Origin of the sequence: Ruoffia halotolerans (genome assembly GCF_014049385.1) — a bacterium.
Taxonomy (GTDB): domain Bacteria; phylum Bacillota; class Bacilli; order Lactobacillales; family Aerococcaceae; genus Ruoffia; species Ruoffia halotolerans.
This window is the reverse complement of record NZ_JACAOA010000001.1, coordinates 115,344-173,014: the sequence shown is the minus strand read 5'-3', so window position 1 is coordinate 173,014 and position 57,671 is coordinate 115,344. Positions and strand designations below refer to the sequence as shown.

General features: G+C 36.3%; 49 protein-coding genes (2 of these 49 cut by a window edge). 37 read left to right on the top strand and 12 right to left on the bottom strand.

What is annotated here, in order from left to right; genetic code table 11:
* The 6 genes from HW423_RS00760 to HW423_RS00735 all read left to right on the top strand — a co-directional run.
* Positions 1-59: the final stretch of a CsbD family protein gene (locus HW423_RS00760; protein ID WP_218930050.1), read on the top strand. The gene continues 151 nt to the left of window position 1, outside the view; 59 of the gene's 210 nt are visible here — the last part of the coding sequence; the start codon falls outside the window, past its left edge; its stop codon occupies positions 57-59.
* Between the two features lie 171 nt (positions 60-230).
* Positions 231-1,403 (top strand): hypothetical protein, encoded by a 1,173-nt coding sequence (locus tag HW423_RS00755; protein WP_218930049.1) that lies wholly within the window; start codon positions 231-233, stop codon positions 1,401-1,403.
* A 25-nt stretch (positions 1,404-1,428) separates the two neighbouring features.
* Positions 1,429-2,619: a class I SAM-dependent rRNA methyltransferase gene (locus tag HW423_RS00750; RefSeq protein WP_218930048.1), complete on the top strand. Its 1,191-nt coding sequence runs from the start codon at positions 1,429-1,431 to the stop codon at positions 2,617-2,619.
* Positions 2,620-2,637: 18 nt separating this feature from the next.
* Positions 2,638-3,339 carry an ABC transporter ATP-binding protein gene (locus HW423_RS00745; RefSeq protein WP_218930047.1) on the top strand — a complete coding sequence of 234 codons (702 nt, stop codon included), beginning with the start codon at positions 2,638-2,640 and terminating at the stop codon, positions 3,337-3,339.
* A 25-nt stretch (positions 3,340-3,364) separates the two neighbouring features.
* Positions 3,365-7,729 carry an ABC transporter permease gene (locus tag HW423_RS00740; RefSeq protein WP_218930046.1) on the top strand — a complete coding sequence of 1,455 codons (4,365 nt, stop codon included), beginning with the start codon at positions 3,365-3,367 and terminating at the stop codon, positions 7,727-7,729.
* A gap of 244 nt (positions 7,730-7,973) precedes the next feature.
* Positions 7,974-9,851, top strand: a complete 1,878-nt coding sequence (locus HW423_RS00735; protein WP_218930055.1) for a serine hydrolase — start codon at positions 7,974-7,976, stop codon at positions 9,849-9,851.
* A 68-nt stretch (positions 9,852-9,919) separates the two neighbouring features.
* Here the strand turns inward: HW423_RS00735 and HW423_RS00730 are convergent, their stop codons facing one another.
* On the bottom strand, positions 9,920-10,429 hold the full coding sequence (locus HW423_RS00730) for an FUSC family protein (protein WP_218930045.1): 510 nt from the start codon (positions 10,427-10,429) through the stop codon (positions 9,920-9,922).
* 127 nt (positions 10,430-10,556) lie between these two features.
* Here HW423_RS00730 and HW423_RS00725 point away from each other — a divergent pair, with 127 nt between their 5' ends.
* From HW423_RS00725 to HW423_RS00680, 10 genes are all read left to right on the top strand, one after another.
* Positions 10,557-11,084 carry a hypothetical protein gene (locus tag HW423_RS00725; RefSeq protein WP_218930044.1) on the top strand — a complete coding sequence of 176 codons (528 nt, stop codon included), beginning with the start codon at positions 10,557-10,559 and terminating at the stop codon, positions 11,082-11,084.
* Positions 11,085-11,096: 12 nt separating this feature from the next.
* Positions 11,097-11,810, top strand: a complete 714-nt coding sequence (locus HW423_RS00720) for a glycoside hydrolase family 73 protein (protein ID WP_218930043.1) — start codon at positions 11,097-11,099, stop codon at positions 11,808-11,810.
* A gap of 94 nt (positions 11,811-11,904) precedes the next feature.
* Positions 11,905-13,035: an ATP-grasp domain-containing protein gene (locus tag HW423_RS00715; protein ID WP_218930042.1), complete on the top strand. Its 1,131-nt coding sequence runs from the start codon at positions 11,905-11,907 to the stop codon at positions 13,033-13,035.
* A gap of 214 nt (positions 13,036-13,249) precedes the next feature.
* Positions 13,250-15,574, top strand: coding sequence for a DNA helicase PcrA (pcrA, locus tag HW423_RS00710; protein ID WP_218930041.1), 2,325 nt, complete (start codon positions 13,250-13,252; stop codon positions 15,572-15,574).
* Between the two features lie 103 nt (positions 15,575-15,677).
* Positions 15,678-17,702, top strand: a complete 2,025-nt coding sequence (ligA, locus tag HW423_RS00705) for an NAD-dependent DNA ligase LigA (protein ID WP_218930040.1) — start codon at positions 15,678-15,680, stop codon at positions 17,700-17,702.
* Positions 17,703-17,706: 4 nt separating this feature from the next.
* On the top strand, positions 17,707-18,954 hold the full coding sequence (locus tag HW423_RS00700; protein ID WP_218930039.1) for a CamS family sex pheromone protein: 1,248 nt from the start codon (positions 17,707-17,709) through the stop codon (positions 18,952-18,954).
* 23 nt (positions 18,955-18,977) lie between these two features.
* Complete coding sequence (gene gatC / locus HW423_RS00695; RefSeq protein WP_218930038.1) at positions 18,978-19,274, top strand: Asp-tRNA(Asn)/Glu-tRNA(Gln) amidotransferase subunit GatC; 297 nt, start codon at positions 18,978-18,980, stop codon at positions 19,272-19,274.
* A gap of 1 nt (position 19,275) precedes the next feature.
* Positions 19,276-20,733, top strand: coding sequence for an Asp-tRNA(Asn)/Glu-tRNA(Gln) amidotransferase subunit GatA (gene gatA, locus HW423_RS00690; RefSeq protein WP_218930037.1), 1,458 nt, complete (start codon positions 19,276-19,278; stop codon positions 20,731-20,733).
* A 12-nt stretch (positions 20,734-20,745) separates the two neighbouring features.
* On the top strand, positions 20,746-22,176 hold the full coding sequence (gene gatB / locus HW423_RS00685) for an Asp-tRNA(Asn)/Glu-tRNA(Gln) amidotransferase subunit GatB (RefSeq protein ID WP_218930036.1): 1,431 nt from the start codon (positions 20,746-20,748) through the stop codon (positions 22,174-22,176).
* Positions 22,177-22,463: 287 nt separating this feature from the next.
* A complete protein-coding gene (locus HW423_RS00680; protein WP_218930035.1) occupies positions 22,464-23,846 on the top strand; it encodes a L,D-transpeptidase family protein in 1,383 nt (460 codons plus the stop codon).
* Positions 23,847-24,047: 201 nt separating this feature from the next.
* Here the strand turns inward: HW423_RS00680 and uvrC are convergent, their stop codons facing one another.
* Positions 24,048-25,907 carry an excinuclease ABC subunit UvrC gene (gene uvrC / locus HW423_RS00675; protein ID WP_218930034.1) on the bottom strand — a complete coding sequence of 620 codons (1,860 nt, stop codon included), beginning with the start codon at positions 25,905-25,907 and terminating at the stop codon, positions 24,048-24,050.
* Between the two features lie 235 nt (positions 25,908-26,142).
* Here uvrC and HW423_RS00670 point away from each other — a divergent pair, with 235 nt between their 5' ends.
* The 6 genes from HW423_RS00670 to gorA all read left to right on the top strand — a co-directional run bounded on the left by HW423_RS00670 (position 26,143) and on the right by gorA (position 33,390).
* The gene (locus HW423_RS00670) at positions 26,143-27,843 is read left to right on the top strand and encodes a M3 family oligoendopeptidase (protein WP_218930033.1); all 1,701 of its coding nucleotides are present in this window, start codon (positions 26,143-26,145) and stop codon (positions 27,841-27,843) included.
* Positions 27,844-27,856: 13 nt separating this feature from the next.
* Positions 27,857-28,882, top strand: a complete 1,026-nt coding sequence (locus tag HW423_RS00665) for a Gfo/Idh/MocA family protein (protein ID WP_218930032.1) — start codon at positions 27,857-27,859, stop codon at positions 28,880-28,882.
* Between the two features lie 27 nt (positions 28,883-28,909).
* Complete coding sequence (locus HW423_RS00660; protein ID WP_218930031.1) at positions 28,910-30,082, top strand: DEAD/DEAH box helicase; 1,173 nt, start codon at positions 28,910-28,912, stop codon at positions 30,080-30,082.
* A gap of 106 nt (positions 30,083-30,188) precedes the next feature.
* On the top strand, positions 30,189-31,334 hold the full coding sequence (locus tag HW423_RS00655) for a glycosyltransferase family 4 protein (RefSeq protein ID WP_218930030.1): 1,146 nt from the start codon (positions 30,189-30,191) through the stop codon (positions 31,332-31,334).
* 149 nt (positions 31,335-31,483) lie between these two features.
* Positions 31,484-32,035: a dihydrolipoamide dehydrogenase gene (locus HW423_RS00650; RefSeq protein ID WP_218930029.1), complete on the top strand. Its 552-nt coding sequence runs from the start codon at positions 31,484-31,486 to the stop codon at positions 32,033-32,035.
* An 8-nt stretch (positions 32,036-32,043) separates the two neighbouring features.
* Positions 32,044-33,390, top strand: coding sequence for a glutathione-disulfide reductase (gene gorA / locus HW423_RS00645; protein ID WP_218930028.1), 1,347 nt, complete (start codon positions 32,044-32,046; stop codon positions 33,388-33,390).
* A gap of 55 nt (positions 33,391-33,445) precedes the next feature.
* On the opposite strand, the gene HW423_RS00640 is transcribed toward gorA, so the two are convergent.
* Positions 33,446-34,417 (bottom strand): S66 family peptidase, encoded by a 972-nt coding sequence (locus tag HW423_RS00640; protein ID WP_218930027.1) that lies wholly within the window; start codon positions 34,415-34,417, stop codon positions 33,446-33,448.
* 289 nt (positions 34,418-34,706) lie between these two features.
* Here HW423_RS00640 and HW423_RS00635 point away from each other — a divergent pair, with 289 nt between their 5' ends.
* The 3 genes from HW423_RS00635 to map all read left to right on the top strand — a co-directional run bounded on the left by HW423_RS00635 (position 34,707) and on the right by map (position 36,649).
* A complete protein-coding gene (locus HW423_RS00635; protein ID WP_218930026.1) occupies positions 34,707-34,952 on the top strand; it encodes a GlsB/YeaQ/YmgE family stress response membrane protein in 246 nt (81 codons plus the stop codon).
* A gap of 166 nt (positions 34,953-35,118) precedes the next feature.
* Positions 35,119-35,880 (top strand): acyl-[acyl-carrier-protein] thioesterase, encoded by a 762-nt coding sequence (locus HW423_RS00630; protein WP_218930025.1) that lies wholly within the window; start codon positions 35,119-35,121, stop codon positions 35,878-35,880.
* 13 nt (positions 35,881-35,893) lie between these two features.
* Positions 35,894-36,649: a type I methionyl aminopeptidase gene (map, locus tag HW423_RS00625; RefSeq protein WP_218930024.1), complete on the top strand. Its 756-nt coding sequence runs from the start codon at positions 35,894-35,896 to the stop codon at positions 36,647-36,649.
* A gap of 36 nt (positions 36,650-36,685) precedes the next feature.
* On the opposite strand, the gene galU is transcribed toward map, so the two are convergent.
* From galU to HW423_RS00600, 5 genes are read right to left on the bottom strand one after another with little or no spacing between them, the layout of a single operon-like run.
* Positions 36,686-37,564, bottom strand: coding sequence for a UTP--glucose-1-phosphate uridylyltransferase GalU (gene galU, locus HW423_RS00620; protein WP_218930023.1), 879 nt, complete (start codon positions 37,562-37,564; stop codon positions 36,686-36,688).
* Positions 37,557-38,684 carry a glycosyltransferase family 4 protein gene (locus HW423_RS00615; protein WP_218930022.1) on the bottom strand — a complete coding sequence of 376 codons (1,128 nt, stop codon included), beginning with the start codon at positions 38,682-38,684 and terminating at the stop codon, positions 37,557-37,559. The genes galU and HW423_RS00615 overlap by 8 nt, the downstream gene beginning before the upstream one ends.
* Positions 38,685-38,702: 18 nt before the next feature.
* Positions 38,703-38,975, bottom strand: coding sequence for a hypothetical protein (locus tag HW423_RS00610; RefSeq protein WP_138404970.1), 273 nt, complete (start codon positions 38,973-38,975; stop codon positions 38,703-38,705).
* Positions 38,976-39,001: 26 nt separating this feature from the next.
* Positions 39,002-40,243, bottom strand: a complete 1,242-nt coding sequence (locus tag HW423_RS00605; RefSeq protein ID WP_218930054.1) for an aminopeptidase — start codon at positions 40,241-40,243, stop codon at positions 39,002-39,004.
* Between the two features lie 19 nt (positions 40,244-40,262).
* On the bottom strand, positions 40,263-40,712 hold the full coding sequence (locus HW423_RS00600) for a flavodoxin (protein WP_138404971.1): 450 nt from the start codon (positions 40,710-40,712) through the stop codon (positions 40,263-40,265).
* Between the two features lie 201 nt (positions 40,713-40,913).
* Between HW423_RS00600 and galE the strand changes: the two genes are divergently transcribed.
* The 8 genes from galE (at position 40,914) to HW423_RS00560 (ending at position 50,253) form a co-directional block, all read left to right on the top strand.
* Positions 40,914-41,930 (top strand): UDP-glucose 4-epimerase GalE, encoded by a 1,017-nt coding sequence (gene galE / locus HW423_RS00595; RefSeq protein ID WP_218930021.1) that lies wholly within the window; start codon positions 40,914-40,916, stop codon positions 41,928-41,930.
* Between the two features lie 15 nt (positions 41,931-41,945).
* The gene (locus tag HW423_RS10995; protein WP_218930020.1) at positions 41,946-42,920 is read left to right on the top strand and encodes an LCP family glycopolymer transferase; all 975 of its coding nucleotides are present in this window, start codon (positions 41,946-41,948) and stop codon (positions 42,918-42,920) included.
* Between the two features lie 7 nt (positions 42,921-42,927).
* Complete coding sequence (locus tag HW423_RS00585) at positions 42,928-44,352, top strand: LCP family glycopolymer transferase (protein ID WP_218930019.1); 1,425 nt, start codon at positions 42,928-42,930, stop codon at positions 44,350-44,352.
* 162 nt (positions 44,353-44,514) lie between these two features.
* The gene (locus HW423_RS00580; RefSeq protein ID WP_218930018.1) at positions 44,515-45,666 is read left to right on the top strand and encodes a glycosyltransferase; all 1,152 of its coding nucleotides are present in this window, start codon (positions 44,515-44,517) and stop codon (positions 45,664-45,666) included.
* A gap of 14 nt (positions 45,667-45,680) precedes the next feature.
* Positions 45,681-47,099 (top strand): lipopolysaccharide biosynthesis protein, encoded by a 1,419-nt coding sequence (locus tag HW423_RS00575; protein ID WP_218930017.1) that lies wholly within the window; start codon positions 45,681-45,683, stop codon positions 47,097-47,099.
* Positions 47,100-47,119: 20 nt separating this feature from the next.
* Positions 47,120-48,436, top strand: coding sequence for an O-antigen ligase family protein (locus HW423_RS00570; protein WP_218930016.1), 1,317 nt, complete (start codon positions 47,120-47,122; stop codon positions 48,434-48,436).
* On the top strand, positions 48,411-49,472 hold the full coding sequence (locus HW423_RS00565) for a hypothetical protein (protein WP_218930015.1): 1,062 nt from the start codon (positions 48,411-48,413) through the stop codon (positions 49,470-49,472). The genes HW423_RS00570 and HW423_RS00565 overlap by 26 nt, the downstream gene beginning before the upstream one ends.
* 16 nt (positions 49,473-49,488) lie before the next feature.
* Entirely contained in the window at positions 49,489-50,253 is a 765-nt protein-coding gene (locus HW423_RS00560) for a glycosyltransferase family 2 protein (protein ID WP_218930014.1), read from the top strand.
* A gap of 40 nt (positions 50,254-50,293) precedes the next feature.
* Here HW423_RS00560 and HW423_RS10990 read toward each other — a convergent pair whose 3' ends face one another.
* On the bottom strand, positions 50,294-50,623 hold the full coding sequence (locus HW423_RS10990; RefSeq protein WP_235956170.1) for a GyrI-like domain-containing protein: 330 nt from the start codon (positions 50,621-50,623) through the stop codon (positions 50,294-50,296).
* Positions 50,620-50,847 (bottom strand): hypothetical protein, encoded by a 228-nt coding sequence (locus HW423_RS10985; protein ID WP_235956167.1) that lies wholly within the window; start codon positions 50,845-50,847, stop codon positions 50,620-50,622. The genes HW423_RS10990 and HW423_RS10985 overlap by 4 nt, the downstream gene beginning before the upstream one ends.
* A 241-nt stretch (positions 50,848-51,088) precedes the next feature.
* Between HW423_RS10985 and HW423_RS00550 the strand changes: the two genes are divergently transcribed.
* The gene (locus HW423_RS00550; RefSeq protein ID WP_218930013.1) at positions 51,089-52,048 is read left to right on the top strand and encodes an NAD(P)-dependent oxidoreductase; all 960 of its coding nucleotides are present in this window, start codon (positions 51,089-51,091) and stop codon (positions 52,046-52,048) included.
* Positions 52,049-52,152: 104 nt separating this feature from the next.
* Positions 52,153-54,261 (top strand): pullulanase, encoded by a 2,109-nt coding sequence (locus tag HW423_RS00545; RefSeq protein WP_218930012.1) that lies wholly within the window; start codon positions 52,153-52,155, stop codon positions 54,259-54,261.
* A gap of 55 nt (positions 54,262-54,316) precedes the next feature.
* Here HW423_RS00545 and HW423_RS00540 read toward each other — a convergent pair whose 3' ends face one another.
* Both HW423_RS00540 and HW423_RS00535 read right to left on the bottom strand, forming a co-directional pair.
* Positions 54,317-54,769, bottom strand: a complete 453-nt coding sequence (locus tag HW423_RS00540) for a threonine/serine exporter family protein (protein WP_218930011.1) — start codon at positions 54,767-54,769, stop codon at positions 54,317-54,319.
* Positions 54,757-55,539: a threonine/serine exporter family protein gene (locus HW423_RS00535; protein ID WP_218930010.1), complete on the bottom strand. Its 783-nt coding sequence runs from the start codon at positions 55,537-55,539 to the stop codon at positions 54,757-54,759. Before HW423_RS00535 ends, HW423_RS00540 begins: the two co-directional genes overlap by 13 nt.
* A gap of 409 nt (positions 55,540-55,948) precedes the next feature.
* Between HW423_RS00535 and recX the strand changes: the two genes are divergently transcribed.
* Both recX and mutY read left to right on the top strand, forming a co-directional pair.
* A complete protein-coding gene (gene recX / locus HW423_RS00530) occupies positions 55,949-56,797 on the top strand; it encodes a recombination regulator RecX (RefSeq protein ID WP_218930009.1) in 849 nt (282 codons plus the stop codon).
* A 12-nt stretch (positions 56,798-56,809) separates the two neighbouring features.
* Positions 56,810-57,671 carry the 5' portion of an A/G-specific adenine glycosylase gene (gene mutY, locus HW423_RS00525; protein WP_218930008.1) on the top strand. It continues 323 nt past the right edge of the window, so the window shows 862 of its 1,185 coding nt (coding positions 1-862); the start codon lies at positions 56,810-56,812; its stop codon lies off the right edge, out of view.

Sequence of the window (57,671 nt, the reverse complement as noted above, 5' to 3'; positions counted from 1 at the left end):
AAGGTGCGGTAGACGGTGTGAAAGAAGCCTTCGATAACAACGATAAAGATAAAAGATAGTTAATAGTTTCTTTGGATTTAAATGCGTACATTTTTAGTGTCTAAAACTAAAAGTGTATGCTTTTTTAATGTAAGCGCAATAGCTGTTAATAAAGAAAATAAAATTCATACTCAGTTCGAAATAATATGCTAATATATGAAGCGGAGTAAAAAGGTCAGGAGCGAATAATTATGCGTCAATTAAAGAAATTATTGTTATCTCTGAGTCTCATTTCATTAATTTTTCCAATACAGTTGGTCCAAGCATCTGAAGATGAAGAAATACAAGAAGAGCTTGTCTTACGAGAAGAAGTTGATCAAGATTTTAAGCAAGTATTAGATAAATTAGAAGCATCAGATAATTATAAAATCGCTTTACGTTATATGAATGTTGATTCGAACAAATTACTTGCTGAAGGTGAGATTATTGCTGATTCTATAAGTGGGGATGCAAGATTAACGTTTGATATTTATGAATATGGACAAGACGATACACAATCTGTCTCAACTTATGACATCGTTTCTTATCGTGAATTTTCTTTAGCTTATATTAATACGATCAATTTATTAACGGACACAGGATTTTTTGAGCAAAGGTATTTTCCTAAAAATATTCAAAACAAATTAAATGAATACAATGATTACTACATTGCGATTAATCAAGATGAATTAGGTTCGATTAATATGAATGATGAATTAATCGATAATTTATTATACTTTCCAGATTTATCGCAAGTAGAGGATATCTCTACTAATAATATCTATCAGTTAAATGATAGCACGATTATAGATATGGAAAGACTTGAGATTCCGCGTGGATTCTATCAAAACTCAGGCAGTTTCAGTTTGAATTACAGTCTAAATGTGGATATTAACGAAAGTGATAATCGACACATTTCCTATGATGTCATTCCGAATCAACAATTCAATATCACTGAAAACTCACGAGGACTGACATTTCAGTCGACATTGTCTTCGCAAATTACCGATGACTTAATATTCTCGAGAAGAATGGATAATCAAGAACTTCCAGAGGATTATCAGTGGAAAAGTAATATTAGTACAAATCACGTGACAGATAAATTAACCAAAGCGACTATTAGCATAAATCCTGAGGTAGGTAGTTATAACGCAACATTAACAGGTCTTTATGAACAATTTGTGCTGAATATATTCAGTAATAAAACAGCAGATATCGAATCTTTTAATTACCGTTTAGAATTATCCATGACACCGACAGAAGAAAAGATACCAGAAATTAACGAATTGAATAAAATGACAATGAGTGAATTTTCATACTTGATGGAATCAGTGTTGACCGCTGAGAATCAACGTTATGACAACGATACACAGTTATTAAATTAAAAGAGAAAGAAAAAGGGTGTTCAAAATGGCAGAATATAAATTAAGAGAATTTGCGACAAAGCGAATTAAACAAGGTGGAAAGTTAATTAAAGCTAAGGATTTCCAAAACGAAGATAAAGCAAAGCACTTTATTGAAGGAGATGTCGTCATCTTAAATGATTTTGACAATCAATTCTTAGGGAAAATGTTAGTCGGACGCCAAAATAAAGGTGTTGGCTGGTTAATTACCACTTATCAAGATGAATACTGGAACGATAGTTTAGTCTATGATGCCTTAGAAGAAGCCTTTGAAGAACGCGAAGCATTCTTTAATAGTACCGAAACGACTGCTTTTCGTTTATTTAACGGTGAAGGGGACGGCATTGGTGGGGTGACCATTGATTGGTACGACCACTACATTCAAATTAATTGGTATTCTAAAGGAATTTATGAATACCGTCATTGGTTCTTTGAGGCATTAAACCAATTATTACCTGAAGTTAAGGGAGTTTATGAGACGCTCCGCTTCCAACAAGATGATTTAGAACCCATTCAACTAGTTAGTGGCGCCGAAGCACCGGATCCATTAGTCGTTAAAGAGAATAATCTTAACTATGCTGTGCATTTAGGTGAAAGTTGGATGACAGGAATCTTTTTAGACCAAAGAGACGTACGTGATTTTATTAAGACGCAAGCGAAAGGGATGTCTGTATTGAATATCTTTAGTTATACCGGCGCTTTCTCAGTTGCGGCAGCAGTTGGTGGAAGTGACCATACGGTAAGTGTTGATGTAGCCAACCGCAGTATTGAATTAACAACAGAACAATTTGCGTTAAATGATATCGAAGTAGAAGATTCTAAACATGAGATTCGTGTGATGGATGTCTTTAATTATTTAGATTACGCAGCCAAAAATAACATTACATTTGATTTAATTGTTAGTGATCCTCCGAGCTTCGCGCGAACTAAAAAGAAGATGTTCAGAGTAGAAGAAGACTATTCAAACTTAGCAAAACAATTATTTAAATTAACAAATCCAAATGGGATGACGATATTAAGTACCAACCATAGTGGTTATGCTTTAGATGATTTCCGAGATGATATGGTTGCGGCAACGCAAGAGTTGAACGGAACTTATTATTTAATCCAACAATTCAGTCTTCCAGAAGATTTCCCAACAAGTCCAGATGAAGAAAGTAGTTACCTCAAGGTGTTGGTATTTTATCGCGAAAATTAGTAATAGAGGTGAAATTAGATGAGCTATATTGAGCTAAATGATGTAGTAAAAGAGTATAAAAGCGGTGAAATTGTTACTCGCGCAAATGACGGTGTAACATTCACAATCGAATCCGGCGAATTTGCCGTAATATTAGGACCTTCAGGAGCTGGTAAATCCACAACGTTAAATATATTAGGTGGAATGGATAAAGCGACATCCGGTGAGGTTATTATTGCTGAAAAAGATATTAGTGATTATTCAGACAAAGAATTAACTACATTTCGTAGAAATAATATTGGCTTTGTCTTCCAAAACTATAATCTTGTGCCTAATTTAACCGCAAAAGAAAACGTTGAGTTATCGATTCAAATATCTAATAGTGATGCAGATGTAATGGATGTCCTTAAGCAATGTGGTTTAGACCAACGAGCGGATAATTTTCCAGCTCAACTTTCAGGTGGAGAACAACAACGTGTATCCATTGCTCGCGCTATTGCCAGCAAACCAAAATTATTATTAGCCGATGAACCTACGGGTGCATTAGATTACGAGACAGGTAAGCAAATTCTTAAATTATTGCAAGATACAAGTCGTAATACCGATACCACCATTGTTGTTATTACTCATAATACAACAATTTCAGAGATGGCAGATCGGGTAATAAAGATTAGAAACGGGAAAGTAGACGATATTGTTATAAATGATACGCCTCTAAAAGTAGATGAAATAAAATGGTAATTAGTATTAAGAAGGGGGGAATATTATGAATTCTGCTTTATGGAAGGATAATTTAAGAGAAATAAAAGAATCGATTCCTCGCTTTATCTCAATATTCGCCATCATTGCCTTAGGTGTCTCTTTCTTCGTCGGAATTCGGGCCGCAGGGCCATCCATGGTAAGAACTGCTCGAGAAGTATATCAAGAGAATAATATGCCAGATGGACATATATTATCGACAGTTGGTCTCAACGAGACAGATATTGATTTGTTAGATAACCAGAATGGTGTCACTATCTTACCCATGCAGTCTATTAATGCTATTGTCAGTCCTGGTGAAGAGAATGCGAAGATATTCACCTACAATGGAGATGAGAGTACAATTTTCTTTAAGGTTTTTGAAGGACGAATGGTTGAAGATACGGATGAGATTGTCCTCGACACCAAATATTTAGAAACACTTAATGCACAAATGGATTCACCTATCCAAATTGGTGATCGAATTACACTAGATAATTCCGACAGTGCTGGTTTCACATTGGAGACGGAAGAGTTCGAAGTGGTCGGCTTTGCTCGTAATCCACTTTATATAGAAAGAATGACCCGAAGCGGATCGGCTAATGTTTTTGGAATTATAAGCGACCAGGCAGTGAGTGGAGATTTATACTCTGAAGCATATTATTGGGTAGATGATGCGAGAGAATACGAAGCATATACACCAGAATATAATCAAGTTGTCGATCAGACCGTGGCTTCGATTGAAGAAGACTTAGAAGGTAGGCCTGAAGTGCGAATTGTGGAGCTGCAAGATGAAATTGCGTCTTCCATCGATGAAGGGGAAATTGAAGTGGCTGATGGTTACCAAACCTTAGAAGATGCTCGAGAAGCTTTAGAAGATGCTCAAGCAACTTTATCAGAGGGCCATCAAGAAGTTTTTGATGGCCAAAGAACTCTTAATCAAGGGATTGCTGACATCGTAAGCGGAGAAGAAGAATTGAATGATGGAATCAAAGAGTATCAACAAGGTCGGTTAGATCTTGCGGATGCACGGGCACAACTGAATTATAATGAAAAAACTTATGAAGAAGGCTTAGCCCAATATGAAGAAGGACTGGCGACCTTTAATGAAGAAATCGCATCTGCTCAGTCACAATTAACGGATGCACAAGCACAGTTAGATCAAGCAGTATCACAAGCACAAGCAGGTTATTCACAATTAGTTGAAGGCCAAGCGGCACTTGATGCCGGTTATAGTCAATTGGCTGCAGGAAGACAAGAATTGCTAGACCAATTAAGACTTGCTACAAACGATCAGATACCACCAGAGCAATTGTTAGTTGCAATTGAAGATCAGATTGACGTTATTAACGGCTTCCTTCAAGTTCTTGAGCAATCAGATACCGGAACAAATCCGGATATTGTATCTTGGATTAATTCATTAAATATTGAACGAGATATCTTAAGAGAAAATCTTCAAGAACTCGCAGCTATCGTCAATGAATTAGGTGAGGTTGAAGAGCTAGAGCAAACGTTAGCTGATTTGAAACTTTCGACAGAACAACTCACTTTACTAGAACAACTTGTTGGGACTGAATTGAGCCCAGCAACTTCTATAGATGACGTTCTACAATTATTAAATAATCGAATAGCTGAGTTAGAGACTCAAACAGAAACACTCCCAGAAAACCCTTCTGGAAGTGACAATGAGCTAATTAATAAAATAGCTGGAATACGTGAATTAGAACAGCAATTAACAAACATCGAAACAGAATTGAACCAACTCCAAACAGAATACAATAATATTGGAGATATTTCGGAACTTATTGCACGAAGAGATGAATTATTAACTCAGAATGAGTCTTATAACCAACAAATAGCTGAATTATCACAAGCAGTCAGTGAATTAGAATCACAATTACAAAATCCAGAATTAACTGAAGCGGAATCCATTCAAATTGAAAGTGATTTACAAACACAAAGAAATGAATTGAATGAATTTAGAACTTTACTTCAACAAAATAACTCAGAACTGGCCGAGTTGAATCAACAAATTGAACGATTCAATTCTTTAGAAACTCAAATTGAAGAGCTTAATAGTCAGCTTAGTCAAACAGAAGCAGCGCTGACGACTTTACAAGCTGAATTGGATAAACTTCTCGAAGATGGTGGTTTAAATGAACTACCTCCGGAATTGGACTTAGGTCAAATTCAATCTGAATTGACTCAATTAGCTGAAGCAGTGAATATGTTGCAAACGGGACAAGCGACACTCGATGAACAAAGTTCTGTATTAGCAGCTGGTTGGAATGAATATTATGCTGGATTGAGTCAATTAGAAGCAGCGCAAAGTACGATTAACCAAGGTTGGACTGAGCTGAATGCTCAAAGTGCGACAGGTCAAAGTGAATTAGATACAGCATATGCTGCTATCACTGAAGGTCGACAAGCTTTAGATGAAGGTATTTCACAATTTAATGAAGGACAAGCGAGTCTTGTCGATGGTAAACGGGTGATCGACGAGTCATACAATATGCTTATTGCAGGGCAAAGAGAGCTTGAAACAGGTCGTGAAGATGCTCTGGCTGGTCGAATGGAACTGATGCAAGGTGACGCTGAGTATAACTTAAATCGTTATGAGTTTATCTCAGAAGAAGAAGATGCCTTAGAAGATTTAGAACAGGCTAAAGCAGATATTGCTGAAGCCAAAGAATCTCTAAATGATTTAAAAGAGCCAACCTATGTAGTGGAAAAACGTGGGAGTTCAAGTGCCTATCAAAGTTTAAATGATAATGCAGAACAACTAAATGTCATCTCTAATATATTCCCAGTGTTTTTCTTTGCGATTGCTATTTTAGTGACTTTCACAACAATCAAGCGTATGGCAAGTGAACAAAGAAATTACATGGGAACCTTGAAACAACTAGGGTATAACAATGGAACGATTATCCAGAAATTTGTTGTCTATGCTGGTATTGCCGGAATATTAGGTATCGTTGTTGGGTTAATCATCGGTTATGCAGTCTTTCCAGGTGTCATCTTAAATGCTTATAATATGTTGTATTATTTCGATGCGCCTGAAATTGAAATATTATGGGGATGGAATTTTCTTGCAGCACTGATAGCCTTGGCAACAGCTTTATTCCCTGCAATCTATACGCCACTTAAAATGTTGCGTACCCAACCGGCTAATCTACTACAACCGGAACCACCGAAATCAGGTAAGAAATTATTACTAGAACGTGTACCAAGTATTTGGAATCGATTATCATTTAATACAAAAATGACAGTGCGAAATCTACTAAGATACAAAGGACGTAACTCGATGACACTTATCGGAGTTGCAGGGTGTACAATGTTGATCGTGACAGGTTTCGGAATTAGTAATACAATATCTGGTATTGTGGATGATCAATTTAATCAACTCCAAACATTTGATGGCATGGTATACCTTAACGACGATTTAGAAGGTTCTGAGGTTGAGGACATGAATCAAACACTCATAGAGATGGATGGCGTAGAGGGCTATATGCCAGTGCTACTTGAAACGTATGATGCAGAATTAAAAGATGGTCAGACACAATCCGTTACTGTGACAGTTCCTCTAGGGGATTTAGAATCATTCTCGGACTACGTTACATTACGCGAAAGAGGCCAGGAACCAATTCCAAATGCCATCGTAGATAAAGGTCCATTTATCACAGAAAGAATGGGTGAGTTACTGAATTTATCAAAAAACGACTCATTTACCTTAGAAAACGAAGACTTAGAAGAGTTTACTGTAGAAGATTTTACAGTTGTAGAAAACTACGCTTCTCACTACCTCTATGTAAATCCTGAACAATATGAAAGTATCTTTGGGGAAGAACCAAGCCAAAATGCTTACTTAGTTCACTACACAGAAGGTGTCAGTCAAAAAGAAACTGAAGAAGCGATCATGGACAATGATAATGTCTTAACGACTGTCGATTTGAATACACTTGCTGAAAGTATCGCAGATCAAATGGGAAGTTTAGATTTAATTACATTAGTTCTAATTATCTCAGCAGCTTCATTAGCCTTTGTCGTCCTGTATAACTTAACAAATATTAACGTTGCTGAACGAATCCGAGAATTATCTACGATTAAAGTACTTGGATTCTATGACCGGGAAGTAAGTATGTATATCTTTAACGAGGTATTAGTACTATCAGTCTTAGGTAGCTTAGTTGGTTTAGTGCTCGGAACGATCTTAAATACTTACTTATTAAAAACAATGCAAATGATGGACGTCTTGTTCCATCCAAGTGTTTCAATAGGCAGTTACATCGCTTCATTCTTTATATCCTTAGCATTCTCTACAATAGTCATGGTGGCTATGCACTTTAAACTGAAAAAAATCGATATGGTTGAAGCACTTAAAGGTGTAGATTAATAACAAGATATTTTCAAAAAAACTTTCAATGAATTCTAAGTTAATTGACTTTAGAATCGTTGGGAGTTTTTATTTTGAAATAAAAATAATTTGCTTGTTAGAAGAATGTTACAAAACTAACATATATATGGTAAGACAACAAGTTACAGAATTTATCCTCAAGTTTGTAACTGACAAACTGACACATTCTATGCTACAATAGAAAGTACAAGAGGAATGACAACATTTCTAGGAGGTAGAGTTAATGCAGTGTCCAAATTGTGGTAGAAACGTAAGAAGTAAAAATCAATGTGCCTATTGTGGGCATGTCTTCAATAAACAAGAAGTTGCAGAGTTAAAAGAAGAATCACGTAATGAAGACGTAGTACAAGAAACACCGCGTCGTTCAAGTGGGGGATTCAGTCGTGTATTATGGGGAATTATTAAATTAGTTCTTGCCGTAGCTATTGTTTTTTTAGCCTTTTTATATGGCCCACGAATTATTAATCAAGTTGTAGATTATTTCCAGACGTCTGATACAGAAGTTGTTCAAAATACACCTGAAGAACCTGTAACGGAAGCGCCTGTTACTGAGGAATTTGAAGGGGAAGAACCGTCTGAAGATACACAAGATTCTGAATCAGAAACAGAAGATTCAGCTGCAACAAGTGAAACAGAAGAATCAACGGAGTTATCTGAATCAGAAGAAAGTAACGCTGACGGTCAATTATCTATTGTGAATCAAGAAGTAAATTTAGATGAATACCCATTAACAAATGTCGCACTTGAATTCAATGAGTCATTAGATAATGTGGATAGTACAACATTTAACTTTACTATTGATGCTAATGGAGAAACAGTAGAACTAGAAGATGATTACTCATTAGTAAAAGATGGCCAAACGCTCACAATCAGCTTTAATGATCCTTCTGTAGCTGTACTTTCTACAGAGGCTCAAGAACAAGTCCTTAACGTTGAATCTGAATCATTAGGTGTAAGTGAAAGTATTTCCTATGAAGTACCAACAACTTCATTAGATACAGAACAAGCTGAATTCTTTAACTCAACGATTACAGATAACTTAGCTTCTATTGGTGATGTATCAACAGTTGTTTATCCGCAAGATGCTGAAGTGCCATATGTTTATGATGACCATAGCGTTGAAGCAGACGCATTAATTTCATGGTTTGTCTTAGGCTTTACATTCAATGCGATTGAAGACGGTGAATTAACACTTGAAGATTCAGTCGTAGTGTCATCTGATTTAGTAGCTGAAAATGACGAAGGAATCGTAGCCACTGCTGAAGAAGGTACAGAATTTACTATTCAAGAATTATTATCAGCAGTCGTTGAAGCAAATGACGTGTCAGCGATGAATCATTTAATTCAAGAAACAGGTGGACCAAACGCCTTTAATTTATGGTTAAATGAATCAAATTACTTCTCAACACGAGTAACACAAATGTTAACTATGCAAGAATCAGGGCAAGTGACTGGTGCAGTAACAAGCGCACAAGATATTGCTCAATTACTTAATAAATTAGCAAACAATGAATTAGTATCAGAAGAAGCAGATGCAACAATTAAAGAATTGTTATTAAACACGCCTGTAACAGCAAAATATCCTGAAGGTCAAATTGCTGGATATCAAACGCGTTATGAAATTGCATCAGCAGATACAAACACTGCACAACAAAACTATGCAGGAATTGTTGAATTAGAAGACACTTACTATATTACTGTCATTCTAACTTCTAACTTCACGAGTGCTGAAGAAGTTGTCCCAGCCATTTCAACTTCTATTTCTAACATTGTGACTTACTTTGAAACTGGACAAACTCCAGAAGAAGTAGCCGAAGAAGAAGCGGCTACTCAAGCAGAGGCAGAAGCACAAGCCCAAGCAGAAGCAGAGTCATTAGCTGCTGAAGAAGCGGCTCAATCTCAAGTGAATGTTGTTGAAGAATCGACACCAGAAACAGGTACAGTAGGAGAAGATGGAAGAACTTACTCAAATCAATATGTTGATAACATCGGATCTTACGTGAACTTACCTGAAGAAACAGTTTATGACGAAACAACTGGAGAAACTAGACCAGCTGAATGGTTCTTCGATGAATCAGATGGAAGATACTATTACCGTTAATTAAATACTAAAAACCGCCTAGGTATTATCTGATATAGATAACGCCTAGGCGGTTTTGTTATCAGGTCTTAAGAATCTTGTTTACGGTTAGGAAGGACTCTGTTTACAGCAATGGCAACACCCGTTCCAAACACTGTATCTAGAATCCGGCTAATACTATAAACAAGCCAAGTGTCTTCAGGTGTACCTAAGTATACAACTAAAAAAGTCGCCGTCGAATTAATAATACTTTGCTTAATACCAAATAAAGTGCAAAAATTAAGCACTAATAGGACTCCTAAACCACCAGAAACTGAAGTATAAATATCATTATTCAGTATAGGAAAGTTCCGTCTTAAAAAAATTAAAGTTGTAGCAATTAACACGCCAATGGTGTTACCAAAGATACGGTATTTTGCATATTTATAAGTGTCTGTCATATTCTCGCGTATGGCAAACACTGCTGATAGAGCGGCCAAAGTTGCATGTCCTAAATTGAAGACTGAGTATACAATAATAATTAAAGAAACCGAGACAGCACTTTTTCTTGCTCGCCAACCGAGCGACAATTTATCTTTAAATGATTTGTTCTCTTCCATCAATGAATCCTTTCGATTTTTTCTAAACCTAATAGTATCAAATATTATAAATTTGTCTATAAATCATTTGGATATATCACGTATAGAGTGTATAATATAATTAAAAATACACGTAAAGGGTGATATTATGAATCCAGCATTAATTCAAATCGTAGTTCAGGTTATTCGTGAAAAGTATATGAGTGAGAAAGCATTTTACACTGAAAAATTAGGTATCTCTCCCCAAAGTTGGGATCGGTGGAAGAAAGGTGAACAAGGTCTTAAATACGAAAATGTTCAAATCTTATCGACATTATTCACAGATTATGAGTGGATGCTTGTGCAAAAAGTTGTAAGAACCGCAGAAATCATGCCAGAAGTTGTGAACAATCCAGTCAAAGAATATAATTTCTTAAAATACCAAATCGCCAAAAAATGGGTTAATAATGGGATTGCACGCTTAGAATGGCATCAGAGCGATGAGAACACGGAAGAAAGTGTAAGAAAATCAAACATGGTTATTCTACAATTGATTGTTGATTATAATTTATGGGGTTATAATGATATTATTGAATTGAGATTACCGGGAATTATTCGCCAACAAATTGGACATGACGAGGTAAAACTTTTACAATGGTTTGTGGATGAAAGTGAGAAGTTACAAGAAAGCGAATAAAAGTGAGGCAAAATGGCCAAAAAGAAGAAGAGAAAATTATTTATATTTAAAAAACGTCCCGCTCGACGAAAAAAACGCAAAACAAATTACAAACAAGCATGGAATCGTTTTAAAATCGATTTTCTACAAAAGATTGGGATATTATCCATCTTCTTTGTAATCTTTACTTTATTAAGTGGGATAGTTATTTATCGATGGGTTGATACGGCAAACCAAAGGCACGGTGAATTGATGCAACGTGAAGCTGATTACGAACAACGAATCGGTTTTATCGAATCGATTGTGCCAATCTCACAAAGACTTCAAAGACAATATGGTGTCTTAGCCAGCGTTTCAATGGCTCAAGCAGCTTTAGAAAGTGATTTTGGCCGGAGTCAGCTTGGGGCAGAGTATAATAATCTTTATGGTGTCAAAACGGACGCCACTGATCCAGATGGCGTAGATTTTCAAACTTTAGAATATTTTGATGATGAATGGGTTGAAATTACCGACCGGTTTAAAGTTTATCCGAGTTGGGATGCTTCAATGGAAGGCCATGCCATTCTAATCAATGAGGGTACTTCTTGGGACCCAACGTTCTATCAAGCGGTTCTTAACGGTGACAATTATGTAGAACAAGCCATCGGATTACAAGAATCAGGGTATGCAACAGACCCTACTTATGCCGACAAGATTATCGAAATGATTGAAACTTATGAATTAAATCAATATGATCAGCCAATCTAATTAGAAAAATACTAATTTATCAGTGCTAGAAATTGTATGATGTGTTATTATTATAGGTGCATTTAAATATACAATATTGAAGGGAGTAGACAGGATGGCGCAAAGACATTATCCAGGTGAGACATTAGGAATTATTGGCTCATCTATTTCTGCAGCTGTCTTGGCTCAAGCAGCAGGTAAATTAGGTTACCGAGTTGCTAGTTTGGTAACATCTGAGAATAATCCAGTGAGACAATTTGCAACTTGGCAAACAGTTACCGAATCATATAATGAGCAAGTCTTAAATTATTTTAGTGAACGGGTAGATGTCGTAACGGTTGAAATGGGTATTCTATCGAATAGAGAATTTCAATTATTAGCAGCACAAACTGATTTAACTTTATCAGAGGATTTAATTGCCATTACGACAGACCGACTGATTGAGAAGGCCTATTTAGATTCTAACAAGTGTTTGGTTGCGCCATTCTCTATGGTAACTAATTTAACAGATTTAAAAGAAGCAGTTGAATATATTGGATTCCCATGTATTTTAAAATCAACTCAACGCCATGTTGATAATGCGAATGATCATATTATCTTGTATGGTGAAGAGGATTATGATGAAGCAAGTGCAAAGCTAGAAGCAACCACATGTATTTTAGAGGCATGGATTCCAACAGAGAAAAAAGCCAGTGTAACAGTTATTCGTAACGAACGTGGTGAAATTTTAATTTATCCTATATTTGAAGTGCGTGAACAAGGAGATTTGCTTGGAAGACAAGTGCGTTTCCCAGCACAAATATCAAAACCGGTAGAACTCGAGATGAACCGTTTAGCGCAATTATTAGCGGAATTATTAAATTTGGTTGGTTCATTGACGTTGAAGATGTTAATCACTTCAGCGGGAGTTGTTTATATAAATGAAGCAAGTATCGGTTTATCGGATGAAGCTATGTTCACGATTGGATCTATGAGTATTTCTCATTATGAGGCGGCAGCGAGAGCGATTTTAGGTTTGCCTTTACCAACATTGCATCTTAAGAGTAGAGCAGCAATTGCTTTACCGGCAACCGTCTTGAATGAAGAAAATCTCTTAACACAACTCATGTTAAGAACAGATTGGGGCTTTGCTCTGTTTAATCCAATAAATAATGATTCTAACCGTTTGATTGGTCAAGTCATTGTAACAGGAGATTCCTTATCAGAGTGTGAACGCCAAATTCAAATTACAGAATTAACTGAATAGAAGATTAAATATCCTTCTTGAGCCATAAACTCAAGGAGGTATTTTTTTAATGAAAGCAATAAAAAATACTAGATTATTTGTGACAAAGTGGAGACTTATCAGTCACAGAAAAATCATCAAATGTTTGTTAGGACTATACACTGATTTTTGATATAATCTACTATGTATGATTTTTTAGAGTCAACAACCTACTAGATAAATTGGAGGTCATAATATGTCATCGTTAATCGAAAGTATTAACCGATTGAATAGTAAACAACAAGAAGCTGTATATACAACCGATGGGCCAGTACTAATTGCTGCTGGAGCTGGGAGTGGAAAGACAAGCGTATTAACCCATCGGATTGCTTATTTATTAGAAGAGAAAAAAATAAAACCTTGGAATGTGTTGGCGATTACCTTTACAAATAAAGCGGCCAATGAAATGAAAGAACGTGTTGAGAAACTAGTTGGGCCGGAAGCATCATCAATTTGGGTATCCACTTTTCACTCGATGTGTGCACGTATTTTACGTCGAGAAGCCACTCAAATTGGCTATACACAAAACTTTACGATTATTGACCAAGGTGAGCAACAAACGTTAATGAAACGCGTGCTAAAAGAATTAAATCTTGATAGCAAACGATTCAACTACAAAGAAATGCTTTGGATGATTGATGCAGCCAAAAATGAAGGGCAGATGCCTGATGCTTTTGCAGCTGAGAACACTGATTACTTAGGCAACATTCAATCGAATGTCTACAAGTTATATCAACAAAAACTAAAAACAAGTAACGCGATGGACTTTAATGATTTAATATTATTAACTGTGAAATTACTTCAAGAAAACGAAGACGTCCGTCTGTTCTATCAAAATAAATTTCAATATATTCACGTCGATGAGTACCAAGATACGAATGAGACTCAGTACTTATTGGTGAAGACATTAGCAGATTTATTAAAAAACATTTGTGTCGTTGGGGATGCTGACCAAAGTATTTATGGTTGGCGTGGGGCAAATATGGAAAATATTATGAACTTTGAAAAAGATTATCCAGATGCCAAAGTGATTTTATTAGAGCAAAATTACCGTTCAACTCAATCAATACTAAATGCAGCCAACAGCGTAATTGAAAAGAATATCAACCGTAAAGACAAAAAACTTTGGAGTGATAAAGCACAAGGGAATAAGGTTAAATTCTACTTAGCGGAATCTGACTCTGAAGAAGCAAGATATGTTATTCAACAAATCTTTGAAACGAAAGAGGATCAAAAACGTTCGAATAGTGATTACGCCATTCTCTACCGTACGCAAGCTCAATCACGTAACTTAGAGGACCAATTGTTAAAAGCTAACTTACCATATAAGATTGTAGGTGGCTTGAAATTCTATTCACGTAAAGAAATTCAAGATACGTTAGCGTACTTAAGACTGATTGATAATTTAGCGGATAACTTAAGCTTTAACCGTATTGTCAATGTGCCAAAACGAGGAATCGGACCTACAAGTATTGCTAAATTAGCTGAATTTGCCGAGAGTTTAAACTTAGGTTGGTTTGAAGCCATTGACCAACTAGGAAACTCAAATCTATCTGCAAGTTTACAAACTAAATTTGTTCGCTTCAGCGATATGATTAAACGCTTAAGACAACAAGCAGAGTACTTAACTTTAAGTGAATTAGTTGCAGAAGTTTGGGAACAAACGGATTACAAACAAAGTCTTCAAGAAGAAGGTACTTTAGAAGCAACAAATCGATTAGAAAACTTGGACGAGTTTGCATCTGTGACGAAAGAGTTTGACCAAATGGACTTAGAGGATATTATCGAAACCGACCCTGACTTTGCTGATGAAGCAGATGAATCTACTGAAGAACCACTGGATACACAGTCACCAAGAATTCGTCTAACTTTATTCTTAACAGAATTATCCCTTGTTTCAGATACGACGGAAGAAGAATCTGTAGACCAAATTACTTTAATGACAATGCATGCAGCTAAAGGATTAGAGTTCCCTTACGTATTCATTGTCGGAATGGAAGAGGGCTTATTCCCATTAAGTCGGGCGTCTGAGAGTAATGATGAATTAGAAGAAGAGAGACGGCTCGCTTATGTTGGAATGACACGGGCCGAAGAGCAGTTATACCTAACAGCAGCTAGAAGTCGATTACTATATGGTAGATATCAACATAATGCCCCAAGTCGATTTGTATCTGAGATAGACCAAAGTTTCATTGAGCATGTCGGTCAATCTTTTCAAACGGTTATTCGTTCTCAAAATACTAGACAGCAAGGGCGAAAACGTTCAAGCCAAGCGGCAAGAAATGTTTTATTAAGTCAACGTCCAAAAGGCGGCTCAACTGGAGCATTAAAGAAAAAAGTGACTAAGAATACAGATACAGATTATACAGTCGGAGATAAAGTCGACCACCGAACTTGGGGAGTTGGAACCGTCGTTAATGTTAAAGGTTCAGGAAGTGATGCTTTACTTAGCATTGCCTTTGAATCACAAGGTATTAAAGAATTGCTGGCATCCTTTGCCCCAATAAGCAAAGTAGAGTAGAGAGTGAATGTTTTTACTGATAGAAACAGTAAAGAATGATATACTTGACGAAGAAATGAAGACTGCTATTAACGTAAATAGCTTTTTAGGAGTGATGGTATAAATGGTTCAATCGAAAGATTTAGAACAAGCAAAAGAAAGACTCGAGCAGCTAAAAAGTGAGCTGAATCTTCATGCATATAATTATTATGTGCTAGACAAACCAAATATCACGGATGCAGAATACGACCAAATGTATAATGAACTGGAAAATCTTGAAAAAGCACATCCAGAATGGATTACATCTGACTCTCCGACTCAAAGAATTGGGGACCAATTATTAGAAGGTTTTACGAAAGTAGAACACGCCGAAGCGATGTATAGTTTGGGGAATGCCTTCAACGAGGAAGAAGTTGGAGCATTTATTCAACGTGTACAAAACCAAACCGAGCAAGAAGTTGAATTTATGGTCGAGTGTAAAATCGACGGCTTAGCGATTGCTTTAACTTATGAAAATGGCACCTTTGTTAGAGGAGCAACACGTGGAGATGGCACGGTCGGAGAAGATATTACTACGAATCTTCGGACTATACGTTCATTGCCACTGAAGTTGAAAGAACCTGTATCTGTTGAGGTGCGTGGTGAGGCTTACATGCCAAAAGATGTGTTTAAGCAACTGAATGACGAACGCGAAGAATCGGGTGAAGTACCTTTCGCCAATCCACGTAATGCTGCGGCTGGTGGGTTGAGACAAATTGATCCAAAAGCCGTCTCAAAACGTCGATTGAATATGTTCTTATATAGTGCTTTATATAATGATGATTTTGATGTTGAGTCACAAGCAGAATTATTCGAGCAATTACAATATCTAGGCTTTAGAACAAATCCATTACGTAAATTATGCAAAAATCAAACTGAAGTGATGGACTTTATTCATCAAATTGAAGAAGAACGCCATGATTTACCATATGAAATTGATGGCATCGTTATTAAAGTCAATGACGTTGCCTTACAGCAACAACTGGGTTATACAGTTAAGGCTCCAAGATGGGCAATCGCTTATAAATTTAAAGCGGATATTGCTGAAACAAAATTGAACGAAGTTGAGTGGACTGTGGGGAGAACAGGAGTTGTAACACCAACAGCTGTGATGGATCCAGTTCAATTAGCGGGTTCGACAGTTCAAAGAGCTTCCTTGCATAATGTGGATTTAATCGAAACTTTAGACGTTCGCATTGGAGACACCGTAGAGATTCATAAGGCGGGAGATATCATCCCAGAAATCGTGAGTGTTGTTATCAGCCAACGTCCAGAAGACTCACAACCATTACCGATACCAACAACGTGTCCACGCTGTGATGCTGAATTAGTACGTTTAAATGAAGAAGTTGCCCTAAGATGTATAAATCCCTTATGTCCAGCGCAGAAGTTAGCGAAGATGATACATTTCAGCTCAAGAAACGCGATGAACATTACTGGTTTAGGTGATAAGATTATGGAACATTTAATCAATCAAGAATTGGTTTCGGATCCAAGTGACTTATACACATTAACGCAAGAAGATTTCTTAACACTTCCCAATACAAAAGAAAAATCCGCAACAAAATATCAAAATGCGATTGAAGAATCAAAGAGTAATTCTTTAGAAAGATTACTCTTTGGTTTAGGTATCCGACATGTCGGGTCAAAAGCAGCACGTTTAATTTCTGAAAAATTCAGAAAGATTGAAGCAATTCAGAAAGCATCGATTGAAGATATCGAGACCATTGATGGCATTGGTCCAATGATTAGTCAAGCGATTGTTGAATATTTTGACATGGATGAATCGAATGAATTAATACTAAGATTACAAGAAGCGGGAGTTAACACAGACTACTTAGGTGTTGTGCCTGAAGAGATTGATTTGAAGGATAACTTCTTTGCCAATCAAACAGTTGTCCTCACAGGTTCGATGGAAACTTTAACTCGTGGGGAAGCCAAAGAACGATTGGAAAACCTCGGAGCAAAAGTTACTGGAAGTGTATCAAAAAATACAAATTACTTAGTTGCTGGTGAAGCAGCCGGAAGTAAATTGACAAAAGCACAAGAGCTTGGAATTGCAATCATGAACGAAGAAACTTTTCTAGAAAAATTAAAAGAGAGCGAGTAATTATATGAATAAAAAGATAAGAATGAATGTATCTATACTACTTGCTTGCTTAATGCTAGTAGGAGGCGTGACGCAAGTAAGGTCTCAAGCACAAGAAGATGAGCCGACAAATCCAGATGAAGTAACGGTTCAAACGACGACCAATCAATTAGCAAGCGAGTTTTATCGTGCAGTAATCATCGACGGTCAATATCAAATTGGTGCATCAGCAAGCTCAAACAAAAATTTAAGTTCAGCAGCGAATATTCGTGCGTTTGAGGAAGGCTTACTTCGAATAAGTAAACAAGTCTTTCCAACTGAGCAGTATTTTATGCAAGAAGGCCAAATTATTGATGAAGTCACAATGACAAGCTGGTTAGCGAGAGAGTCCGCAACGAATCCAGAAGGCCTGAATCCAGCTCTACCGGAAGAAGTTGCAGAAACTCAATCAAGTTTAGAAGAATCACTGGCTTCAGAAGAATCCGTCGATCCAGCTGATGACCCAGAGGATGTTACAGAAGAAGGCGCAGAAGAGAATGAGCAAATCGTGACAAATGTGCAATCAACTCCGATATATTTATCACAAGTCTCGGAGAAAAACTTAATGGTAGAGACGGAAGATGGCTTTGCTTTAGGTGGAATTGTTCTTGGACTCGCGATGAATAGTACTTATGAATATACTGATGCTGACGGCGTGATTCACAAACAAGAAATCTCAGTAGGTGAAATGCGTGAACGTGGGAGACAATTTGCAAATATCATTGTGGGTCGTCTAAGAAACACAGAAGAATTACGTTCAGTTCCAATCGTCGTTGGTATTTATCGAACAGCTCCGAATGATGAAGTTGTTGGCGGAACTTATGTATTAGATGGTATTTCGCGTGAAGGAAACTCAGTGACTGATTGGACAGAAAACAATGAATATCGTATTGCTTTACCAATCATCGAAGCGAGCAACCAAAGCGATCAATACGTATACTTTGATAATTTTAATAATGAAATTATTAATTTCTTCCCTAATTTGAATGGTATCTCTGGAGAGGCCTTATACATAGATGGAGGCTTGGCTTCCTTAAATGTAGAAATTGTCTCACAGTTCTATAAACAAACTGAAATTACGGCGTTGACTCAACATATTACCGATGTCTCGCAAAGAACTTTACCTGAAGGGGTAGCCATTGAAATTAAAGTCATATCTGACGCTGGTGTTGAAGCCTACGTAGGTCGACCAGCAGGGGCTACACAATATCAAAGTCATATTTTCAATAAATAAATTGATAAGGAAGGATGAATTGAATGTTAAATCAAGAACAAATTAAGCACGTCGCTAAGTTATCAAAACTTAGTTATACTGACGATGAATTAAATAACTTTGTCCCAGATTTTGGACGTATTATCGATATGGTTGAACAGTTACAAGGAGTTGATACTGAGGGAGTTAAACCCACATATCACGGTAATCAATTAATCAACGTATTACGTGAAGACAAAGCCATCAAACGTAATAAAACAGAAGAACTACTTAAAAACGCACCATTATCTGAAGGTGGTTTTATTCTAGTACCAGCCATCTTAGAAAGTGGGGAAGTTTAATATGAATAAATATCCAACAACAATTATTGAAATTCAAGAAGGATTAAGAAATGGCAACTTTACAGCTGTTGAATTGACTGAAGCAATTTTTGAATATATTGAAGAGACAGATGAGAAAGTAAATTCTTTCTTAGCTTTAAATAAAGAAGCCGCTTTAGAAGCAGCAAAAGCTGCTGATGAATTAGGATATGGAGAAGATGCACCTTTATTAAACGGTGTGCCAATAGGAATTAAAGATAATATTGTCACTGAAGGTTTAACTACAACGGCTTCATCTAAGATGTTAGAAAACTTTACCCCGACTTATGATGCGACAGTAATTAGAAAATTAAAAGAAGCTGGAGCGATTATTATTGGGAAATTAAACTTAGACGAATTTGCGATGGGTGGATCAACTGAGACATCTTACTTCAAAACGTCAAGAAACCCATGGGATTTAGAACGGGTACCAGGGGGTTCATCAGGTGGATCTGCCTCTGCAGTTGCTGCTCGCCAAGTACCAGCAAGTCTTGGTACAGATACTGGGGGAAGTGTACGTAACCCTGCAGCCTTTACTGGGATTGTAGGAATGAAACCTTCATACGGTTCAGTGTCTCGTTATGGAGCCATTGCCTTCGGTTCGAGTTTAGACCAAATTGGTCCAATGACAACGACTGTAGAAGACAATGCATTAGTATTAGAAGCGATTGCTGGTTTTGATAAACTAGACGGAACAAGTCGTCCTGATACAGAATTAGATTACAGATCAAAACTTGGTCAATCAATTGAAGGTATGCGTATTGCGATTCCTAAAGAATACCAATCTGAAGCGGTCAATGAAGAAATTCGTGATGCCATTGTCAAAGCAAAAGAATACTTTATTTCTCAAGGTGCGATTGTAGATGAGGTATCATTACCGCACACACCTTACGGAATTAATGTTTACTATATACTTTCATCTGCAGAAGCATCATCAAACTTACAACGTTTCGATGGAATTCGTTACGGTTACCGTTCTGAATCTGCAAAAACTTTAGAAGAAATCTATGTTCAATCACGTAGTGAAGGGTTCGGAGATGAAGTTAAACGTCGTATTATGTTAGGAACTTACAGTTTAAGTTCGGGCGCATTTGATAAATACTTTAAGAAAGCCGCTCAAGTAAGAACATTAATTATTGAGGACTTTATTAAAGTCTTTAGCGAGTATGATTTAATTATGGGACCAGTTACAACAAGTACTGCATTCAAGATTGGTGGCCGTATTGAGGATCCAGTTGAAATGTATGTATCGGACTTATTAACAGTTCCTGTCAACTTAGCAGGTTTACCAGCAATGTCAATTCCAGCAGGCTTCGATAGTAACGGTATGCCTATTGGCTTACAATTAATTGGTAAACATATGAATGAATCAACGCTTTACCAAGTTGCTTATGATTTTGAGAAAAATCATGATTACGTTAACCAAGTACCGAAATTTTAGGAGGGTGATATAATGAATTTTGAAACTGTCATTGGATTAGAAATCCACGTAGAGTTAAAGACTGACTCGAAAATATTTAGTACTTCACCAGCTCATTTTGGTGCAGAACCGAATAGTAACACGAATGAAAAAGACTGGGGATATCCAGGTGTCTTACCAGTATTAAATAAAGGTGCTGTAGATTACGGTATGAAAGCAGCGCTTGCTTTAAACTGTGAAATTGCACGTGAAATGAGTTTTGACCGTAAAAACTATTTCTACCCAGATAATCCAGCTGCATACCAAATTACACAAGATGCACAACCAATTGGAACAAACGGATATATTGATATCGAAGTTGAAGGTGAACGCCGTCGTATTCGTATTAACCGTGTCCATTTAGAAGAAGATGCAGGTAAAAATACTCACGGAACAGATGGTTTCTCTTACGTTGACTTAAACCGTCAAGGTACACCATTAATCGAGATTGTTTCTGAGGCAGATATGCACTCACCAGCAGAAGCGTATGCTTACTTAGAAGCTGTTCGCGAGAAAATCTTATTTACTGAAGTTTCTGACGTTCGTATGGAAGAAGGGTCACTACGTTGTGACGCAAACATCTCACTTCGTCCATTTGGCCAAGAAGAATTTGGTACAAAAACAGAACTTAAGAACTTAAACAGTTTTACATATGTACGTAAAGGACTTGAACACGAAGAAGTACGTCAAGCAAATGTCTTAAGAAGTGGTGGCGTGATTGAGCAAGAAACACGTCGTTATGATGAGACTACAGGTGATACAATCTTAATGCGTACAAAAGAAGGAGCGGCTGATTACCGTTACTTCCCAGAACCAGACGTTCCACCAATTTACATTACAGAAGAATGGATTGCGGAAGTCAAAGAATCGTTACCAGAAATGCCAGACCAAAGACGTTTACGTTATGTTAATGAATATGAATTACCAAAGTATGACGCGATGGTTCTTACTCAGACAAAAGTAATGTCAGATTTCTTTGATAATACGATTGCAGAAGGTGCAGATCCTAAACAAGCATCTAACTGGTTAATGGGTGAGGTTTCGGCTCACTTAAACAAAGAACAAATCGCTTTAGAAGATACTGAATTAACACCCTTAAACTTAGCACAAATGATTAACTTAATTGCTGATGGAACAATTTCTAGTAAGATCGCTAAGAAATTATTCAAACACCTTATTGAAAAAGGTGGAGATGCAAATAAAGTTGTTGAAGAACAAGGAATGGTTCAACTTAGCGACCCAGCTAAATTACAACCACTCATTGACGAAGCCATTGCTGCTAATCCTGGATCAGTTGAAGACTATAAGAATGGTAAAGACCGTGCTTTAGGATTCTTTGTTGGACAAATTATGAAACAAACGCGTGGTAAAGCAAATCCACAAGTTGTAAATAAACTGATCTTAGAAACATTAGCTAACATGTAAGTTTAATTTTAAGCATCTGAGTGCCTTGCGCATTTGGATGCTTTTTTGGTATGCAATATATTCATCTGGTATAAAGTATTTTGATTTTACATAAATATTTTTTAGGAATAAACTTAATATTCAAGTGATAAATCCCGAACGTTAACCTTTTTAATAATAAGAAAAGGTTAAGTTTTTATTAAGTGCAAGTATTCAAATGAATTTTTGAATAATGTGTGAATAATTCACACAAACCTATTTAAATATGTTACTCTATAATTGCGAAACTTTAGAGAGGTAGGTAAGTAATGAAAAAGACATTATTAATTATCGTTTCAACTGTGCTAGTTATGGGAGCTGTTTATTTTGCAGGTGTTGGGTTTTACTCTGAGAAATTTTCAGCGAATTCCACTTTTGGAACTGTTGATGTGAGTAATTTAACATTAAGCGAAGCACAGGCGAAGGTTATTGAAGATTTGAATGACAAAGAATTTGTTCTTGAAGAGGATGGGCAAGAAGTTGCTCGGTTAAAACTAGGTGAACTAGATCCTGAATATAAAACTGAATCAGAATTAGAAGCATCATACTTATCACAAGATCCAACGACTTGGGTAAATGGCTTCTTTGAAGATAAAGAGTACAATCAAGGTTTAGAGGAACAGATTGACTTCAGTGAGGAAGAAATAATTAATAGTTTATCAGCCCAAGGTCTTTCTAATGAAGAACGTGAAGCGGCAGTAGATGCAGGTGTGGATTATGACGAAACTGAAGGTTATTATGTCGTTGAAGGGTCAGCAGGAAATCAAATCGATCCTAGTCGTCTTGAATCAGCCATCGTTGAAGGTATTCAAAACGAGAATTATACCATTGATTTGCAAGATGCATACGCTCAACCAGAAGTAACCGAAGTAAGTGAAGAAATTACAGCTGTTATGGATGAAATTGAATCCGTATCATCAGTGAATATCACTTATGAAATTGCAGGTGAAGAAGTAACAATTCCACAAGCTGAAATTGAAAACTGGATTTATTTTGATTCTTCAAACGAATTAATTATTGACGCTGAATCTGTGAAAGAATATTTAAGTACTCTAAACGAGGAATATTCAACATTCTACAAAGATCGTACTTTCAACAGTACTTTACAAGGTGAAGTCACTGTACCACCTGGAATACTAGGTTGGTCAATTGATACGGATGCAGAGGCAGAAGCATTAATTAATGATATTCATGTAGGAAAAGATGTAAGTCGTGAACCAATTTATTTCAGTTCTGGTGGTATTGCCGGTGCTTCAGATGATATTGGATCAACTTACGTTGAAATTGATTTAAGTAATCAATATATGTTCTTATACGTTGATGGTGAACTTATTCTTGAAACACCAATGGTTTCAGGTAAGATTGGTGCTGAGACAGTACCTGGAGCAAATGCTGTTAATGAGATGTTAACTGATACAAACTTAGTTGGTTACAATCCATTTTCGAAAGTAGACTATTCTGTGCCGGTTAATTACTGGATTCGCTTTGACGATAAAGCACAAGGAATCCATGATGCATCTTGGCAAGAATCTTTCGGGGGTAATGTATACCAATCAAACGGTTCGCTTGGATGTATTAACACACCAATAGCCGCAGTGGAAGTAATTTACAATAACGTTGATTACGGTACACCAGTAATGGTTTTCTATTAATATAAAAATAAAATCCTCACACAGCAGAGTTATTTAAGACTTTGCCGGGTGAGGATTTTTTAGTTTGCAATGAAAATATTTACTTTAGAAACTCTCAAGGCACCTTACCATCCCTGAGAAATATTCAGGGATCCATTTCATGAAAACGATGCTTGAGAAAATCTCAGAGACACAACAAGGCAACATTAAACCGAATCTGAATTAATTACTCTGAAGTTTCTCTTCATCATTCAGTGTTTCTATAATACGTTCTGCAGTAGGTTGTGGCACGCCAATATGACGATACTCCTCTATGTCTGCATCTTTCATTCTTTGCAAGTTCTTAAAGTGTTTTAATAATTTAGTCCGAGTCTTCGGCCCCACACCTTCAATACTATCCAATATTGATCCGAACTGAGATTTTGAACGAACATTTCGATGATAACTAATCGCATAACGGTGGACTTCATCTTGCACTCTTTGTAAGAAGTGGAAGACTTGGCTCGTTGGTTCTAAAGGAATAATTTCCTCACTATAACCGTCCATTAATGCAGCAGTTTTATGCTTGTCATCTTTTACCATACCTGCAACTGGGATTGTAATACCTAATTCATTTTCCAAGACATCTCTCGCAGCTCTTATTTGAATTTTTCCACCATCCATAAGGATTAGGTCAGGTAATTCTTTTTCTTCACGTAGTAGTCTGGTGTAACGTCTACGAATGACTTCTTGAGTTGATGCAAACTCATTGGCACCTTCGACCGTTTTAATTCTGAATTTACGGTAGTTCTTTTTCTCTGGTTTACCATCGCGGTAAACAACCATACCTGATACTGCGTTGGATCCTTGGATATTAGAATGGTCAAAAGACTCAATATAGTTTGCTTGTGGTATATTTAAAGCGTCGGATAATTCATCGATGGCACCTAAAGTTTTTCTTTCGCTCATCTCAATTAATCTGAATTTTTCATCCAAGGCAATGCGACTGTTTTTTTCGCAAAGTTCTAATAAGCTACGCTTTTTCCCGCGAAGTGGTGTCGATACTGGAACTTCAAGATACTCATTTAATAATTGATTGTCAACATCACTTGGGACGAGTACCGCTTTAGGCATAAGTTGCGATTCTTCTTTATAGAATCGAGCAATATATGTCGTAACTTCTTCTTCAGGATTATTATAGCTAGGAAAGATAGCAGCTTTACGTTTAAGAATCGATCCTTGTCTCAACATAAAGGTTTGAATTGATAACCAGCCACGATTAAGGGTGTAACCAAAAACATCCATATTATCATAGTCTTGGCTCATAATAACTTGACGTTCAATCGTTTTCTCGATGTAACTAATTTGATCACGGTAATCCGCTGCTTGTTCAAAGTCTAATTTTTCTGCAGCTGTGTTCATTTTTGAACGTAAATCATTTTTGATACTATCGACATTACCAGCAAAGAATTTTTTGATGTTCTCAATTTGAGCATCATATTCAGCTTGTTCTACTTTATGATCGCACGGACCAATACACTGGCCGAGGTGGTAGTAAAAGCAGGCACGCTTTTCGTTTTTAGCACATCTTCTTAAAGGATATGCTCGGTGTAACAGTTGTTGTGTACTGGTTGCTGCGTAAACATTTGGAAAGGGTCCAAAGTAAGTTCCCCCATCTTTTTTTACTTCATTCGTAATAATTAATTGAGGGTCTTCTTCTTTAGTGATTTTTAGATAAGGATACATGGTTGAGTCTTTGAGTCGAATGTTATAAATAGGCTTATATTCTTGAATAAGATTAATCTCAAGAATGAGCGCTTCTTTATCACTGTTTGTAATAATTGTTTCAAAATGATCGATTTCAGATACTAATTTTGTTGTCTTAGCATCATGAGCACCCCTAAAGTAAGAACGAACACGATTTCGTAAATTCTTGGCCTTACCCACATATATAATGGTATCATTCGCGTTTCGCATTAAATAGCACCCTGGTAAATCAGGTAAGAGCTTTAGTTTTTGCTCAATGTTATATAAAACTTCACTGCGATTTTTAGTAGTCTTTTTTTCATTAGGGGTTCCTTCGTTAGTTGGATCTTGCCGCATAAAGACACCTCCTATAAATTGGTTTTGTTATTCTATTATTGTCAACATACTATTATACACGATAATGTCAAGTTTTTGCTAATAAATTGACTACTAAAATGTAGTTAACTTTTTATCTCTTGTTGTCCTTTTTAATCCGCTATATAAAATAATTCACTAGAACTATCCCAAAATAACAAGCTTATAACTGAACCTGTGGTATAATGGCATTACAGTAAATGAAGGACGTGTGTGTATGAAATTTAACGAATTTAATTATAATCGACCAGACCTAGAAATTTTCAAAAATGACTATCAAGAAAATATTGACAAAATAAAAAATGCAAACTCTGTCAAGGAAGCTTTAGAAAGCATTCGTGAGATTCAAGCATTACAAAATGAAATAAATACTCAATCAGAGTTAGCAGAAATTCGTTTCTCTATTAATACGAAAAATGATTTTTATAAAAGAGAAAGTGATTTTTGGAATGAACAGTTACCAATTATATCGGAATGGGAAACGGATTATTATCGTGCAATTTTAAACTCGCCATTTCTTTCTGAATTAAACCAAGAAATTGCAGCACCATTTTTTGATATTATTGAGAACTCTCTAAAAGTATTTGACCCAACTATAATACCTTTACTACAACAAGAGAATAAATTAGTTTCTGAATATGATTCACTTATCGCATCCGCGGAAATCGAATATAATGGAGAGACTTATAACTTATCTAGTTTGGACCCATTCATGCAGTCAACTGACCGTCAAGAACGAAAAGCGACTTCTGAACTATATGCAAACTTTTTCCAAGAGAACTTATCAGAATTTGATCGTATTTACGATGAATTAGTTAGAGTTCGTCATGAGATGGCAACCAGACTTGGTTTTAAAGATTTTGTAGAGATGGGCTATGCGAGAATGAACCGCTTGGATTATACGCGTTCGGATGTTGAAGTATTCCGTCGTGAAGTTTTGAAACAAATTGTCCCATTATCAACTTATATATTTGACCGTCAAGCGAAACGTTTGGAATTAGATGAATTAAAATACTATGATCTAAACTTAAGCTTTCCAACAGGAAATGCGAAACCTATTGGAACAGCCTATGAGTTAATTCAAAAAGCTGAAAAGATGTATTCAGATATGTCACCTGAAACGGCGGACTTTTTCGACTTTATGGTTAAACATGATTTAATGGACTTATTAACTAAGCCAGGTAAGCAAAGTGGAGGTTACTGTACTCACATCCCGAATTTTAATGCTCCATTTATTTTTGCTAATTTTAATGGGACTTCAGGAGATGTGGATGTATTAACGCACGAGGCTGGACATGCTTTCCAACTTTATCGTTCACGTTGGATTAATGAGCCGGAATTAATTTGGCCAACACATGAAAGCTGTGAAATTCATTCGATGAGTATGGAATTTATCGCATGGCCATACATGGATGAGTTTTTCGGTGAGAAAGTAGATAAATACAAATACGCTCATCTTTCAGAAGCGGTGACTTTTTTACCTTATGGCGTCTTAGTAGATCACTTCCAACACGAAATCTACGAAAATCCAACAATGACACCAGAAGAACGCCGTTCAAAATGGCGTGAATTAGAGAAACAATACACTCCTTGGAAAGAATATGATGATAATGAGTTTTATGAGCAAGGTGGTTTATGGTTTAAACAAGGCCATATCTTCAATTCACCATTCTACTATATTGATTACACATTGGCCCAAGTTTGTGCCTTTCAGTTTTGGGAGCGAAGTCATGTTAAAGAAGATGATAGCTTCTGGTCAGATTACTTAAATATTTGTCGTGTAGGTGGTACGAAAACATTCCAAGAAATTGTCAAACTTGCGAACTTAAAATCACCTTTTGAAGAAAACAGTCTTTCAGAAGTTACTCAAGCCATTAAGACCTATTTAGAAGCTATTGATGAAGAGCAGTTAATATAAGAGGAGGAGTTCAATGATAAACGTAGGAACCATTGGTACTTCATGGATTACAGAGCAATTTATTAAAGCGAGTCAACTGACAAATCTATATAAGATTAAAGGAATCTATTCAAGAAGTGCCTACCGAGCAAAAGATATTGCGACGATTTACAAGACAGACTACTATACGGACCAATTAAATAATATTTTGTTCGATCCAGAAATTGATTTGATCTATATCGCAAGTCCCAATAGTTTGCATTTTGAACAAGCAATGCAAGCGATAAAAGCTGGAAAGCATGTCATTATTGAGAAGCCAATGTTTTCAAGTGTTGAAGAATGGCATCAAGCACATGAAGAAGCGAAACGTATGAATGTCTTCATTTTTGAAGGTGCTTTACATATTCATACACGTAATTATCGACGAATGAAGCAGTTAGTTCAGAATAAGATAAAGAATTCAGAGCAACCGTTTTTAGGTGCTAACTTTAATTTTGGCCAATACTCATCTAAATATATACAATACCGTGATGCAATGGAACATCAACAGATTGCACCCAATGTATTCAACCTAGAGTATTCAGGTGGGGCATTGATGGATTTAGGTGTATACCCTGTATATGTTGTCCTTGATTTATTTGGTTTACCTAATTCAGTACGATACAACGCTCAAAAAGGGGAGAATGGTGCCGATATTTTCGGTACAATTTTATTCATATATAATAATTTTCAAGTGTCGATATTTATCTCTAAAGCTGTACATTCAAAGCTACCAAGTGAAATTTATATCGATGATGAGACAATTATTGTCCATGATGTGAGTCGTATTAGTAAGGTTGAGTTAATTAATAAAGAAGGACAAAGGGCAGATGTCATAGATTATAAGCCAGAAAATTACATGTATGATGAGTTAATGAACTTTGCAGATGTAATCAATAATCCGGATAGCATTCACCAAAAAGTGCGCTATGAAGATTGGAAGCAACTAAGCTTACAAGTAGTACAAACAATGGAATTACTGCGTAAATCAGCGAACATTTCTTTTGACATTGAAGAATAGAATAGAAGATAAGAGAAGGAGCATATAATGCTTAATACATTTAGAACCGAACTCCAAGATTTTTGGAAAGAGAAAGAGTTTCAAGAACCTACGCCGGTTCAAGAACAATTATTTAAAGAAGCATCTGAGGGGAACGACGTCATCGCTGTATCCCCAACAGGTACGGGTAAGACATTGGCTTACTTACTACCTATATTGAATCAAATTGAAGTAAATAAAACTTTGCAGGCGATTATTTTAGCGCCATCACAAGAATTAGTGATGCAAATAGGTGAAGTAGCACGCGAATGGGGTAAAGTTGTAGGCATTAAAACTCAAACGCTCATCGGTGGTGCAAATATTAAACGCCAAATCGACAAATTAAAAGATAAGCCAGAACTAATTATTGCAACCCCTGGTCGCTTCATCGAGTTAACAAGCAAGACGAAAAAAATTAAAGTTCATCTAGTAAAAACCATCGTTTTTGATGAAGCAGATTATTTATTTAAAGATGAACACAAAAGAACAATCGAATCTATTCAACAAACACTGATGCGTGATGTTCAAAAAGTTTTTGCAAGTGCAACAATGACAGAGGAATTTGTTAATGAAAGACAAGATGAGAATAATGACATTAAAGTTATCCGCATTGATTCACAAGAATCTGGTAGCCATATTCAACATTATTTCATTACGGTTAATAATCGCTATAAAGTAGACGAGCTAAAACGTTTAGCTCAGATGGATAACATGCGAGCTATTGTATTCTTTGAACAGATTAATCAGATCGAAGAAGTAGCAGCGAAATTAATCTATGAGAATGTATCTGTCGTTGTCTTACATAGCGATGCAAGTAAACAAGAACGTGAATATGCGATTCGCGCATTTAAAAATCACGATGTTACTTATCTTCTAACAACGGATGTTGCTAGTAGAGGAATGGATATCTCTGAAGTTCCTTACGTCATTCATTATAACCGCGTTCAAGACAGTGGAACGTATATTCATAGATCTGGACGAACGGGTCGAATGAACCGAGAAGGTATTGTTATCTCGTTATTAAACCAACAAGAAGCAAATGATTTAGCAGCTATCTTAAAAAAAGAGAATATTCCATTAACAGAGAAAGTATTAAAAAACAGAATATTAATTGATCCAACTCAAGCAAAAGGGAAGAAAAACCAAGAGAAACAAGGTCAAAATAGAAGAAAACGCTCTTAAATTAACAAATTTACATAAACTTTACATTCATTTAGTTCTAAATTTACATTCGAGAAGTATAATCAAGGTAGCAAAAGATTAAGTGGCTTTGTAGTGGGAGGATAATATGCGTATAGCAATCGTAACAGAAACTTTTGTCCCAGCGACGGATGGTATTTGCACTCGCTTGGCAAACTTTGTTGTCCAATTAAAAGAAATTGGTCATGAAGTAATTGTTATTTCACCGGATCTTGGTATAAGCGACTATAAAGGTGTACCAGTTTACGGACTTGAAACAGTGACATTTCCATTGTATGGATCACGTCCATGGGGTTTACCTTCTCGAAGAGTAAAGTCTATTTTCAAGAAATTTAAGCCAGATGTGGTACATGCTGTGAATCCAATTTCTTTGGCTTCATCAGCGGTTCACTATGCAAACAAGTTAAATCTACCTTTAATAACTTCATACCATACTCATTTACCGAATTATTTAGACCATTACAATATGAGTTTATTTAAGCCGGTGCTTTGGGATTATATTCGTTTTTGGCATACAAAGTCTGACGTTAATATTACTGTCTCTCAAAGCTTAATGGATGAATTGAATGATGAGAAGATTCCCACTCAAGGCGTCTTACCTCGAGGGATTGATATTGAAGGTCGTCATCCTGAATATTTTGATCAAGATCTATATAATAAATTAACGGACAATAATCCGAATAATAAATTATTAGTCTACGTCGGTAGATTGGCTCCAGAGAAAGATATTGATCATTTACGTGCTATCTTTGATGTGCGAGATGATTTATGCCTAGCCATTGTCGGAGATGGGCCAGATAGAGAACGCTTAGAAGAAGTCTTTGCTGGAACGAAGACACACTTTTTAGGGTTTAAGCATGGTGAGGATTTATCTAAAGCCTTTGCGACGGGAGATGCTTTTGTATTCCCGTCAACATCAGAAACTTTTGGTTTAGTTATATCAGAAGCGATGGCTTCAGGTATACCTGTCATTGCTGCTAAAAGTGAACCAACGGTTGAACAAATTACGGATATGGAGACAGGCTTAATCTATGAGTCTGGTAATAACAAAAGTTTAATGGATGCCATTAATAATATTGATAATCCATTGTTAATGCAAAAGCTTTCTCTAAAGGGACGTTCAGAAGCTTTAAAATATACTTGGGATAATGCGACTTTAGAATTGTTAGATTTCTATTCGCAAACGATCGAAGCGCATCAATATAAATATAATGGTATTCGTAAACAAGCTTAAGTCTGTTTAGATAATAAAAGTATTTATTAAAATATTAACCGCCAATCAGCGGTTAATATTTTTTTCTATTATTGTGATGAATTTAAGCAATTAATTAGTTCATTTTTCATAGTTATAGTAGACTCATATAGGGAAGTAGGGTAAGAATCGTGAAAAAACAAAAGTATACTAGAAAAGATTGGCCAACGGAATGGACAGGGATAAACCCTCGCTCAATGAAGACATATCGTAACTATGTCAATCGCGAATTTCCGGGCTATTGTGGTACATATACCGTTGCTGCTTTGACGCATTACGTTATTAAGCAAGATTGTGAGAAAGAATTGTCCATGGATGATTTAATTGTTGGATTAAAACCACTCATTGATAGACGTTTTTGGTATAAAGGAACCTACCATTGGGATTTGATCGGGGGCTTAAGAGACTTCCTCGACGATGACGGTTATAAGCCAAGGTGGCACCTTATAAGTAACCCAATCGTTACGCAAGAGTTAACTCAAGCGAATCCTTACCCAGTTATTGTTGGAACAACCAAAGCGTTTGGAAGTAAATATGGCAATCACTGGCTATTAGTTTATGCTTTTGGTTATAACGACGCAGGGCAATTATGTTATAAAGCATATGATAATCATGGTAAGATAAATGCAGTGATTCCTGCCAGTCAAACACTGGCTGCAGTATGGTTAGAAAGAAAGGACTGAATATAAATATGGTAGAATTTGATTATATAGTTATTGGTGGAGGAAGTGGCGGAATTTCTTCTGCGAACCGTGCGGCAGAGCATGGAGCTAAAGTAGCGGTCATTGAGGCCGTTGATTTAGGTGGAACGTGTATAAACCGCGGGTGTGTCCCTAAGAAAGTTAGCTGGTACGCCTCAAGAGTTTCGGATAGTATTCATAAATACGGACCAGGATATGGTTTCCATGCTGAATACACAAGTTTTAACTTTGATGAATTTCTTGAAGCACGCGATGGCTACGTTAGTCGTTCAAGATCAGGTTATGAGAACAACATAGAAAAAAACGGCATAACTTTATATAGAGGTCATGCATCATTCGTTGATGGACACACCGTTGAAGTAAACGGCGAAACATTAACAGCTAAAAACATCTTAATCGCGACAGGTGGACGCCCAAGTAAGGTAGAAGTACCGGGTGGAGAATTAGTTGATAACTCAGATGATTTCTTCAACTGGACGACTTTACCTGAGAAAGTAGCTGTCGTTGGTGCAGGTTACATTGCCGTTGAATTATCACAAGTAATGAGTAACTTAGGGGTTGATACGACATTAGTCACAAGATATGAAAAACCATTACGTTCTTTTGATGACATGTTAAGTGATTTGCTACTTGGCGCAATCAATGAAGATGGACCGACACATATGCCTAACACCACCTTTACTGAATACCGTAAAAATGGTGATAAAATTGAATGTTTAGTAGATGGCGAAGTGAAACTAGTTGTTGACCGCGTTGTTGCAGCCGTCGGACGTGTCGCTAATACTGAAAATCTTGGCTTAGAAAATACTGCCATCACGGTTGATGAAAAAGGACAAATCAATGTCAATGACGGTCATGAAACTGAGGAAGCTGGCGTTTATGCGATTGGGGATGTGATTGACCGTGTTGATTTAACTCCAGTTGCGATTAGAGCTGGACGTACGTTATCAGAATATTTATTTAATAATGGAGCAACTTCAGCAATTGATTATACAAATATTCCAACAGTTATCTTTAGCCATCCAGCTATTGGTACCATAGGGTATTCAGAGAGAGATGCAATTAAAGAGTTTGGTGCAGAGAATATTAAAGTGTATACAAATACTTTCTATTCAATGTATGCTTCTGCAGCTTGGCGTCGTGAACAAAACAAATTTAAACTCGTATGTTATGGGCCAGAAGAAGTCGTTATTGGCTTGCATGGTATCGGAGAAGGTGTTGATGAGATGATTCAAGGCTTCGGTGTAGCGATGAAGATGAAGGCTACAAAAGCCCAATTTGACTCAATTATCGCTATTCACCCAACAGGTGCAGAAGAATTTGTAACAATGAGATAAAAAGAATACCAGTGAACCTAAATAAGGGAGGGTTCACTGGTATTTTGTCTAAAAATTATCCTTTAACGACTGAAAGTGAATGAGCAGGTGTATTGATAGTAACTGTTCCACCAATAGGAAAAGTAAAGATGGGCTGAGCATGACCAAAGTTTACATTATAGATGACCGGAATGCTTTGTAAAATCGAATGCTTATTCAATATGTAGTGAAGTGTATCTTCACTCATGTCTGATTCTTTAGGAAAGCGACCTATAATAACGGCAACAGGTTCAGGATAAACTTGTAATAATGAAGCCAGATTTCTGGCAAAATCAAAGGCATCGTTTTCTTCCGCACTTTCGATAAATAAGATCGCATCATCGACTTGAGGCATATATTGAGTCCCTTGAAGTAAATTAAAAGTATTTAAATTACCAACAATAGCAGTTCCGCTAGCTTTACCACTTGAGTATTCTGTCCATTCACTTTCTTTTAGATTCCGAGGTTTTTCTGGAATAAACCATTCATCACTCGAATAGAACTCGCTTGGATTTAAGTTATAAGAATGCTTAGTCATCGCCGCTAGCCAAGCATTTAACTGATATTCTTGGAGCTCCTTCATCTTAAAAGAAGAATAGGCTGGACCACTATAAGTTACTAAACCTGTTTTAGCAAAAATTGCATTTTGCAAAGCAGTTATATCTGAATAACCACAAAGTATTTTTGGGTTACTTCTAATTAATTCATAGTCCAGATACGGTAGTAATTCATTCGAATTAAACCCACCAATCGATGTTAAAATCATTTTAACTTGAGGATCACAAAATGCATCATGTAAATCTTCAACGCGACTTTTAATGGAAGCTGAATTCATTTCATCCATCTCATCGATATGACGACTGTAGCTAATCGTGTAACCGAGATCCGCAAAGTATTTGACGAGCTTCTCGTTATCAGCTTCAGTATTCACGCGTTTAATTGAAGAGCTAGGGCTCAATACTCGAATTTCATCATTCATTTGTAATTTATTTGGGTATATTTTTTCCATGTTATCCCTCCAACTGACATAATATTTTATATATTATAACAGAAAGATAATAATCATTATATAAATGGAAAAGACAGGGCAAGTGATAGACAAAAATTGAGGATATATTTTATGAACTAAATGTTAACGGGAAATGCTGTTACATCAATGTTCTAAAGATTTATTTATAACTTATTTAAAATCTAAGCTTGTTCTCAAGCCTTTATATTGGCAATAATAGCCACAAGTTGTTATAATAAAGTTACAAAATGAAAATATTTTGTATAAATAAAAAAAGGAGATGAATAATATGGGTTGGTTATGGTCACTAATCGTCGGTGGTATCATCGGATGGATTGCTGGAATGATTATGGGACGCGATCTCCCAGGCGGAATAATTGGTAATATTATTGCTGGTTTCGTCGGGTCATGGATCGGGAATCAATTTTTATCAGGTTTTGGACCTGAAATGGGAGGATTCTACATTATTCCTTCGCTATTAGGTGCGGTCGTTCTTATTGCAATTGTTTCATTTATTCTACGCCAAATGCGTTAATATTTATTTAAATGATTAAAACTAGTCGGATTCTATCCGACTAGTTTTTTTAGTGTCTAAATAAGCAAATATTCATTAATCCTTTTTTATTATGCTTCTTTTCTGTTAGTTATGATTTTTTTTGGTATAATTGTTTTTATAGCAATATTAGGGGGTTACAGAATCGATGGAAGATTCAAAGTTAAAAGTAGTCAGCAAAGAATTGGTTGTAACAGATGATTTGATAATCCCTGGAACGACTCAAATCGATTTGACAAAAATATTAGAGAAAGCTATGGAAGTGAGTGGCTTACATGATAATTACTTACAAAGTCAATTGAATGTTAAATTCATTCAAGATAATCATACATGGGTCATCACTCAATATGAGATTCGAATTCTTAAAGAAGCAGAACTTAATGATACGCTTGAGATTGATACACGACTCATTGATGTTAACCGATTTTTCTGTACTAGACGTTATAGCGTTGTTAGTGATGGGCTATTGTTATATGAAGTATTCGCTAAGTTTGCAGCCATTGATATGGACAAGCGTCGAATTGTTAGAATAAATCCAGCTCCTTTAGAAACGGAAGATACTATAGATTCATCATATTCAATTGAATTTTCGAAGATTAAAGCATTTACGAATGAAGCAAATGAAGAAGATCTTAAGGTTGGTATTGATGAAAGTGATATTGATGAGAACTTACACGTGAATAATCTAGTTTATCTGAGATGGGCATACTCTACCATTCCGTCTAATATCAGCCAAAATTATAAAATGAAACGCATCGAAGTTAAATATGAGAAAGAAATACTCCCTCAAGACACAGTAGCTATCTGCAATCAAGCTGATTTGGAAGAGAGTAAACAAACTCAACAAGTTATTATTAATGAAAGCAATAATAAGATAGCAAGTATCATAAATATAGAATGGGAAAAGTAGAAAGGGAAGAAGAATGATTACATTAAAATCACAAAGAGAAATAGAACAAATGATAGAATCTGGAGAGATATTAGCAGGAATTCATGAAGAATTACGCGACTTTATCAAACCAGGCGTGACGACAAATCAGATCGATAAATTCGTTCAAAAGCGCATTGAAGGCGCTGGGGCAGTCGCAGCTCAAATCGGTTACGAAGGGTATAAATACGCAACATGTATCAGTGTGAATGACGAAATTTGTCACGGTTTTCCATCAGGGTATGTACTTAAAGCTGGTGACATTGCGAATGTTGACTTTTGTGTTGACTTAAATGGTGCAATTTCTGATAGCTGTTGGACATATGCTGTTGGAGAATTAACTTCAGAGCACCAACGTCTAGTTGATGTCACTTATAAAGCGTTAATGTTAGGTGTCGAACAAGCTGTTGTAGGAAATCGCATCGGAGATATCGGTCATGCAATCCAAACTTATGCAGAAGGTGAAGGCTTTGGTGTTATACGTGACTTTATTGGACATGGTATTGGCCCAACAATTCACGAAGAACCAGCAATTCCACACTACGGTTTAGCAGGGAAAGGTCTACGCTTAAAAGAGGGGATGACCATTACAATCGAACCAATGATTACAACTGGAACTTGGAAGATGAAGATGGATGATAATGGTTGGACTGCTCGTACGCGTGACGGTGGATACTGTGCACAATTCGAACATTCAATTGCGATCACTAAAGAAGGCCCAGTTTTAATGACAAAACAAAAAGGTGAATAAAAAATTGAGGGAGTCCATTTGGATTCCCTCATTTTTTTATGCTTTAAGTTCTTTACCTAAGGCAATGATATGTTGTTTTAATTCATCTTTAATTTCTGGATGATCCAGACCAATTTCGACACTCATCTCAAGGAAGCCAAATTTACTTCCTACATCGTATCTTTTACCATCAAAGCGTTTAGCAAAAACGCGTTGCGATTTGTTTAATGTATCGATCGCATCAGTTAATTGAATTTCGTTACCAGCACCAGGTGCTTGGTTTTCTAAAATTTCAAATATTTCTGGTGTTAATAAGTAGCGTCCAATAATAGCCAAATTACTTGGTGCATCTTCTGGATTTGGTTTTTCAACAAAACGCTCTACGTTATAGATCCCTTCAGCATACTCACGTTCTGGTGCAATGACACCATATTTGTTTGTATCTTCATAAGGTACTTCCATAACTGCAATGTTAGACGCATGTGTTTCGTCATAAACATTAATCAGTTGCTTCGTTAATGGAACCTCACTTTGCATCACGTCATCACCTAGCATAACAATGAATGGTTCATCACCAATAAAAGCTTTTGCTTGAAGAACTGCGTGGCCCAAGCCTTTAGGATAAGCTTGGCGGACAAAGAATAAGTTAACATTGGTTGTATCGTTAACAATGTCTAACAAATCTTCTAAGCCATTTTCTCTAAGATGGTCTTCTAGTTCGATATTTGAGTCGAAATGATCTTCAATCGGACGTTTACTTTTACCAGTTACAATTAAAATGTCCTCAATACCTGAAGCAACAGCTTCTTCAACAATAAATTGAATCGTTGGTTTATCTACAATAGGTAACATTTCTTTTGCCATTGCCTTCGTTGCAGGTAAGAATCGAGTTCCTAAACCAGCAGCAGGTATCACTGCTTTTTTTACTTTACTCATTGATAGACTCCTTTGTAATTAATTGATATAAGTTTAAATATTCTTGATTAATCTTATCCCATTTAAATCTTTGTATTTGTTCCATCGCTTGGTGTGACATTTGTGCATAATTTTGACGAATGTAATCAACCGCTTGATTGAACTCAGTTTGACTTTTATGATTCACGCTCATCCCAATTTCTTTGTTGGGGAAGAAATTATCAAAGCCTTCACCTTTTGTATAAATGACAGGCAAGCCTTGGCTCATTGCTTCTACATAAACAAGACCAAATGTTTCAGGGTAGGAGAGCATTGCAAAAATATCCATCGAGCGATATAACTTTTTCATACTTTCCATATCTTGTTTACCATGATAAGTAACGACCGGCATTTGTTGTAACTCTTTTAGAATTGAATCGTCCCAACTTGGACCGATAATATGAAGTTCAGCAGGTGAGTGTTCTTGAGAATAACTTTGAACTAATTTAGCTAATTCTACGAAACGCTTCAATGCCATAATCTTACCGGTTGTGACGATTCTTAAAGGTTGATGCAAGTTAGTCTTTTTATCTGTATAACGATTTTCATGCCAATAATCACTGACACCATTTGGAATAATATGGGCTTTTTCTTTTAGAGTAGCTTGTAGAGAGTCAGGGATGTATGTTTCAAAAATTTCGTTGTAAGTATTTTTTGAAATAAATACAATTTTTGAAGCATACTTTAAGATGTTAATCCCAGTTTTTCTCATCCAAGGCATTCTTTGAAAGAATGTGCGCATATCGGCATTACGCACAGCAACGACATATGGAATATTATATTTCTTATGAAGTTGCAGTGCGAGCCAACCGTTTGAAAATAAAGAGTGGGCATGAATTAATTGATAAGACTCAAAGTCATAACGAGTGAGTAAATCCTTTAATATTAAATGATGTTTAATCGGGAATATCCAACGAGTCAATTGATGATGATTTTGACTGACCGTAGTATATTCGCCACTCGTTGATAATCTGTCTTTTGGATATTGATGCGGAATCGGTACATAAACATCAATATCAATATCCGAATCAACTTGGCGACTATATAATTGGTTAAATAATCCGGAAGTTGAGAAGTATGAATTTATATGTAATATTTTCATGAAAAAATCCTTCTAAAATTATTCAGCCTCTAATTCTTCAATTCGAATCTCATAGGATTCGATTCGTTCTTCAAGACTTTCGATTTGTCCGAGTATTTCATTCGAAGAGGTATATGTATCAACTTCGGGAACCCTAAATATTTGCATAAATAAATATAAAGTAATAAAGAAAATGACAATGACGATAACTAAGAAAAACCAACCATTACGATCAAATCGTCGGTCAAATTGTTCTAATCGTTTTACTAGCTCCTGCTCTAACGCGTTTCCAGTTTTATTCTCATCTGACATACAACATACCTCCTAGTTTTTTGAGCTTAAAAAGCCCATTCCCCATTTCTAAAGATTGGAACCACTGTACCATCTTCTTTGATACCATCAATGTTCATCTCTCCATTACCAACCATGAAGTCAACATGGACGTTTGAACGGTTTAAACCAGCTTCTTCTAATTGGTCACGGTCCATTTCAGCTCCACCTTGTACAGATGTCGCATATGCTTGACCTAAGGCTAAGTGATTCGATGCGTTTTCATCAAATAATGTATTGTAGAAGATAATTCCTGATTGAGAAATTGGTGATTTATGTGGTACTAAAGCGACTTCACCTAATGATTTTGACCCTTTGTTATCATTGATTAGAGCTTTAAGTGTTTCTTCGCCTTGTTCTGCAGAAACTTCAACAACTTCTCCTTCTTTAAATTTGAACGTCATACCATCGATGACCGTTCCACCATAACTTAATGGTTTAGACGATGTAATGGTTCCTTCGGCACGACGGAAGTCTGGAGCAGTAAATACTTCTTCTGTTGGCATATTAGCAATGAAGATTTCACCATTTTCATTCACACTTCCAGCACTTTCCCATACGTGATTTTTTGGTAAACCAAGTGTAAAGTCAGTACCTGGACCTGTGTAGTGTAATTGATCGAATTGTTCAGCATTTAAGAAATCTGCTTTTTCATTCAATGTTGCTTCACGAGCGTCCCATGCTTCAACGGGGTTTTCTTCATACACACGAGTTGTTTTGAAGATTTGGTCCCATAATGCGTCTACTTGTTCTTCGGTTGTTTCTAATTCTGGGAAGACTAATTTTGCCCATTCTTCACCCGCACCTGCACATACTAACCAGCTCACAACGTTTGCTTGAGTAGCGTTACGTACTTTTTCTAAAGCTTGAGAAGAAGCTAATTGACTTTCACTAATCTTTTTAGGGTCAACGCCTTTTAAAGCGTTTGGATTAGATGAGCGAAGGGCAATACGTTTCGCACGTTTATCTAATAAATCATGTGCTTCATCAACTTTGTATTGAGGAATATCCGTTAATGTGTCTACGTCTTGTCCTTCATAGTTAACGCGAGTGATAATGTCATCTGACCAGTTTACGACCACTTTCTTCGCACCTGATTGGTAAGCATTTTTTACAACAAGGCGAACTAAGGGCGCTTGCTCTATATCAGCATTGATAAGTACGTAATCGTCCTCACCAACAGCAATCCCTTTATTCACGATTAAATCTGCATATTTGTTTAGTAATGTATCAAAATTTTCTAACACAATAAATTCCTTCTTTCTCTCATTAGTTTTCATATTTGGCGACAATGTCATCAGCAAGTTTCTTAAGAAGTTCTTCATCTTCTTCTTCAGGATAAAGATTAACCTTTACACCTGTACCGCCTTTAACGGCACCCGCTTTTTCAAATTGTTCTTCAAAGTCATCTACGGCACTGCAGAAAACAGGGTAGAAATCGTCACCCGAACCAAACACACCATATACTTTTCCAGAAAGGTCTAACTCCGCTAATTCTTCGTGGAATTCTTCCATCTCATCGGGTAAAACCCCATCAACACCGTAGGTGTAACTTCCAACTAAGACGATATCGTAGTCTAGGAAATCCTCTGGCTCTGAAAGCATTACATCTTCCATTGTTACATCGATGCCGTGCTCTTCAAGCTGGGCAGACACAATTTCAGCGCATGCTTCCGTATTACCAGTTAAACTTGTATAAATTATCAACGCTTCGGCCATGCATTGCCTCCTTATAATGTAATTCTAAGTTATTATATCAAAGATATGTTTATTCTAACAGTTGTTATTCTTAAGAACATTAAACACCTACTGAATATTCCACTTCTATGAACTTTGTTATAAATGTATTAAGTCAATTAAAAGAGGCAGAAGTTATGCTATAATATGCCAATGAACAAATAATTATGTGAGGTGTGAATATTGGCTATTTTAGTACCAGGTGGGGCAGGATATATTGGAAGCCACACTGTTGTAGAATTATTAAATAATGGATATGAAGTAATTATCGCAGACAATTATAGTAATAGTAGTCCGATTGCTATAGAACGAATTAAAGAAATTACGGGCAAAGATGTATTAGCTTATAACGTTGATATTCTTAATAAAGAAGCATTAAATGACATATTTGAAAAACATGATATCGAAGCAGTGCTTCACTTTGCTGCTTATAAAGCCGTTGGAGAGTCTGTTGAGAAACCATTAATGTATTACCACAATAACATTGAAGGAACAGTGTCACTCTTAGAAGTGATGACTAAGCACAATGTTAAAAAGATTGTCTATAGTTCATCGGCAACAGTTTATGGAACAGAGAACGCATCACCATTAGATGAAACTATGCCTACCTATACGGCAACAAACCCGTACGGATACACAAAAATTGTAAATGAAAACTTATTAAAAGATGTTGCCTATAGTGACCAAGAGTGGGGCGTAACGTTATTAAGATACTTCAATCCAATCGGAGCACATGAAAGTGGTTTAATTGGGGAAGATCCAAAAGGGATTCCTAATAACTTAATGCCATACATTACGCAAGTGGCTGTTGGTAAGTTAAAAGAATTAAGTGTCTTTGGTGACGATTATGACACACCAGATGGCACAGGTGTGAGAGATTATATTCACGTTGTCGATCTTGCAAAAGGTCACGTGAAAGCGTTAGAAGAATTACTCGATTATACAGGAACGAATATCTATAATCTTGGAACAGGCGAAGGTTACAGTGTCTTAGACTTAATAAATGCTTTTGAGAAAGCAACAAATAAACCAATTAATTATAAAATTGTCGCAAGACGCCCAGGTGATGTCGCTGAAGTTTATGCGAATCCTAACTTAGCCCAAAAAGAAATTGGTTGGAAAGCTGAGAAGACACTCGAAGAAATGTGTCAAGATAGCTGGCGTTGGCAACAAAACAACCCCAATGGTTATGTTGATTAGTAATGAGGCGATAAAGTGGTAAGGAAACAAAAATTAACAAGAGACAGTTATCCTACCTATGAAGGACGGGTTAAACAAAAGTCCAAGACAAAATGGTTCATCATCCTATTTATATTGATGATTTTAGTTATCATTGCAGGATTTTATATCTTCTATCAGTATTCGACAATTGAAGAAACTTATCAATCAACAGTATATGAAGAAGAAATCGTTCCTCATCTTGCCCAGCAACAAGATATAGCAGATGAGACGCCGTATACGGTATTGTTCGTAGCATTGGACAATATTTATTATGATGGGGCTCAAGTTGAAGAAGCCTTATGGTCTACCCTTTATTATATTGATCCTGAACAAAATTCAATTCAAACGGTGAATATTCCGATGAATTTAATCGTAAAAAGTGATGGTGATGAAGAGATGAATCTTCTAACTTATGCTAACGGTGGACTCACAAGTATTAAAGAGACAATCGAACGTTTATTTGAGGTTGAATTGAATTATGTTTCTGCAATACGACTGCAAAACATTCGCGATATCGTCGACCCAATCGAACCAATCACAGTGAAGGCCCCAGTAGATATTGAAGATTTATCAATTAATAGTCATCAAGCGGCTCAATTTAGTGGTATAGAAATTATGAATTTAATTGACGAAGCGAACAAATTACCTACTTTAGAGCAATCGGACCTTCATCATGCGATATTAAACAGCCTCTATGCACATTTCTTTAAGTTTGAAAATATACTCAATCTTCCAGAAAATTTTGAAAATGCTGAGTATGTTATTCAAACTGAGGTGCCTTTTACAAAATTAGTTGAAATTTATCGCAATGATGATTATAATTTAACGAATGTCGACCTCAATGAGTTAGTTCAATTAGAAAGAACACAAATGGAAGATCGATATATATACTTTGCAGACATGAGTGAAATTAAAGAAGTTGTCTCAAGAATGGCTTCAGCAATAGACGAGTCTGCTAATAAGGACTGAGAGTAATTTGAAACGATTTTTTACAACAAATGGTAAATTTAGTATTTGGAAAACAATACGAAATTTACTCATTATAATTATATTAGTTGCGGCAGCAATTGGAGGATACCTTTATGGGAATGTCCTAACCGCAATTAATAATACGAATCAAGACGTCAATGTACAAAACATCCGTGACACAAATGTGCAGATTACTGAAGGTGATCCAATTAATGTCTTAGTAGTAGGGACTGATGGGGGAGCAGAAAGACAAGAAGATGACGGATATGTGAGTCGATCTGATACTTTAATGCTAATTAATTTAAACCCAGAATCCGGCACTACGAAGATGGTAAGTATTCCGCGAGATACGATTACAAATATTGATGGTCAAGATGAACCCGATAAAATTAATCACGCGTATGCATATGGTGGGATTGATTTAACAATTGATACAGTACAGGATTTCTTACAAGTGCCCATAGATTACTATTTAGTAGTGAACATGGACGGCTTATCAGAAATGATTGATGCCATCGGTGGGATAGAAATTGTGAGTCCATTATCTTTTGAATACCGTGGAACTGAGTTCCATGAAGGAGAGCGAAGAGAAGTAGATGGTGTGAAGGCGATGAACTTTGCTCGTATGCGTTATGACGATCCGCAAGGTGAACTTGGACGTCAGAACAGACAAAAGATAGTTATTAAAGCCATCATTGATAAAGCGTTAAGTTTAGACGCAGTCGTCCAATATCCAAGGCTAATTAATGTAGCAAGTCGATATGTAACGACCAATGTTGATTTAAATGAAGTATTATCAATCTACCAACAATATCTGCCAGCGTTAAATAATATTTCTTCAATACAATTTGAAACGTTAGAAGAAATTCAAATTGATGGAATTGCCTATTATCACATACCTTTAAATGCACGGGTAAAAGTTGCGAATGAGTTTCGCTATTTAAGCAACATGCCAACAATTACAGCAAGTGATTTAGAGGATCCACTAGGTATCGAAGAAAGTGAAGAGCGGGCTAAATCTTTAGCGGTTATTATTAATCAATATCCAACAGGGCTTTCGGATGAAGATTTACAAGAACTGAATGAAAGACAAACATCTATAGAAACAGCAAGGGAAACAATTGCTCAACCGGCTCCTGTGGAGAATAATAACTCATCATCAAACAATAATGATTATTGGGGAGAACCAGAATATAGCCAACCCACACAACCGACTCAACCGAATTATCCACCGGGGGGAAGTACACCTCAACCACCGGTAGAGTCACAAACGCCGGATGTGCCAGAAGAACCAGAATTGCCTGAAACTAGCACACCAGCTTATAATGACGGTGGAAATGAACAAGAAGGCAGTTATTCTGAAGAAGCTTCAAATTCTAACCAAGCGAATGAAGGACAAGGTTCAAGAACAAATGATTCGAGTATTAGTTAATCGCTAATACCCGAATAAAAAAAGCGCTGACGACAACACTCACGATGGATTAAATCATATCATTGTGGGTGTTTCATCGCGTTATAGAGGCGACTTTAATAAAATAGATAAGTCAAAGTGCTCAGAATTTTATAGAATGATGTAAGGATGGGGATCGTTAAGATGAGCCAAAAAGTGAATAAACGTATTCTTCATATTATGAGTAGTCATGGTGGTGGAATATCAACATTTATCCGTAATTTAGCAACAGAGATTCATCGATTTGGAATCGTATTTGATGTAGTAACTTATGGACCGTGTCCACCAGAATTCGTTGAAGCCATTCGTCGTACAGGTGGCGATGTGTATCAAATCAAGAATCCGAAGAAAGAAGGATGGAGACAGTTTTATAAATCATTCTCACGTGTCATCAAGTTATATCATTATGACATTATCCATTGTCATATAGCTGGCTACCGTGCTTTAGCTTACAAAACGATTAGTAACTTCCAAAGTGAGGCTGAATTTATTATTCATGCCCATTATTATGTCGATGACAATCAATTAAGTGTTGCGCAACGTTTTTTACATTATCTGAACCAGATGATTAACCAAACTGTCTCCGCTAAATTTGTAGGATGCAGTCGCGACGCTGTTCAATCGCTTTTCGGTTACAAAATCGACCGAAAAGACATGATTATTATACCAAATAGTATTGAACCAAATGATTTTATATTTGGATCGGAAGAAGAAAATAACTTACGCGAAAAGGGACGGGAACACTATGGAATATCGAAAGATACCATAGTCGTTGGACAAGTAGGACGACTTGCACCAGTCAAAAATCACGCCCTAACAATACAAATAGCTGAAATAGCAAAACTTAAGAAATTAAATATGAAGTTCATTATCGCAGGTAGTGGAGAACTTGAAGAAGAGTTGAAAGAACGAATTAGTGTGAATCAATTAGATGATTATGTTCAATTAGTTGGACGTATCTCACCGATTGCAGAGTTATTTCCGGTCATGGATGTGCTTTTATTCCCGTCAATTAATGAAGGATTAGGTACTACGGCTATCGAAAGCCAAGCTGCAGGCGTACCCGTCGTCTTATCTCATACAATTCCGATGGAAGTGGAGTTGGGGATTGATTTATTGCATCGGGTTAATTTAAGTGCAGCGCCAAGTGATTGGTTGAAAGAAGTGCTTAAAGCATCTCGAGAAAGTAAAGTAAATTCACATGAGCGCTTAATGGCACTTGAGAGAAATAATTACACTAATATTCAAGCGGCTAAGCTATATGCAACATCGATAGCTCAATACACTAATTATTAAAGGTGATAAAAATAATGAAACAATTTATGAAAAGGTTAGCGGGCTTTAGCTTAGGACCAATCTTAGGTGCAGCCATCTCTTTGATTTTGTTCCCCATATTTACAAATGCACTCCCAATTGCGGAGTATGGTCGAGCGGGAACATTCGAAACCTTAATTTTACAAATTCCCAATTTTATATATATTGGGATGGATCAAGCGTTTACTCGCGAATATAACCATATGGATAATAAAAGAAACTTGATGCAACAAGCGATGCTTCTACCGTTAATGTTAGGTGTATTTCTTGTTGCAGTGTCAGCAATTTTTTCAGTTCCATTTTCTGAATGGCTGTTCCAATCAGGGGATTACTACTACATCGTTTGGTACGCTGGAGTTTGGGTGTTAGCAACGATTGTAGAGAGATTTATACTTTTAAGTATACGAATGCAAGAAAAAGCTGTCGAGTTTTCGTCCTATAGTTTACTACTGAAAGTTGGAAACTTCATAGTTTCTATGGGAATGATTTTCGCTGGAGTGAGAGACTTTAGAGCCATTGTTTATGGTTTGATTTTTGGTCAAATCTTAGCCGATTTAGTCTTATTTTTCCGTTACAGAGAATTATTGGATTTGCGAGGTTTTCAAATTGATTCAAAATTAATTAAGAAAATGTTCCTCTTTGGAACACCGATTATGATTGCAAGCTCTTTAGCTGCTGCGCTTAACTCTATTGATATTATAGTATTGACTGAGTTTTCAAGCTTAACAGATATCGGAATTTATAAAGCAGGAAGTAAAATAGGGAGTATAATCGGAATATTAAAAACGGCCTTTGCGAGTTTTTGGATTCCCACAGCCTATCGTTGGTATGAAGAGAATAAATCGATGAAACACTATAAATTTATTAGTGATATTGTCTTATTTTTATTATCAGGGTTATTCTTCGTTATCTTAGTCTTAAGGTATCCAATATCCTTAATATTAAGTTCAGACGGGGAATATTTAGATGTTCAGTATATTATGGGGCTATTAGCATTTCCTCATATTATGTATACTTTGTCTGAGACAACGACATTGGGAATCGTATTTTCAAGAAAGACGCATTATAATATCTTTGTAAGTATTATGTCTTTAGCTGTAAGTGTCATTATAAACTTATCGCTGACTCCTTTTATTGGTTTCAGAGGGGCCGCATTGGCTTCAACAGCAGCTTATGTTGTTTTTTATCTTGCAAGAACGTATTTTTCAAGTAGAACAGGATTTTACTTTGGACAAAAGAAACAAATAATTACAATGTTAATTATGATTACTGCTGGTCTAATTAATTTATATCCATTGGATTACAGCATTTTTATTACGATTGGTTTAGGTTTATTGGCATTAGTTGTCCAAATACCAACCATTAAAACAGCACTAGAAATTAAGAATCATCCTGGAGAATGGGATTTTACTTAAAAGTTAGAAGGTGAACAACTTTGCGAAAATATTTAATACTGATCGTTGCTTCGGTCTTTCTAGGGACCGAGATATTAGCGATTCCAACACCGGTAGCACAAATTACGATGTATCGTTTACTGGTCATTGGTATGATAGCCATCTTTGGTTATCAAATACTCAAACAAGATCCAAATATTAAAATCATCCCGAGTAATACAGCCACCGTCATTACTGGTATTTATCTTTTTTGGTGGGCTTGGGGAGCGGTGTCAGTCATATGGACGATTGATATGATGAACTGGTTCCAAGCGATGTTCTTGCTTACTTTAGGTGTGAGCAGTGTGGTTGGTTTGTACTTGTGGACGAATGATTTAATCACTTGGAAAGCTCTGATTAAGACAGTTTGGATTATGATGACATTTTTAGCACTTTGGGGCTTTTATGAGATTCTTACGAATCACTATATTTTTGCTAATTTAGAAGCGTTAGATAAGAATAATACCTTTGCTACTCAGCCATCATCTCGTATACCGGTAGCGACTTTTACAAATCAGAATGATTACGCAACTTTATTACTCGCATATTTGCCAGTGAATTTAATTATGCTGAATCTCAATCGTCACCCAATTCGACGATATTTATATATAATTCCAATACTATTAACAGCATATTTAATTTATCGAAGTGATTCACGAATGATTTTGCTGAGTTTCGTACTTTTCTTTTTTATGGTTATACTATTACAATTTAATTGGGATATAAAAAGAAAGTATGTCTTAAGCGCGATAGGTATCGGTTTAGCCCTTACCGTTGGTTTAATTTTATTTGTTCCATCGCTAAATGATATGGTCTCGCAGTTGTTTTATCTAGGTGGCGATTTCTATAATACAGGCGATTCACGCCGAATGAACCTATGGCGAAATGGTTTATTATTCCTAGCAGAAACCTTCGGATTTGGAGTGGGAGCAGGAAATATTGAAACATGGATGGATATGTTGCCATTCTTACCGATTGATGAATTTACCAACATTCATAACTGGTGGCTTGAGATATTAGTTGGTTATGGTGTCATAGTATTTGTCCTATATGCTATAAGTTATGGTTTATTAATCCAAGCTTTAAACCGACTCCGTCATCATGAATCAAAAGTCATTCGTCAAATTGCAATTAGTTTTAAATCGTTCTTAGTTGTATATATCTTTGCGAGTATCACAAGTGCGAATAACATGTTGATTGAATGGCATTGGGTTTACTTTGGAATAATGATTAGCTTTGTGAAGGTAATGGAAATGAAGAACGTTTCGAAACCAAAAAGAATGAGGTATGAATATGAGTTTAGCAACAATAATAAATGAGTTATGGCGATTTTTTAAAGATAATATCGTAAGGATATTAATTGGCGCCTTAGTTATATCTGTGATTACTGTCGGTGCACGTTATTTTATCACTGATATTTTATTATCTGACCGCCAAGAGGCTACAGATTACCTTGAGGAGGTTTATACTCAAGAACCGAGTTCATTTAAAGCAGTGGTAACGATTGAAGATGGTCAAATCTTCTCTAATCCACATTTATTTGATGATTACTTTACAGCACCTCAAGTAGTTGAAGCAGTTGAAGAAGCAACAGGAATTGAATTTCAAGAAACAATTGATAGTGAAAAAAAATTAGAGTTATATAAAACACCAACGTTCCGTGGGTCCATTTCTGGGGTGAGAGATAATGCTTCCGGGGTTTTTATCTTCCGAGTGTTAGCTGGGAAGTCAGCCGAAGAAAATTTAGCGATAGCGAACGCCTACCGTGACTTATTAGCTTCAGGTGAGATTCCTTTTATGGATAACCAATTTGTAGATATCACTTTAGAACCTGTGATTGGTGAAGTATTGGATACTGAAGAATATCTAAGTTTACCAACGGTTAAAACATTGAGTGTATATCGTTCAAATAACGCAAGATCATTAATTGTATATGGGGTCTTAGGATTCATTGTTGGTCTGATTCTTATAAGTGGGATTGTCTTCTTACAAAGATTACGTAAGAGCAAGATTAATTACGCCTTTGAATATGCATGGGACGTAGATGATCAACATATACTCGTTCATAGTAGCCAGGAAGATGCTGTGTATAATGTTCAAGACGCGATTCGAATACCAGCGGTTAACTTACGTTGGATTGTTTCTCAAAGTGCTTTATCTGAGGACTTTGAAAATACAAATGATTTATCAGAACGATTTATTTCGAAGTTACAAAAAATTAAGAGTGATGAACAGCCACCGAAACAAATTGTGATTGTCGTCCAAGCGAATCATACAGAGAAACGTTGGTTAAAAGACCAAATGACAATGGCGACTTTATACAATGTGCCATTGAAATTGGTTCACGTTTATTAATTAAGGAGGCTAAAATTTGCCAACTTTTGAAAAAGATTTAGTATCCATTATCACACCGGTGTATAATGCAGAACGCTTTATTAGTGAAACCATTGACAGTGTTATTAAACAAAGTTACACCAATTGGGAAATGATCTTAGTTAATGATTGTAGTCAAGACAGTTCGGTTGAATTGATTGAAGAGTTTGCTAAAGAAGATAAGCGAATTAAATTAATTAATTTAGCTGAAAACAGTGGGGCAGCCGTTGCACGTAATACTGGAATCGAGAATGCCAAAGGAAGATATATTGCTTTCGTTGATAGTGATGATTGTTGGTCGGAGTCGAAACTGACAGAGCAACTTGCATTTATGCAAGGAAAACAGGTTGGCTTTACATATACGGACTTAGCTTTAATCAACGAATTAGGTGAGGTATTAAAAGACCGCGTCAATGTACCGGCTTCCTTCTCGTATACCGAGCTATTAAAAAATACAGCGATTGCCTGTTCTACGGTCATCATTGACCGCGAATTAATTGGAGATTTCCGTATGCCTCTTGTTCGAAAAGGACAAGACACAGCAACTTGGTTAATGTTAATGCGTGAGCGAAAAGTTAAAGCTTATGGCTTACAAGAAGTTCATAATTATTATCGTCAAGTTCAAGGTTCGATTTCAAGTGACCGAATCGGCGCTTTGAAACGGACATGGAATACTTATTATAATTTAGAGAGATTACCATTACCAAAAGCAGTATATTATTTTTCACATTATGTATTAAATGCGGTATTACGCCGATTATAAGCATAAAAGTCTGAGACGCAGCGTACGCCTCAGACTTTTTTTATTTCTTTAAGATTGGATGTCTTAATATAGTGTTAAGTTTGTCGGGATCTGTTTTTCGTGGATCTGATAAATAGATTTCATGATGATGCCTGATATCACTGATATCTAGTTGATAGCCTTCTTGGTTGATATAGTCATGCATCTTAGACATAGATTGCACATCATTATCATAGAGTCCAATATGAAGCAATTGAACAGTTAAACCTTCAGTTAATGTTGTAAGATACACGTTTGAAGTGTTGATTTTCTTCTTGTTTAGAACTTCATTTTGAGCCCACTCAAAGACTTGAGGTGTGACATATTCTGGCATTCGCAACTTCATAATCATTGAAAATTTTCTTTTCTAGATGGGTCTACACCATGTATACTGTCTTCCCACCAATATCCATCAAGTGGTGGAACAACAAAAACAAAGAAATCATCAATTGTGTAGACGTTTCGTTCACTCATCCGTATCGTGTAGGCAAGGCTATATACTTGTTTTACTGCGGCCTGATATCCCCCGTCTAATTCATTCGGGTCACCCATACCATCAATCGTAATAAAATTCATCTTAAGTATATCCGTAATTTCTAGTATTGTTTTTGGTTTATAAAACTGCTTCTCTTCTTTTTTTAAATCAAAAGGCTTATCTTACTCATTCCTTTCATATCAAGCTATATTAATACTATATTCTATTATACATTGAGCCAGGCAAGTTGTATTTAAGAAGATTTTTTTATTTTATTAATAATACTTGCAAGCGTTACCTTAAATCATTTAAACTATAAATATTGAATTATTGGAGGATATTATGAAAATTAGCTTATTAGAACCATTACGTGTACCCAAGGAATATATTGAAGAATTGGCACAGCCATTAAAAGATTTAGGCCATGAGTTTGTCTATCATGAAACAAAAACAACGGATCCAGATGAATTATATGAGCGTAGTAAAGACTCAGAAGTGGTGATTATTGCCAACAATCCGTATCCTAAAGAAGTGATTGAGAAATTAGATACAACTAAATTTATCGATGTTGCTTTTACAGGGGTAGACCATGTAGATAACGCCAGTGCCAAAGAAAAAGGCATTAAAATCGCAAATGCATCGGGTTATGCCACTCAAGCAGTCGCAGAATTATCTATTGGTTTAGCTCTGAATGTTTTACGTGAAGTGAAACAAGGAGACTTAGATGTTCGAAAAGGCGATGATTTCCCAGGATTAATTCAAGGACAAGAAATTCATGGAAAAACAGTCGGGATTATTGGTACCGGAACAATTGGAATTCACACAGCAAAACTATTCAAAGCTTTCGGAGCTAAAGTCTTAGGGTATAACCGCTCAGAGAAACAAGAAGCAAAAGACGCAGGCGTTGAATATGTAAGCTTAGATACACTGATTAATGAAAGTGATATTATCTCAATCCATCTTCCAATGACTGAAGATACGAAGCATATAATCGGTGAGAAAGAGCTGGATAATATGAAAGAGTCAGCTATCATAATTAATGTAGCTAGAGGACCGATTATTGATAATGAAGCTTTAGCAAATGCTTTAAATGAAGGAAAAATCGCTGGTGCTGGCATTGATGTCTTTGACATGGAGCCACCAATTCCAATTGATTATCCATTACTTCATGCAAAAAATGCATTGTTAACACCACATGTTGGTTACTTAACAGATGAAGCAATGGTCCTTCGTGCTCAAATTGCCTTTGACAATGTAATGGCATATATTAACGGCGAAGATAAAAACATCGTATCTATTTAATATAGAATGAACTCACAGTCAGATAGTGTTGAGGACGATCGCTAATTAGATTATTCAATATTATCTGGCTTTTTTGATATCAAACACAATGTAGGAGGAAGTTTATGACAGAAAGATTGACAACAAATCTCACTTGGAAAGAGAAAGATGAACAATTTGCATATGATGGACCACTCGGACCTGTATTAAATTCTGATGGGACAGCTGTATTAAGATTATGGTCACCGAGCGCTAAATCTGTCCAAGTATTATTGTATGATAAAGACAATCAAGAAAAACAAGTCGCAGTAGTGGAAATGAATTCATATGACAAAGGTTTGTGGGAAGTGACATTGAATCAAGAAACAGTGCGTGGTATCGATAATTTCAATAATTATTGTTATCATTACCAAATTAACCGTGAGGGTGAGACCGTCTTAGCTTTAGATCCTTACGCTAAATCACTGGGTACTTGGAATAGCCACGACGAAGCATCTTATATTGCCAAAGCCGCGATTGTCGCACCAGAGAACATTGGGCAAAAATTAGATTTTGCAAAAGTTGAAAACTACAAACGAAGAGAAGATGCAGTGATTTACGAAGTTCACGTGCGGGACTTTACATCAGATCCATCAATAAAGGATGAACTACACCACCGCTTCGGAACGTTTGAAGCGATGACAGAACGCTTGGACTATATTCAATCCCTTGGGGTCACGCATGTGCAGTTATTACCTGTCTTAAGTTATTATCATGCGAATGAATACGAGACGGGTGAGCGCTTCTTAGAATATAAATCGGCTTGGACGAACTATAACTGGGGCTATGACCCCATGCATTATTTCGCTTTAACAGGGATGTATTCGATTAACCCAGAAAACCCTTCATCCCGGATTCAAGAGTTTAAAGAACTTGTGAGTGAAATCCACAAAAGGGGAATGGCAGTGACATTGGATGTCGTGTATAATCACACCGCAGAACTCCATATTCTTGAAGATTTAGAACCTAAGTATTATCATTTTATGGATTCAGATGGTACATCAAGAACTAACTTTGGTGGCGGACGTTTAGGAAGTACCCACTATATGACTCGTCGCTTAATTGTTGACTCATTAAAGTACTTAGTTGAAGAATTTAAAGTTGATGGCTTTAGATTTGATATGATGGGAGATTTAGATGCAGAAACAGTTCAATTAGCCTATGATGAAACGGTCAAAATTAATCCAAATATCTTAATGATTGGTGAGGGTTGGATTACCTACGCTGGAGATGAAGGTGCTGAAGACGTTCAAGCAGCGGATCAATTATGGATGTCAGATACAGAAGCTGTTGGCTCATTCTCAGACGAAATCCGAGACGAATTAAAATCTGGTTTCCAAAGTGAAGGGAAGCCACGCTTTATTACTGGCGGGCGCCGAAATGTGAAGAAGATTTTCGATAATATTAAAGGGCAACCGCATAATTTCGAAGCGGACCAACCAGGTGATGTCGTCCAATATATTGAAGCACATGATAACTTAACTTTACACGATGTTATTGCCCAATCTATTAATAAAGATCCAATGCTCCACACGGAAGAAATCCATCGACGGATTCGCCTAGGAAACTTAATAGTATTAACATCTCAAGGGACAGCATTTATTCATGCCGGTCAAGAATACGGTCGTACCAAACAATTTAAGCACCCAGAATTTAAAACCATGGTAGATGAGTGGGGCGATATTCCAGATAATTCTACTTACTTTACTAATAAAAATGGAGATCCGATTGAATATCCATACTTTATTCATGACTCTTATGACTCGTCCGATGCGATTAACAAGTTTGAATGGGAAAAAGTAAGAGGAGTAAATGGTTACTCAATTGAGAATACAACGATGGAGCATATGCGCGGCTTAATTCAACTCCGTCAATCAACAGATGCCTTTAGACTGGCTGTTAAAGAACTCATTGATACAAATGTACAACTACTAAATGTCCCAGAAATTCGCGAACGTGATGTGGCGATTGCTTATAAAGTGAGAGGAACAAAAGGGGACGAGTATATTATAGTGATTAATGGAAATAAACGAAGTCGTACGTTCACATTACCGGAAGACGTTGAGTTGGGGCAAGTGATTGCCGACCAGGATCGGGTTGATACTGAACCTTTAATGCAACCCCAAGGCATTGAAATACTGTCATCAACACAAATTAAATTAGCTGGATTAAGTTCAGTAATTTTTAAGAAATAAAGTAAATACAAGAAAAGCGACGGAATTCCAAATTGAATTCTGACGCTTTTTTTGCTTATTTTCTCATGTTTAACATTTTGAATTGAACGTGCATGTATATCTCTAAGATTGAATCTGTAAAGAATACACCTAAGGCAATCGCCCCAGCGATTGATAGAGTTTGAATGAGATAATAATTACTTAGATTATAGTTTCCTTGAATAAAGTAAAGAGCTGTCTGATAAATCGCTAACCCAGGCACAAATGGGAAAAAGGCTGGGATATAGAAGATAGTTACCGGCGCTTTAAAGCGACGCGCAAAGAATTGGCTAATTAATGATACAACACTACAAGCAAAAAATGTTGCTAAAGCAACACCCATTGGGTTTGCCAATAGAAGATATACAAGATATCCGATTGCTCCCGCATAACCCGTCTTGAAGATGAATGATCTAGGTGCTTCAAGTGTAATAGCAGCTGTGATTGTGGCTACATATGCCCCGATAACTTGGATAATTATACCAACCATGATGTAACCTCCCCGTAAAAGTAAAGGCCAATCGCGACACCAATCGCTAAACTTAGTGCAATAACAATCGCATCAGCCACACGAGCGACACCAGAGATATAATCTCCTTTTAACATATCTCGAAGGCCATTGGTCACAGCAGTCCCCGGATATAGAGGCATTAAACCAGCAATGATAATAACATCAGATGATATATCAAGTGGCACTACCGCCGCAATTACATTAGTTAAAAATGCAGTCACTAAGGTTGATGCAACACCATAAATAAAGCCATTCAATTGGAATAAGTCTTTTAATATCCGTGAATAAGCTACGAGTAAACCAGCAAAGATTGAAAAGACACTGTCCCAGAAGCTTCCACCTAATAGAACAACAAAAGCAATCACTAAGATAACCGTTGCTATATCTTTACTAAAGACTGTGTAATCAGAATCATCTACCACATCGAGTTGTTCAGCTGCTTCATCAATCGTAATCTGTCCACTTGTCAGTTGGCGTGAAATATTATTTACTCGGTAAATCTTATTTAATTGGTTACTACGGTCTGTTATTCGACGAACTAATGTAATACCTTCGATTTCAGGATCTGAATCATCTAAAGTAACATATAGACCTGTTGTATTTGTGATAACTTCCGTGTTAGAAAGTCCACTTGTTTGAAGAATACGTCGAACCGTATCCTCAACTCGATAACTTTCAGCATGAGACTCCAGCATAATTCTACCTGCTGTTGTTGCTACTTCAACTATTTTTTTATATTTCTTTCTCATAAAGATATTACCCACCTTTTTTTAATAATTCGTTAAGAGACATTCAAAATATGGTAACATAGAAAATGAGTAATCACTATTTAAATATGAATAAATTTTAATAAGGAGTGATTTCATGACATTGTTATTTATATATTTAGTATTTGCCTTTGAATGCAAAGATGCCAATACCATTTACATATCCATTGATGATAAGGACAAGCCATTATATCAATTATATTTTAAATATGATAGAGAATGTACAAACTTTCAAAAAGTTCTCCACAATTATTCAATGGAAATGGAACGACATAACTATTCGATTAAAAAACAACTTGAATTTATTTATAAATTTATTGAAACAAACCCATTTATGTATGAGTACCAATATACCTTATCGAATAAAAGAAAGTAGAGTGAGGTAAGACGTATGAAAATCACAAAAATTGCACAACAACAGAAACAAGCAAATCGTTATTCAATCTTCGTTGATGACGAGTTTTTTATTGGTGTCGATCAAGAAATTCTAATCGAATACGCTTTGCGTAAAGACCAAGAAGTGGATCAAAAATTATTAGATAAGATTAAATCAGCTGAGAATGATCATAAATTATACTCTGCTGCAATTAATTATTTATCTTATGGAATGCGTTCCATCAAAGAAATGCGCGACTATTTACATAAGCAAAAAGATAAAAAAGAAAAAGAAGAGAATTCAACCGCATCTTCAGAAGAAGTGATAGAAAATACCCTTGACCGTTTAATTCGACAAGGCTATTTAAATGATTTGGAATATGCCAAAAGTTATGTCCGCACAAACTACACACTAAAGTCTAAGGGACCAAACATTATTCAAAATGAATTGAAAGTTAAAAAGGGGATCAATGAAATGACTATTCTTGATGCAATGGACGAGTACCCAGAAGAAGAACAAAGTGAAAATATTCAAGCGCTAATTGAGAAATTCATCCGAACTAAAAAATCACTGCCACCAAAAATGATGCGCAGTAAATTATATACTCATTTACTTACCAAAGGCTTTGACAAAGATTTAGTGAATCAACATATGAGCGAATTGACCTTTGACGACGCTGAAGATGATCAAGAAGACATGTTAGAAAAAGAAGCCGACAAATATTTAAGAAAACATCAGCGCCGTTTTAGTGGCTATGATTTAAAACAAAAAATGATACAAAGTCTGTTAGGTAAAGGCTTTGACTATGAAATGATTAAAAATTGGCTTGAAGATAATGAAGCCGAATTGGAAAAGAATGAATAGAAAGTGGATTAAATGACGAACAAAAGACAAAAGTTAATCGAACAGTATCCGATCAATTGGGATGAAAAAAAGATAAAAACATTCCAAACTCAATTATTAGATTGGTATGATGCGAACAAAAGAGACTTACCTTGGCGACAAACAAAGAACCCTTACTATATTTGGATTAGTGAGATTATGTTGCAACAAACACAAGTTAATACAGTTATTCCATATTACGAACGGTTTATTAAAGAGCTCCCCACAATTAAAGATTTAGCCGAAGTGGAGGAGTCTGAATTAATGGGTCTCTGGCAAGGTTTAGGCTATTATTCACGTGTTCGTAATATGCAATTTGCAGCTCAACAAGTGATGGCTGACTTTAACGGTGAGATGCCTAATACGTTGGAAGGCTTGCTTTCTTTGAAAGGTATCGGCCCATATACCGCCGGTGCAATTGGTAGTATTGCGTTTAATCTTCCAGAACCAGCGTTAGATGGTAACTTAATGCGGATTGTAGCTCGCTTATTTGAAATAGACCGTGATATCACTTTAAATAAGACGAAAAATGAATTCACTGGAATCTTATATCAGTTAATTGATCCGGAAAGGCCAGGTGACTTTAACCAAGCCTTGATGGATATCGGTGCAACGATTATGACACCAACCAATTACCAACCTGAAGATAGTCCAATCAAAGAATTTGATCAATCTTATCAGAATAATACGAGTCATCTTTACCCAGTAAAGAAAAAGAAAACAAAAGCAACCAAACACCACCGAATCGCTTATGCGATAAGGAATCAAAAAGGTGAATGGTTAATGCGCAAACATAATGACAAAGAACTTTTAACGGGTCTGTGGCATTTCCCAATGGTTGAAGTGAATGTAGTTA

Excerpts from the sequence above, each read along its gene's own strand:
- recX (WP_218930009.1), top strand. The coding sequence starts at position 55,949 with ATGAAAATCACAAAAATTGCACAACAACAGAAACAAGCAAATCGTTAT.
- gatC (WP_218930038.1), top strand. The coding sequence starts at position 18,978 with ATGTTAAATCAAGAACAAATTAAGCACGTCGCTAAGTTATCAAAACTT.
- ligA (WP_218930040.1), top strand. The coding sequence starts at position 15,678 with ATGGTTCAATCGAAAGATTTAGAACAAGCAAAAGAAAGACTCGAGCAG.
- HW423_RS00615 (WP_218930022.1), bottom strand. The coding sequence starts at position 38,684 with ATGAAAATATTACATATAAATTCATACTTCTCAACTTCCGGATTATTT.
- gatA (WP_218930037.1), top strand. The coding sequence starts at position 19,276 with ATGAATAAATATCCAACAACAATTATTGAAATTCAAGAAGGATTAAGA.
- HW423_RS00540 (WP_218930011.1), bottom strand. The coding sequence starts at position 54,769 with ATGGTTGGTATAATTATCCAAGTTATCGGGGCATATGTAGCCACAATC.
- HW423_RS00725 (WP_218930044.1), top strand. The coding sequence starts at position 10,557 with ATGAATCCAGCATTAATTCAAATCGTAGTTCAGGTTATTCGTGAAAAG.
- HW423_RS00700 (WP_218930039.1), top strand. The coding sequence starts at position 17,707 with ATGAATAAAAAGATAAGAATGAATGTATCTATACTACTTGCTTGCTTA.
- HW423_RS00680 (WP_218930035.1), top strand. The coding sequence starts at position 22,464 with ATGAAAAAGACATTATTAATTATCGTTTCAACTGTGCTAGTTATGGGA.
- HW423_RS00670 (WP_218930033.1), top strand. The coding sequence starts at position 26,143 with ATGAAATTTAACGAATTTAATTATAATCGACCAGACCTAGAAATTTTC.
- HW423_RS00550 (WP_218930013.1), top strand. The coding sequence starts at position 51,089 with ATGAAAATTAGCTTATTAGAACCATTACGTGTACCCAAGGAATATATT.
- HW423_RS00730 (WP_218930045.1), bottom strand. The coding sequence starts at position 10,429 with ATGGAAGAGAACAAATCATTTAAAGATAAATTGTCGCTCGGTTGGCGA.
- HW423_RS00580 (WP_218930018.1), top strand. The coding sequence starts at position 44,515 with ATGAGCCAAAAAGTGAATAAACGTATTCTTCATATTATGAGTAGTCAT.
- map (WP_218930024.1), top strand. The coding sequence starts at position 35,894 with ATGATTACATTAAAATCACAAAGAGAAATAGAACAAATGATAGAATCT.
- HW423_RS00755 (WP_218930049.1), top strand. The coding sequence starts at position 231 with ATGCGTCAATTAAAGAAATTATTGTTATCTCTGAGTCTCATTTCATTA.
- HW423_RS00715 (WP_218930042.1), top strand. The coding sequence starts at position 11,905 with ATGGCGCAAAGACATTATCCAGGTGAGACATTAGGAATTATTGGCTCA.
- HW423_RS00640 (WP_218930027.1), bottom strand. The coding sequence starts at position 34,417 with ATGGAAAAAATATACCCAAATAAATTACAAATGAATGATGAAATTCGA.
- gatB (WP_218930036.1), top strand. The coding sequence starts at position 20,746 with ATGAATTTTGAAACTGTCATTGGATTAGAAATCCACGTAGAGTTAAAG.
- HW423_RS00635 (WP_218930026.1), top strand. The coding sequence starts at position 34,707 with ATGGGTTGGTTATGGTCACTAATCGTCGGTGGTATCATCGGATGGATT.
- HW423_RS00630 (WP_218930025.1), top strand. The coding sequence starts at position 35,119 with ATGGAAGATTCAAAGTTAAAAGTAGTCAGCAAAGAATTGGTTGTAACA.
- HW423_RS00735 (WP_218930055.1), top strand. The coding sequence starts at position 7,974 with ATGCAGTGTCCAAATTGTGGTAGAAACGTAAGAAGTAAAAATCAATGT.
- HW423_RS00545 (WP_218930012.1), top strand. The coding sequence starts at position 52,153 with ATGACAGAAAGATTGACAACAAATCTCACTTGGAAAGAGAAAGATGAA.
- HW423_RS00575 (WP_218930017.1), top strand. The coding sequence starts at position 45,681 with ATGAAACAATTTATGAAAAGGTTAGCGGGCTTTAGCTTAGGACCAATC.
- gorA (WP_218930028.1), top strand. The coding sequence starts at position 32,044 with ATGGTAGAATTTGATTATATAGTTATTGGTGGAGGAAGTGGCGGAATT.
- uvrC (WP_218930034.1), bottom strand. The coding sequence starts at position 25,907 with ATGCGGCAAGATCCAACTAACGAAGGAACCCCTAATGAAAAAAAGACT.
- galU (WP_218930023.1), bottom strand. The coding sequence starts at position 37,564 with ATGAGTAAAGTAAAAAAAGCAGTGATACCTGCTGCTGGTTTAGGAACT.
- pcrA (WP_218930041.1), top strand. The coding sequence starts at position 13,250 with ATGTCATCGTTAATCGAAAGTATTAACCGATTGAATAGTAAACAACAA.
- HW423_RS00610 (WP_138404970.1), bottom strand. The coding sequence starts at position 38,975 with ATGTCAGATGAGAATAAAACTGGAAACGCGTTAGAGCAGGAGCTAGTA.
- HW423_RS10990 (WP_235956170.1), bottom strand. The coding sequence starts at position 50,623 with ATGATTATGAAGTTGCGAATGCCAGAATATGTCACACCTCAAGTCTTT.
- HW423_RS10985 (WP_235956167.1), bottom strand. The coding sequence starts at position 50,847 with ATGAATTTTATTACGATTGATGGTATGGGTGACCCGAATGAATTAGAC.
- HW423_RS00750 (WP_218930048.1), top strand. The coding sequence starts at position 1,429 with ATGGCAGAATATAAATTAAGAGAATTTGCGACAAAGCGAATTAAACAA.
- HW423_RS00660 (WP_218930031.1), top strand. The coding sequence starts at position 28,910 with ATGCTTAATACATTTAGAACCGAACTCCAAGATTTTTGGAAAGAGAAA.
- HW423_RS00655 (WP_218930030.1), top strand. The coding sequence starts at position 30,189 with ATGCGTATAGCAATCGTAACAGAAACTTTTGTCCCAGCGACGGATGGT.
- HW423_RS00665 (WP_218930032.1), top strand. The coding sequence starts at position 27,857 with ATGATAAACGTAGGAACCATTGGTACTTCATGGATTACAGAGCAATTT.
- HW423_RS00600 (WP_138404971.1), bottom strand. The coding sequence starts at position 40,712 with ATGGCCGAAGCGTTGATAATTTATACAAGTTTAACTGGTAATACGGAA.
- HW423_RS00535 (WP_218930010.1), bottom strand. The coding sequence starts at position 55,539 with ATGAGAAAGAAATATAAAAAAATAGTTGAAGTAGCAACAACAGCAGGT.
- HW423_RS00745 (WP_218930047.1), top strand. The coding sequence starts at position 2,638 with ATGAGCTATATTGAGCTAAATGATGTAGTAAAAGAGTATAAAAGCGGT.
- HW423_RS00720 (WP_218930043.1), top strand. The coding sequence starts at position 11,097 with ATGGCCAAAAAGAAGAAGAGAAAATTATTTATATTTAAAAAACGTCCC.
- HW423_RS00565 (WP_218930015.1), top strand. The coding sequence starts at position 48,411 with ATGAGTTTAGCAACAATAATAAATGAGTTATGGCGATTTTTTAAAGAT.
- HW423_RS00740 (WP_218930046.1), top strand. The coding sequence starts at position 3,365 with ATGAATTCTGCTTTATGGAAGGATAATTTAAGAGAAATAAAAGAATCG.